General features: G+C 48.8%; 50 protein-coding genes (1 of these 50 running past the window's edge). 22 read left to right on the top strand and 28 right to left on the bottom strand.

Features of this window, described 5'->3' with window-relative positions:
- The 5 genes in view from ACJAYR_RS07590 to ACJAYR_RS07570 are tightly spaced (at most 18 nt apart) and all read left to right on the top strand, a layout consistent with a single transcriptional unit that may run on beyond the window.
- Positions 1 to 1,978, top strand: partial view of a baseplate J/gp47 family protein gene (locus tag ACJAYR_RS07590; protein ID WP_415236040.1) — the 3' portion only. 497 nt of this gene lie to the left of the window's left edge; 1,978 of the gene's 2,475 nt are visible here — the last part of the coding sequence; its start codon lies beyond the left edge, outside the window; the stop codon is at positions 1,976 to 1,978.
- Entirely contained in the window at positions 1,975 to 7,341 is a 5,367-nt protein-coding gene (locus tag ACJAYR_RS07585) for a hypothetical protein (protein WP_415236039.1), read from the top strand. The genes ACJAYR_RS07590 and ACJAYR_RS07585 overlap by 4 nt, the downstream gene beginning before the upstream one ends.
- A complete protein-coding gene (locus tag ACJAYR_RS07580) occupies positions 7,338 to 9,422 on the top strand; it encodes a hypothetical protein (RefSeq protein ID WP_415236038.1) in 2,085 nt (694 codons plus the stop codon). Before ACJAYR_RS07585 ends, ACJAYR_RS07580 begins: the two co-directional genes overlap by 4 nt.
- A gap of 9 nt (positions 9,423 to 9,431) precedes the next feature.
- On the top strand, positions 9,432 to 12,857 hold the full coding sequence (locus tag ACJAYR_RS07575) for a DUF6519 domain-containing protein (RefSeq protein WP_415236037.1): 3,426 nt from the start codon (positions 9,432 to 9,434) through the stop codon (positions 12,855 to 12,857).
- A gap of 18 nt (positions 12,858 to 12,875) precedes the next feature.
- Positions 12,876 to 13,133, top strand: coding sequence for a hypothetical protein (locus ACJAYR_RS07570; protein WP_415236036.1), 258 nt, complete (start codon positions 12,876 to 12,878; stop codon positions 13,131 to 13,133).
- Between the two features lie 120 nt (positions 13,134 to 13,253).
- Here ACJAYR_RS07570 and ACJAYR_RS07565 read toward each other — a convergent pair whose 3' ends face one another.
- The gene (locus tag ACJAYR_RS07565) at positions 13,254 to 14,444 is read right to left on the bottom strand and encodes an NnrS family protein (RefSeq protein WP_415236035.1); all 1,191 of its coding nucleotides are present in this window, start codon (positions 14,442 to 14,444) and stop codon (positions 13,254 to 13,256) included.
- Positions 14,445 to 14,546: 102 nt separating this feature from the next.
- Here ACJAYR_RS07565 and ACJAYR_RS07560 point away from each other — a divergent pair, with 102 nt between their 5' ends.
- Positions 14,547 to 15,236, top strand: coding sequence for a Crp/Fnr family transcriptional regulator (locus ACJAYR_RS07560; protein ID WP_415236034.1), 690 nt, complete (start codon positions 14,547 to 14,549; stop codon positions 15,234 to 15,236).
- 16 nt (positions 15,237 to 15,252) lie between these two features.
- Here ACJAYR_RS07560 and ACJAYR_RS07555 read toward each other — a convergent pair whose 3' ends face one another.
- The 18 genes from ACJAYR_RS07555 to ACJAYR_RS07470 form a co-directional block, all read right to left on the bottom strand.
- A complete protein-coding gene (locus tag ACJAYR_RS07555) occupies positions 15,253 to 16,272 on the bottom strand; it encodes an FAD:protein FMN transferase (RefSeq protein ID WP_415236033.1) in 1,020 nt (339 codons plus the stop codon).
- A gap of 14 nt (positions 16,273 to 16,286) precedes the next feature.
- Positions 16,287 to 16,817 (bottom strand): nitrous oxide reductase accessory protein NosL, encoded by a 531-nt coding sequence (locus ACJAYR_RS07550; RefSeq protein ID WP_415236032.1) that lies wholly within the window; start codon positions 16,815 to 16,817, stop codon positions 16,287 to 16,289.
- Positions 16,814 to 17,647, bottom strand: a complete 834-nt coding sequence (locus tag ACJAYR_RS07545; protein WP_415236031.1) for an ABC transporter permease — start codon at positions 17,645 to 17,647, stop codon at positions 16,814 to 16,816. The genes ACJAYR_RS07550 and ACJAYR_RS07545 overlap by 4 nt, the downstream gene beginning before the upstream one ends.
- Entirely contained in the window at positions 17,640 to 18,581 is a 942-nt protein-coding gene (locus ACJAYR_RS07540; RefSeq protein ID WP_415236030.1) for an ABC transporter ATP-binding protein, read from the bottom strand. Before ACJAYR_RS07540 ends, ACJAYR_RS07545 begins: the two co-directional genes overlap by 8 nt.
- Before the next feature lie 5 nt (positions 18,582 to 18,586).
- A complete protein-coding gene (locus ACJAYR_RS07535; RefSeq protein ID WP_415236029.1) occupies positions 18,587 to 19,858 on the bottom strand; it encodes a nitrous oxide reductase family maturation protein NosD in 1,272 nt (423 codons plus the stop codon).
- 1 nt (position 19,859) lies between these two features.
- Positions 19,860 to 21,761: a TAT-dependent nitrous-oxide reductase gene (gene nosZ, locus ACJAYR_RS07530; protein ID WP_415236028.1), complete on the bottom strand. Its 1,902-nt coding sequence runs from the start codon at positions 21,759 to 21,761 to the stop codon at positions 19,860 to 19,862.
- A gap of 38 nt (positions 21,762 to 21,799) precedes the next feature.
- Entirely contained in the window at positions 21,800 to 24,028 is a 2,229-nt protein-coding gene (locus tag ACJAYR_RS07525) for a 4Fe-4S binding protein (RefSeq protein WP_415236027.1), read from the bottom strand.
- A gap of 327 nt (positions 24,029 to 24,355) precedes the next feature.
- The gene (locus ACJAYR_RS07520; protein WP_415236026.1) at positions 24,356 to 25,210 is read right to left on the bottom strand and encodes a carbon-nitrogen hydrolase family protein; all 855 of its coding nucleotides are present in this window, start codon (positions 25,208 to 25,210) and stop codon (positions 24,356 to 24,358) included.
- Positions 25,207 to 26,181, bottom strand: a complete 975-nt coding sequence (locus ACJAYR_RS07515) for an ABC transporter ATP-binding protein (RefSeq protein WP_415236025.1) — start codon at positions 26,179 to 26,181, stop codon at positions 25,207 to 25,209. Before ACJAYR_RS07515 ends, ACJAYR_RS07520 begins: the two co-directional genes overlap by 4 nt.
- Positions 26,178 to 27,158, bottom strand: a complete 981-nt coding sequence (locus ACJAYR_RS07510) for an ABC transporter ATP-binding protein (protein WP_415236024.1) — start codon at positions 27,156 to 27,158, stop codon at positions 26,178 to 26,180. Before ACJAYR_RS07510 ends, ACJAYR_RS07515 begins: the two co-directional genes overlap by 4 nt.
- Positions 27,155 to 28,033 (bottom strand): ABC transporter permease, encoded by an 879-nt coding sequence (locus tag ACJAYR_RS07505; RefSeq protein ID WP_415236023.1) that lies wholly within the window; start codon positions 28,031 to 28,033, stop codon positions 27,155 to 27,157. Before ACJAYR_RS07505 ends, ACJAYR_RS07510 begins: the two co-directional genes overlap by 4 nt.
- A gap of 2 nt (positions 28,034 to 28,035) precedes the next feature.
- Entirely contained in the window at positions 28,036 to 29,052 is a 1,017-nt protein-coding gene (locus tag ACJAYR_RS07500; RefSeq protein ID WP_415236022.1) for an ABC transporter permease, read from the bottom strand.
- A 37-nt stretch (positions 29,053 to 29,089) separates the two neighbouring features.
- On the bottom strand, positions 29,090 to 30,652 hold the full coding sequence (locus ACJAYR_RS07495) for an ABC transporter substrate-binding protein (protein WP_415236021.1): 1,563 nt from the start codon (positions 30,650 to 30,652) through the stop codon (positions 29,090 to 29,092).
- 209 nt (positions 30,653 to 30,861) lie between these two features.
- Positions 30,862 to 32,265: a sigma-54 interaction domain-containing protein gene (locus ACJAYR_RS07490; protein ID WP_415236020.1), complete on the bottom strand. Its 1,404-nt coding sequence runs from the start codon at positions 32,263 to 32,265 to the stop codon at positions 30,862 to 30,864.
- A 273-nt stretch (positions 32,266 to 32,538) separates the two neighbouring features.
- The gene (locus ACJAYR_RS07485) at positions 32,539 to 33,618 is read right to left on the bottom strand and encodes a YeeE/YedE family protein (protein WP_415236019.1); all 1,080 of its coding nucleotides are present in this window, start codon (positions 33,616 to 33,618) and stop codon (positions 32,539 to 32,541) included.
- Positions 33,619 to 33,644: 26 nt separating this feature from the next.
- On the bottom strand, positions 33,645 to 33,995 hold the full coding sequence (locus tag ACJAYR_RS07480) for an ArsR/SmtB family transcription factor (RefSeq protein ID WP_415236018.1): 351 nt from the start codon (positions 33,993 to 33,995) through the stop codon (positions 33,645 to 33,647).
- Between the two features lie 32 nt (positions 33,996 to 34,027).
- Positions 34,028 to 34,549, bottom strand: coding sequence for a GlcG/HbpS family heme-binding protein (locus tag ACJAYR_RS07475; protein WP_415236017.1), 522 nt, complete (start codon positions 34,547 to 34,549; stop codon positions 34,028 to 34,030).
- A gap of 3 nt (positions 34,550 to 34,552) precedes the next feature.
- Positions 34,553 to 34,939, bottom strand: coding sequence for a hypothetical protein (locus ACJAYR_RS07470; RefSeq protein ID WP_415236016.1), 387 nt, complete (start codon positions 34,937 to 34,939; stop codon positions 34,553 to 34,555).
- 95 nt (positions 34,940 to 35,034) lie between these two features.
- Here ACJAYR_RS07470 and ACJAYR_RS07465 point away from each other — a divergent pair, with 95 nt between their 5' ends.
- On the top strand, positions 35,035 to 35,769 hold the full coding sequence (locus ACJAYR_RS07465) for a cytochrome c biogenesis CcdA family protein (RefSeq protein ID WP_415236015.1): 735 nt from the start codon (positions 35,035 to 35,037) through the stop codon (positions 35,767 to 35,769).
- A gap of 1 nt (position 35,770) precedes the next feature.
- Here ACJAYR_RS07465 and ACJAYR_RS07460 read toward each other — a convergent pair whose 3' ends face one another.
- Positions 35,771 to 36,502, bottom strand: a complete 732-nt coding sequence (locus ACJAYR_RS07460; protein WP_415236014.1) for a hypothetical protein — start codon at positions 36,500 to 36,502, stop codon at positions 35,771 to 35,773.
- A gap of 68 nt (positions 36,503 to 36,570) precedes the next feature.
- Between ACJAYR_RS07460 and ACJAYR_RS07455 the strand changes: the two genes are divergently transcribed.
- The 9 genes from ACJAYR_RS07455 (at position 36,571) to ACJAYR_RS07415 (ending at position 43,810) form a co-directional block, all read left to right on the top strand.
- The gene (locus ACJAYR_RS07455; protein WP_415236013.1) at positions 36,571 to 37,179 is read left to right on the top strand and encodes a SoxW family protein; all 609 of its coding nucleotides are present in this window, start codon (positions 36,571 to 36,573) and stop codon (positions 37,177 to 37,179) included.
- Between the two features lie 181 nt (positions 37,180 to 37,360).
- Positions 37,361 to 37,822: a sulfur oxidation c-type cytochrome SoxX gene (gene soxX / locus ACJAYR_RS07450; protein ID WP_415236012.1), complete on the top strand. Its 462-nt coding sequence runs from the start codon at positions 37,361 to 37,363 to the stop codon at positions 37,820 to 37,822.
- Positions 37,823 to 37,864: 42 nt separating this feature from the next.
- Positions 37,865 to 38,320: a thiosulfate oxidation carrier protein SoxY gene (gene soxY / locus ACJAYR_RS07445; protein WP_415236011.1), complete on the top strand. Its 456-nt coding sequence runs from the start codon at positions 37,865 to 37,867 to the stop codon at positions 38,318 to 38,320.
- Between the two features lie 26 nt (positions 38,321 to 38,346).
- On the top strand, positions 38,347 to 38,673 hold the full coding sequence (gene soxZ / locus ACJAYR_RS07440; RefSeq protein WP_415236010.1) for a thiosulfate oxidation carrier complex protein SoxZ: 327 nt from the start codon (positions 38,347 to 38,349) through the stop codon (positions 38,671 to 38,673).
- A gap of 72 nt (positions 38,674 to 38,745) precedes the next feature.
- Positions 38,746 to 39,576, top strand: a complete 831-nt coding sequence (gene soxA, locus ACJAYR_RS07435) for a sulfur oxidation c-type cytochrome SoxA (protein ID WP_415236009.1) — start codon at positions 38,746 to 38,748, stop codon at positions 39,574 to 39,576.
- 97 nt (positions 39,577 to 39,673) lie between these two features.
- Entirely contained in the window at positions 39,674 to 41,362 is a 1,689-nt protein-coding gene (soxB, locus tag ACJAYR_RS07430) for a thiosulfohydrolase SoxB (RefSeq protein ID WP_415236008.1), read from the top strand.
- A gap of 84 nt (positions 41,363 to 41,446) precedes the next feature.
- On the top strand, positions 41,447 to 42,706 hold the full coding sequence (soxC, locus tag ACJAYR_RS07425) for a sulfite dehydrogenase (RefSeq protein WP_415236007.1): 1,260 nt from the start codon (positions 41,447 to 41,449) through the stop codon (positions 42,704 to 42,706).
- Positions 42,690 to 43,325 (top strand): c-type cytochrome, encoded by a 636-nt coding sequence (locus ACJAYR_RS07420; RefSeq protein ID WP_415236006.1) that lies wholly within the window; start codon positions 42,690 to 42,692, stop codon positions 43,323 to 43,325. The genes soxC and ACJAYR_RS07420 overlap by 17 nt, the downstream gene beginning before the upstream one ends.
- Positions 43,326 to 43,399: 74 nt before the next feature.
- Positions 43,400 to 43,810 (top strand): hypothetical protein, encoded by a 411-nt coding sequence (locus tag ACJAYR_RS07415; RefSeq protein ID WP_415236067.1) that lies wholly within the window; start codon positions 43,400 to 43,402, stop codon positions 43,808 to 43,810.
- A 261-nt stretch (positions 43,811 to 44,071) separates the two neighbouring features.
- Here ACJAYR_RS07415 and ACJAYR_RS07410 read toward each other — a convergent pair whose 3' ends face one another.
- On the bottom strand, positions 44,072 to 45,058 hold the full coding sequence (locus ACJAYR_RS07410) for a CobW family GTP-binding protein (RefSeq protein WP_415236005.1): 987 nt from the start codon (positions 45,056 to 45,058) through the stop codon (positions 44,072 to 44,074).
- Positions 45,055 to 46,686, bottom strand: a complete 1,632-nt coding sequence (locus tag ACJAYR_RS07405) for an amidohydrolase (protein ID WP_415236004.1) — start codon at positions 46,684 to 46,686, stop codon at positions 45,055 to 45,057. Before ACJAYR_RS07405 ends, ACJAYR_RS07410 begins: the two co-directional genes overlap by 4 nt.
- Before the next feature lie 118 nt (positions 46,687 to 46,804).
- Here ACJAYR_RS07405 and ACJAYR_RS07400 point away from each other — a divergent pair, with 118 nt between their 5' ends.
- From ACJAYR_RS07400 to ACJAYR_RS07375, 6 genes are all read left to right on the top strand, one after another.
- Positions 46,805 to 47,743 (top strand): LysR family transcriptional regulator, encoded by a 939-nt coding sequence (locus tag ACJAYR_RS07400; RefSeq protein WP_415236003.1) that lies wholly within the window; start codon positions 46,805 to 46,807, stop codon positions 47,741 to 47,743.
- A gap of 140 nt (positions 47,744 to 47,883) precedes the next feature.
- Positions 47,884 to 49,464 carry an ABC transporter substrate-binding protein gene (locus tag ACJAYR_RS07395; protein WP_415236002.1) on the top strand — a complete coding sequence of 527 codons (1,581 nt, stop codon included), beginning with the start codon at positions 47,884 to 47,886 and terminating at the stop codon, positions 49,462 to 49,464.
- A gap of 41 nt (positions 49,465 to 49,505) precedes the next feature.
- Positions 49,506 to 50,477, top strand: a complete 972-nt coding sequence (locus ACJAYR_RS07390) for an ABC transporter permease (protein WP_415236066.1) — start codon at positions 49,506 to 49,508, stop codon at positions 50,475 to 50,477.
- Position 50,478: 1 nt separating this feature from the next.
- Positions 50,479 to 51,357, top strand: a complete 879-nt coding sequence (locus ACJAYR_RS07385) for an ABC transporter permease (RefSeq protein ID WP_415236001.1) — start codon at positions 50,479 to 50,481, stop codon at positions 51,355 to 51,357.
- The gene (locus ACJAYR_RS07380) at positions 51,357 to 52,349 is read left to right on the top strand and encodes an ABC transporter ATP-binding protein (RefSeq protein WP_415236000.1); all 993 of its coding nucleotides are present in this window, start codon (positions 51,357 to 51,359) and stop codon (positions 52,347 to 52,349) included. Before ACJAYR_RS07385 ends, ACJAYR_RS07380 begins: the two co-directional genes overlap by 1 nt.
- Complete coding sequence (locus ACJAYR_RS07375; protein ID WP_415235999.1) at positions 52,346 to 53,314, top strand: ABC transporter ATP-binding protein; 969 nt, start codon at positions 52,346 to 52,348, stop codon at positions 53,312 to 53,314. The genes ACJAYR_RS07380 and ACJAYR_RS07375 overlap by 4 nt, the downstream gene beginning before the upstream one ends.
- A gap of 106 nt (positions 53,315 to 53,420) precedes the next feature.
- On the opposite strand, the gene ACJAYR_RS07370 is transcribed toward ACJAYR_RS07375, so the two are convergent.
- From ACJAYR_RS07370 to ACJAYR_RS07345, 6 genes are all read right to left on the bottom strand, one after another.
- Positions 53,421 to 53,888 (bottom strand): deoxycytidylate deaminase, encoded by a 468-nt coding sequence (locus tag ACJAYR_RS07370; protein WP_415235998.1) that lies wholly within the window; start codon positions 53,886 to 53,888, stop codon positions 53,421 to 53,423.
- A gap of 11 nt (positions 53,889 to 53,899) precedes the next feature.
- Positions 53,900 to 55,336 carry an aldehyde dehydrogenase family protein gene (locus ACJAYR_RS07365; protein WP_415235997.1) on the bottom strand — a complete coding sequence of 479 codons (1,437 nt, stop codon included), beginning with the start codon at positions 55,334 to 55,336 and terminating at the stop codon, positions 53,900 to 53,902.
- 13 nt (positions 55,337 to 55,349) lie between these two features.
- Positions 55,350 to 56,261: a dihydrodipicolinate synthase family protein gene (locus ACJAYR_RS07360; protein ID WP_415235996.1), complete on the bottom strand. Its 912-nt coding sequence runs from the start codon at positions 56,259 to 56,261 to the stop codon at positions 55,350 to 55,352.
- A 15-nt stretch (positions 56,262 to 56,276) separates the two neighbouring features.
- Complete coding sequence (locus tag ACJAYR_RS07355; protein WP_415235995.1) at positions 56,277 to 56,618, bottom strand: ferredoxin family protein; 342 nt, start codon at positions 56,616 to 56,618, stop codon at positions 56,277 to 56,279.
- Positions 56,619 to 56,636: 18 nt separating this feature from the next.
- Positions 56,637 to 57,413 (bottom strand): enoyl-CoA hydratase-related protein, encoded by a 777-nt coding sequence (locus ACJAYR_RS07350; protein ID WP_415235994.1) that lies wholly within the window; start codon positions 57,411 to 57,413, stop codon positions 56,637 to 56,639.
- A 2-nt stretch (positions 57,414 to 57,415) separates the two neighbouring features.
- On the bottom strand, positions 57,416 to 57,671 hold a 256-nt coding region (locus tag ACJAYR_RS07345; RefSeq protein ID WP_415235993.1), incomplete at its 5' end, for a CoA transferase.

Below are 57,671 nucleotides of genomic sequence, written 5' to 3'. Positions count from 1 at the left end.
AGGCTTTTGCCAACTGATCGTCACCAATTTGGAAAAATGTATTCCAGACTGGCATGAAGTTGCTGCGGCGGATAGCGGCGCGATGTTGATCGAAATTCTCGCCTATGTCGCAGATTATCTAAGCTACCGACAGGATTTCGTCGCAAACGAAGCTTACCTTAAAACGGCTTTGCTCCGAACATCCCTGGCCCGGCACGCGCGGCTTCTTGGATATCATCCGCAAGAAGGGTGTGCCGCCCGGATTATTCTCACCTGCGAGGTCTCGGCGCCCCTTGAAATTCCCGCCAACACGGCTGTTCTTAGTAATTCAAACTCGACCCAACGAAAGCTTGTAAGCCTGAACAGTGACTTGTTTCAACGTATTCTAAGTGGCGGCGCAACCTGTTTTGAAACCACCCGATCTCTTAAGGCAACCCCCCTCCTAAATCAGCTTCGTATTCACGATTTTGGCCTGCAAGAATTCACGCTCTATGCGGGGTCCACAAGCGTCGTTGTCGAAATGCAGGAAACGGACTCACAAACCGGAATACCACTCACCGGTGGCGATATAGTAGTTCTCCAACGGATTGCCTTAAGTGAACGAACGCGTAGCAATCAGGATTCCGGTTATATCCGAGCCCATGCTGTTCGGTTGACCCATGTTGAAAAATTGCGATCCTTACACGGCAATGCAGCGGGCCGTATTCTGGTTGGTTTACACTGGGACCGTTCAGATGCCCTGCCCGTCGACTTGCCTGTTGTTTTAAAAGACGAAGGAATAAAATTAGGTCCGAAGACGGTTTCCGCAGTATTCGCCAATGCGATTGAGGCAGAATTCGGATTGACCCGAAGTTATCCGGTTTCGTCATCGGAAAAAATTGAACCCTGTGACTGGCAGCCAACCCTGCCAGCAAAACCATTGCAGAGGTTGGCCAGCACAGATGACGATGTCCGCCTATCGATCGATCGCTTTCTTTCACCGAGGGATGATGTTTTAACGCATCCGGCCATTCGACTGTTGGAAACCCCCCTCAATACAAATGACCTCTCTTCTGACAGCTACATCTGGCACCCCACTCGAGACTTATTACGGCATGGAAACTCAGATCGGGTGTTTAAGGTCGACACCAACGAAGACAACACGATCACGCTGCGGTTCGGGCAAAACGGAATGGGACGTACACCCTCATTTTGCAGGCACTACACGGCCGAAATACGCGAAGCGACGGGCAAAACAAGTAATGTCGGGGCCAATGTTATGACAATTGCCTGCCCGCCTTCTCATAAATTTGAAGAATTTGCAGATCGATTGGTTCGGATCAATAACCCCCTACCTGCATCGACGACCATTTTTGAAGAAAGCAAAGACAGTATTCGCCTGAATTCAGCTGATATCCTTAAAGATGATAAAATCTGCGGCACGCTGGAAGATTACGCAAATCTCGCGAAAGCCCTGCCCGATGTGAAAGCAGCGACCGCGTGGAATATCGGGGATGAACCCTGGCCGTTCATCTATGTGGCCATTTTGGCCGAATACAGTAATGTTGTGGATGAAACCCTTGCCCATTCAGTGAAAAAGTACCTCGACCTCCACCGGCCGGTTGGCAGGCGGTTGATCGTCACGGGGCCAAAACCGGTGCCACTGGAAATCGCGCTCGAAGTCATCCCAAAGCGCGGATTTGCACAGACTGACATTGAACGAGACCTTGTCCATCTCGTTGGAAATACAAATGAATTAGAAAATCATGCCGTCTTTTCAATGCAGAAAATCACGTTCAACCAAATTCTCTATGCCAGCCAAATCATTGCCGCAACCGCCGTCATTGCCGGGATCGACATGGTCAGATTATTGGCGTTCCGACGGACGGACAAACCCGGTCCGACAATATCAGATCAAATCACGTTTGCGCGGGATGAAATCCCCATGCTTGCCAATAAACCGAATCAACCTGCAGGTGGCCAGCTGACCGTTCAGTTTAACGAAAGAGTTTCCTCATGAAATCCGCTCCCTCTTCCCGGAATATGGAACATAGTGGGCTCAACGGGGGTCGGTATGCCCGAAACTTGATCAACCCTCCAAATAAACCCTCTCTTCACTGGCAATTGGCAACCGCCCCTATCTTCTTCCGAGAACTCAAAGAACGGCTCAAATATACGACAATTGATGGCGAATTACTGCCCACACCCAATGGAAAGCTTCGTGACATTGTCACCAATCCGACAACTGACTGGGCAGCAGCGCTTATGCAGTCATGGTCTGCGGTTGGCGAAGTTCTGTGTTTTTATCAGGAGCGGTTCATTAATGAAGGATATATTGAAACAGCAACAGAACCGCAATCTCTGTCACTCCTTGAAGCAACACTCAGTGGAAACTTCAACCTGAACACAGGTTTTGAAGCGTCAATTCCTGTCTGTTTTTCACGGTTTCCTGGCGTGGCGGGGTCGGCTGACCTATGTGTTACCATTCGGGAAGGCGACGGTATGCCAGGCATACGAACTCTGGCAAAACATACTGTTGTACAGCGGGTCACCCCTGTTGGAGGGCCTCCGTTAAGTTTTTTGAGTGACGAAAAAATTGACATCAAAAGCGAGTGGAATGCGCTTCGGATCTGCCCTCCACAGCCGGGACCTGTTTCCCCTGTATCCGGCCCGTCTCAAGGTCAGCTCTTCTCGGGTGCTTTGCTCAAAGTCAAACTGGGCGATCTGATCGCTGTTCTGAACTCAAACGATCCAGTACAGGGCTGGTCACTAAAGACCGTTACCGGCTCACGAGTTGCCCAAAAACAAAAGGAAACAACACTCAGCTGGAAAACTGCCTATCAGACCGGTGCTGATCAAAAAATAGCCAACGATGCTTCTGCGCCTATGGAATACTTGCATTTTACGCGAAAACTTCGTCTTTTTGGTGCACAAGCGCCCTCACTATCAGCGCAACCTCTTGCACGGAAAATGGACCATATTGCGGGCGGCGGGTATGAAACATGGACGCCAGAAAACGACACCGAGTCCAAATCAAACTCAAAAATTTCTTCAGCCAATACCGATTTACCGGTTTATCCCGTCAATGACATACTCATTACCCGGAACGCCACGACCTACCTGGCAACGAGTAACGGAGTTTTTTACAAAAGAGAAAACGAACAACACTGGATTGCGACCAAACAGGGAATAACCAAACGCAACATTCAAACCCTGATCGAAGACAATGAAGGTAATATTTATGCGGGAACGGTGAATGGCGGCGTTTACCGGTCGTCTGGGCAATCCGCGGCGTGGAGCGCTTTACCAGCTGGCTATATCATGCAATCTGGCACATTTAAAAATGGGGCAAGCCTGAAAACCAGTTTGCCGCCCACAACAGTGAACAAACTGGCCCTGGGAGAGACAGTCATTCTGCTTGAACAAGGTTCCAAACCTCCAACATCACTCTTTGATCAAGTATTTGCGGCGACCGACAATGGTTTGTTTCAAAATGACCAATCAGGCGTTGGATGGCTGAATTTTCCAATCGATGGATCAACAACAGATAAAGAGCAACAAAAAGGCGTTCAACCTCAAAGCCCCGTTCCTGTTCTGGATGTAGCCGCACTTTGTGGCAGTAAACAGGCTTATATTCTGATTGCAACGGATGACGATATCCGCATCCTTCCCTTTATCCAAAAAAAGAAAGGGAAGCAGAATAAGCCGAAACCCAAAACGGGAGGCACCAAATCTGCCGATCATGGTCTGAAAGATCTGCCTAACATCTTCCGTCAAGGTTTCAACCTGCTGACCAAATCTCTATCAACTCCGATCAAACCTGTTTTCGGTTTCCTGAAAATGATGTGGAAGGCCCTCAAAGCCTGTGCCCGCCTTATCAAACGTTTTTTAGAATGGATAAGCAATGTTGATCCGCATCGTTGGTCCGACATCAACCTGCCTTACCCGGGAACAAAAATTAAATATGAAGGCAAGTTCAACGGGTTACAATTGTTCCATACCGGCGGCAAAATCGAACTTGCGCTTAGCACCTCCAAGGGCCTTTACCGATTTGATGCCAAAAAGGGAACTTTGCAGACCATAACGGCGGGCCTTCCCGATGAAATCACACCGCCTGCCAAACTAACGGCGGTTGACAACACCAGTGCATACAAAGGAGCGGGATTGCTAATCCTCTTGGAACATGTTCTTTACGGTTTCCTGCCGGGGGGTCGCTGGGCCCCGATCGGAGAAATTTCCAAGAGTATCCCTTCGCAAGATAGTCCCGCTTATACCCCTCAAATCGTGGGCGCCACCGACACAGCGATCACAACCTTTCGACCTGTCACTTTTCGAAAAGAATGGTCCGATTTTGCACTTGGAAATGACGACGACTCAATTACAAAAATTGACGTAGAGGGGGTGAAAGGCTCTGTTGTAATTGGCAGTCTTGGGGTCTTATATGATTCCGACACCAATAAGGCGATCCTGTTCAAAGTGCAGTGTGAGGACCAATTTCTAAGAAAGGATTTCGGAACACAAGCCATTGTCAATCGCCTGCATATACAGAGTCTTTACGACACGCCTTCAGTTCAAAATTTTGATCGAAGAACAAGCAAAGTTCTGCTGAACGGACAAAATGTGTTTCCCCCTTCCAATGTCATTCCGGCCGTCAGCATTGTGTCTGGAAAATCACTGGAGTTGGAGGGGATTGTTTCCGATTTAACGGGGCGAAAAATTGCGATTTGGGGACCCGCGCTTAGAATATTACCGCTTCCCGTTGATGGTCTTCAAAAGATAAACTTTGACGCGCATGGCACGCCTTTAACAGGCCCTGATGGGGATCCCGAACTTCCCTTTCACCGTCCTAAAAGCTTAATCAGGACGTCCAGTGAGGCGATTTTCGCCATGTCAGAGTCTCACCTGTGGCTTCTGAAAGATGGAAAATGGATGTCCGCGCAGGAGGGCCTTGCCAACGCCCATACCAATCTCAAGGAGATTATAACCGGCTATGGTGAGAACCTCTTTCTTTTGACCGATGATGAAATTTATCACACGCAAAACAATTCAATCCGCCCCAGTTGGACAACATTAAGCGCCCCTGACTTGACAGTTCCCTTTACCTGTCTGTTCCAGTCTGCTCGTTTCGAAGATCCGGCAAAGGAAGCACCTTTGCTTCTCGGCACGGCAGGTGCGGGTCTATTTGTTTGGAAGCAGGATGTTAAGAATTGGCGCCATATCAACTGGGCTTCGTTGCCCGCCGCTGCGCATATCACTTTTCTGAAAGAGGCTGCCGACGGATCGATTTGCGTTGGAACACTTGGAAATGGCCTCTTTTATGTCAATTCAGAATTAACCGATTGGAAAAAACTGAACACGCCGCCACCGTTAAAAACGGCAATGCAAGCCGCTGCGCTTAATAACAGCTTTATTGTTACCAATGACCGAGGAGACCTTTACAGGTTGGCGCTAACCAAACCAACTAGTCCGGCATTTACCCCCTTGTTTTCCACCGCAAACAGCACGCCCATCCTATGCCTGACTGTCGAAAAAGAGGAAGTTATAGCAGGACTGGCAACGGGCGGCCTACTAAGATCTATTGATGGCGGAAATCAGTGGCAATCCTATTCAACTGGAATTTGCAGTAGAATTCAGGCAGCTTTGCCAATCAAACATCAGTGGATGCTGGCATGCTGTTTACCCTCTCCTGGAACAACCCGCGCGGCAGACAGTGAACAACTTCCGAAAAAAATCGTCGGTTCCGACATTCCCGCTGCGCCTTTTGCCGATGAACTGAACCAAGGCCTCCTCAGTCAGGGTCTTTTCGATCAGTTTGCCCGCGTTGGCATAAAACCGCCACAAGATCCCGTTCTTCAAACGGTGAAATTCAATTTATCCTGGATCCTGTCGTCTGATCTGAACTTAAAACCTGAACCAAAAACCGCCCCGGTTTACCTGATATATCGACAGGAAGACCACCTGAAAATCCTTACCTTAAAGTCAGACTTTCCTGTGACCGAATACACACCACCTTCCGGCAACCGGGGTGAAGAATTTATCATACAGCATCAAGACGGATGTCTGGAAACACTGCTTCCATGGCCCGGGCAGGTATTGAAGCGGCCCGCCAGCAAAGACGATAAAATACAGTCGCAGGTTTTCAGTGTTCGCTCGTCAGAAAACAATCCATCCAGCGGATCAACCCGGATTGAACTCTCGGAAGAATTACGGACAGCCCTTGATGGCGGGAAAAGCACTGTCATGGGAAACATCGTCGGCGTAAGACAGGGACAGCCAATTGAGCGAGAAATATTGGGAGATGGCCAAAGCTCTGAGATATTCCAAAGCTTTAAGTTGAAAGCGGGACAGCTCGTTTTCATTCAGGAACAGGGCCAAAAGGTAACCCCTATCCTACAATTATTTGTGGATAACCAACCTTATCGACTGATCAGTGACCTGGCAGCGGCAAAGGAAGGAGACAGGGTTTATGTTTTGACATTGGATGAGAAAGGTCATGGCACGGTTATCTTTGGAAACGGGACAAACGGGTGTCGCCTGCCAAGCGGAACTGGCAATGTCACCGCATCCTATTGGGTTAATATGACCCCTTTTGATGCCAGTGATGAAAAAGCCAAATTCGTTCAAACCAATCCGGACTATGGCGTATCCAGTATTTTAGTTCCTGTACGGCAGACAGCTCCTCTGCCAGCAGCCCCATTTGAACGGAAGGTCAGACCGAAGGACAATCCAGCGCTGTTGCCTCGCCATGTTATTACCACGGCAGACCTTGTAAAAATGGCGGCAAGCCTTCCGGATGTTGCGAAATCAAACCTACGCAAATCCTTAATCCAAAATCGTAAAGTGCTGACCCTTACTATTGCAGGGCACAGTCCCGAAAAAGCAGTTCCGGACATAAAAACCTGCGAGCAGATCACGCATCAAATCAACAGATTAGGACTAGATCCCAAAATGCCGCTTCGGGTGTTGCCGGTCACCTTGCGGCCATTCAGGGTATCGGTGGTTCTAACCATTGAAGCCTATGCTGACAAAAAACAATGCGCAGCGCAAATTCCCGATCAGGCCCGCCGGATTATTACTGAAAACTATGGATATCGGGCGATGGATATTGGCGAACCCATCACCCTCCATCGCATACAAAATCAACTCTCGCAAATTCCGACCATCGTAGACGTAAAAATCAAAGCCCTGCATTTTACTGGACTTCCGCCAACCCGCGCCGATTTGGTCGCCCCCCGGCAAGGCACCGAAACGGTAGGCGATAGCCTGATTTATCTGGATGAAAAAAAGGATGCGGTTGTTGTCGATCTTGGTTTCGAAAATAAGTCAGGGTTTCGTCCGAACACATCCCCTTCTTCGTCTGACAACCGGGAGGCTTTGTTATGATATACCTGAACGAAGCAGGCCTTCCCCGGCTCTTTGATCTTGTTCCGCCACTGGATCGATTGAACCAGAACCAGAAAAAAAATGAAGAACTGGCCATCTTTCTGGAAGTCCTGCAAAGCCAAGCGGATGCAATTGGCAGCAATATCAATCTGCTATATGAAAACTGGTTTATCGAAACCTGCAGTGATTGGGCAGTTCCCTACATCGCGGCATTATTAAACATTCCGTCCGGCCATGCGGATGCGACCCATATCCCCAGATCACGGGCATTTGTTGCAAACTATCTCAGTTATCGCGCTTACCGGGGAACCGCTTCTGCCTTACAAGGTGTTTTGCAGGATGCAACGGGATGGCCGGTTTATCTGGTGGAGGGATTGGACCGTCAATTTACGTCGAGCCAAAATCGTGTTCCGGGGCAAAACCAGCCTTTTATCCTCAACGTTACGAAAGCCGATATTCCAGAAGCCCCTCCCAATCCATTTAACGACTACCGCACCAGTTTCAGTATTTTCCAAACGCCAGTTACACCGTCTACCGCGAAGGATGCCCTCACTTTTTACTATTGGCGTGAAGAACTGACAAAGCGGGACCGAATAGAAGCCAGAGAGGACCCGACGGGCCTTTATTTCATAGATCCATTAAAGCGCAAAATTCCACTGATGTGGCCATTGCAAAATCTGGAAGATGAACATCCAGATTTGCCGAAACGGCTGGCAACTCCGGCCCTGCTGACCCGCGAGGTTCTTGAAGAACTGATTGAATATGCGCCCGGTATTTTGGCGCTGGCACTTTCTGTGAAACTAAACGGGCAAAGCCTGACCACCGATCAATTTTACGCCGCCGACTTATCACGGCCCCTATCGAAAAAAGAACAGAAAAGCTGGCAAAAAAAGGCACAGGAAAAACCCCTGATTTTGATTGATCCAGAGATCAGCCTCATACGCCTGTTCACTCCGTTACCACCGCAATCCAAAACGTCAAATACCCTAGCCTGCAGTTACTGGGTCTCCCACAATGGTGAACTTGGCGGCGGAACCTATGATCGATCTGGGCGTCTGGTGACCCCTGACGCGACAACAGTGGCCATCCTCATAACGGATCAAGCGGACCACCTCTCCAAACCGCCCACCGGATTTGACGCCACTTTCTCAACGCTGACCGCCGCTTTGGAGAGTTGGCAGACAAGTACCTCTGGCGAAACAATTATCACCATCGCAGACAATTACCTGCATCAGACGGACGACAGCGTATTACAGTTCACCGTATCCGGCCGCTCGTTAGTTATTCAAGCCGCACAGGGGTTTGAACCGACACTTGTTGGCGATCTGAGTGCCGAAGGCAGGGCGGATGGTGAAATCTGGATCAGCGGCTGCTCTCTGGCAGGCCGCCTCTCTTTGATTAGTACAATTACCCTCACAATAGTTGACGGTACAGTTTGGCCTGATGCGGGCCCTGCGATCAGATGCCAGCAAGCACACCGTTCGGATCAGGAGACATATAACAGTCATATCTTCATTGAAAACAGTATTTGCGGAGCGCTTGAAATTTCGGCCCGAAACTGTGCCCTCAGTATCAGCAATAGCATCATCGATGGGCAGCAACAATCTGCCCTCCATGGTCCTGATGAAGATATTGATGCGACAGATCGTAACGCCCCCGGAAAATACCCGTTTGGCGCACCGCTTAGTGCTATTAACACCACATTTTTGGGCGATATTCATACGCTGCAGATGCTAAAAACCGACAATGTGCTGATTGTCGGACAGTCCTTCAGTCCCGCACTAAGCCACCCTTCGCCCATTGAAGGCGTTTGGGTCACGGGTCAGCATGAACCCGCCATTGAGTTGATCAGCCATAATTGCGGTTTTCCCTGCTATGCCGCTTTAGCAACGGAAAATGATCTACAGCTTTTACAAGGTGCCACTGGTGGAAGTGAATTTGGCGCCTTTCACAATAGACATCATGCCAAGCGGCTGGCGGCCGGAAAATCCATTGTTGAGGATTTTTGCCCGATTGGCATGACCGTTGATTTTGTCGACGCCACTGAAACAACACACCATTTTCACCACCAAAGGATATGAGGCGCGCATATGAGGGGTAACTTCAGCCAGACAAGATTTCCACCCAGCAAACGGGGTAAGCTTTGGTTACAGCAAGGCCGCCCCATGCTGGATAGCGACTGGAATGCACAGATTTCCTTGTCAGAACAAGCGATCCGAGAACGAATTGAAACGATTGTTGGTCGCACGGGAATTCCCGCCGAGAATCCGGGCTTCGATATACGTCCGATAACGGGCGTATGTGTAAATAGCGCCAGCACCGAAAAGGTAGCGGAAGGCATTGTTTTACAGCACAGTCGGAGCCTTCCTTTTGCGCGCGTTGAAGCGTCTTCCCGCCCGTTTCATATGAAAATCGGCTTTGCTTTGAAGTCTACTGTAAGAGCAACCGGAACCTTGGTCCATATACCGGAGTTTCTGTGCCTGAACATCATTGAGACACAAAAGTTACAGCTGGCTTTTCAGCAAAGAGGTCAAACCGGGGATTTTTCTCAGCAAACTATAACCGGTAAAACATCCTTAAACTTAGATCAGACCTACCGTCTGGATCTCAGTTTCGACGGCTCTGTGCTCCAAATATCTCTGTCAAATGAATGGGGGCACCTTGAAACTGAAATTACAACCGAATTGCAGTCCCATGATGCCGGTCTTTATGATCCCTTGGGTTTATTGCTCGGTTGCCGACAGAACACCACAGCCCGTCCAAATATGGATGGCTCGCTGGATCAGGGAACCGCCTATGACCAACCTCTTCCTGCGGTGTTTTGGCACCTGAATATTCAGGATGATTTTGTTGTTTATGCTGAGGAAACGGCCTTGGGCCTGACGCTGAATTCGCTGGTTGAAGAAACTGTTTGCAGTTTGGATTTTTCCAGTCTCGAAGACGGGTATCTCACTGATCAATCCACTTTTCAGAATAATGGTCTGCTGCTCATGGAGGATCGTGCGGTACAGATTGAGTTGGTCAACGTTGTTATCTCCAAAGGGGACATATTGAATACCGGGGATCTTTTCAAAAACGAAACAGCCCGTTTATTAACACATCAGCCTTACCGTACCGGACCCAATTTTCCTACTCAATCAGCCCCCAGAACAGAGCCTGTTTTTTATCGGTTTTATCTGGATTGCTGGTCACGATACATAACAGACCTTGAAGCACCGCAAAATCATGATCCTGCCCTTGGGCAGATCGATACAACTGTCGATTTGCAATCCTTTTGGCATGTCAATTTCCTACAGGCCGAAAGCCCGGAAAGCCTTGAAGCAAAATGGTACAATCGAACCCAAACTGATACCGACGGGAAACTAAGATTACGACGGCGCCTCACCTATCAAGCCATTACCAATGGTTTGTTACGTGTTGAAATTCATCATACCGGCTGGTGTTTCAAATGGCCCTTAAGTGAGGCGCTCCTCGACCACGCATTCGCTGTACAACTGCACGAGGGACAACATCAACAGATTGCCCTAACGGATTCTGCAGACCTCGCGCTCTTCAAACAATTGAACCGCCCGGTGCTTGTCTTTACCGCCCCCCGGCTCACGGGCAATAAAACACGGGAAACGGCTGTCGGTTCGTATGTACAAACAAATATTGTTGGAGTGCAGAAACTGGAAAACGGACTGCTGGTCAATTTGCAATCAGCGGCTCCTGTCCCCGGAAAAGAAGAAACACTTTATATCCTGCCTGTCGCTTCCTACAAATATTCTCAGAATAATGGATGCCTTGCCTATCCGGTAAATGAAATGAGTTGGCTTGAGGATCAACACCAGATCTCTGCCAGTTTGTCATCATCGGGGTATAATGGATTGGAGATACAAAATGGCGACTGGGTAGAATTTGAAAACCTGTCGTCCCAGGAAAATGAAACACCGGGCCCTCTTTTTGAGGTTAAGGAGTTTATTTCTGACCAATTGCAGTTGTTACTCAATCCGCAATCGGGCTATTCAGGTGCTGCAAATACTGCCTTTGATATCGGCCAATATCCCACATTGACAAAATGGGAAGGTTTGTTTGATCAAACCAGTGCGCCGATCACCCCCTCAACATGGGAGTTGCTTTTTGATGGCATTGAACTGGAGTTCGAGGCAGGGAAATATTATAAAAGTGGGCAATACTGGTCCAGTGCCATGCGCGAGGCTCTTAAGCATGGAATTGATTGGCCGGGCGTTGATCAAAACAAATCTGAATTCCTGCCCCCCGAAGGTCCAAAGCATCAATTTACGGCGCTTGCAGATATTACACTTGAAAGACGATCCTGTTTCAAGAAAGACCGCCGCAAGCACTTTCGCGCCCTTGTCGATGAACCCTTTGCTGATCTTGATGAAGAAACAGCCCTCTTGCTCATCAAAGTAGCCCGATTAGCCGAATTGTTGGGCTTGAATGACTGGCAAATAGACAAAACAACCTTTCCGCTGATAATGGAAGCTTTCGTCCGGTTTCTGCTAAATGATGTATATCAAGGACAGCTGGCTATTCTCGGAACAGAGGCAGAGGCTCCGGACGGTCTCTATGATACTGGTGTTCGCGTCAAGACAAACGGAAGCCCCAAACTGAACTGGCAGGAAACGAGCACTCTGCCGCCAGACCTGAACGGGGAAGCGATTACCGCATTTTTGAGCGGAAGACCTGTTGTAATCTTTCTTGCGGATAATAGTATTCGGCAATGGTCAGCATCTGAAAATGAATGGCAACTCCTGACGCATATCCCGAGAAACCGGGACAGTTATACGGTCGCTTGGGACGATAGCCGCCTCTATATTATCGGGGGGCAGGAAAAGGGTTTATTCGATTTCTGGCGGGCCAGACAAATCTGGGCGCTTAATGCTGCAGGACATTGGCGTATTGTTGGATGCCTCCCTCGCCGGCGTATTTTCAGCTCAGCCGCCATCGCCGATAACCACCTATATTTAACAGGTGGTTTTGACCATAAAGGGGAGTCTGCAGAGCGCGGCATTTCGACAAGTCTTACCCGTTGGAAATGGCATTGGCTTGACACAATATCACAACCGCGTTCCTTTGGGGCAGCCTCAATCCTGATAGACACCCGCTGGTTCATTTTCGGCGGAAAAAATGTTGCCCCGATAAGCGGTAAAGAAACTATTCTGGATCAGGTAGAAGTGTATAACACGGTCTCCCGACAATGGCAGGTCCGCACATCCATGCCGCTCCCTTTATATGGTCATCGACTGCTCAGAACAGATGCAGGCATTTATGTAATTGGAGGGACAACCACCAACGAAGTCTACTCTAATGCCTGTTTTTTATATGATCCCGAAGGAGATCGGTGGCTGGAGGTTGGTGAACTGAGCTTGGGCCGGAATTTATTTGCATTAGCCCCACTTCGGTTAAACGGAATGCTACAGGCCTGTGTTATCGGGGGGCAGTTAAGGCACGATTTAACTGCCACCGACATTGAAATGAGCCCCCTAGACGAAAATCTATTTATCTATCGCTAGTTTGGACATGGAGTTAAAATGACGACATCAGAAAATAAGTCTTTATACGCTGACGGAATAGGAAAAATCCGGTCCGAAAACGGTGTCATCAAAATTGATCTGGTGATGATAAACGACCACCCCTCCAAAGAAGGGGAACAATCTCGAAAAATCCCTGAAACAATCAGCACACTCGTTTTCAGCCCTGAAGGATTTAAACAAGCGACAAAAACAATGCGTAAAATGCGAAAATCACTGAAAAAAAATCAACCGGCCAACCCCAAACAAGAAGGCTGAAATTTACGCGGACTTTAATCTGATTGACGAGCCGAAAAGAGGTAAATTGTCTGATGACGGTCCGCGTTCAGCTTGAAAGGTCAATGAAAGCGAAACGATGCCCTGCTTGAACCCTCCGGATCAAGAGAAAGGGCGCACTTTTGGGTTGAGTAAGGCGCCGCTATACGCGGCTGCAAACCCAAGAAACGCGATCACCCATAGCAAGACGGATATTTCTAACAGAAAAAATTCCTGATCCGGGAAAAGTGCAGAAGCAATGCGGGTAATGGCTGAAAAAAGGATCGATCCGAAAATTGCATAATCAGCGAACTCCATTCTCAATGTCCTTCCGGTATGCCCTTTAGTTGACCGCACCATAACGGACAAAATCATATTCGCCGCTGCCCCTGTTCCAAGCGCATGTATGCCTGCAACGGGCGACACGGCTGAAGGAAACAGGATAGCACCCCCCATAAGCATAAAACCCAACGGAATGAAAAAATAACTTGAATGAAGAACCAGGACCAATGGCGCTTTTAGTGCCCTGTTTCCCGCCCACCGGAATAACTGACCAACCAGCAGAATAGCAGCTGCCCAAAACAAAAGACCGACTAGGTGATTGTTCGGAAACAGGAACCAACCGAACAGTGTTACAATCGAAAAAACCAACGTGATTTTCTCGTATAGAGCAAAAGGGTGCGGCAGACGGCCCGGATTAAATTTAACCAGCCAGTTTCGGGTAAAACTTGGAATAATTCTGCCACCGATCAACAGAATAAAGGCAATGATCGCCGCCAAGGCTATTCGTTTGCTGTATTCAGCGCTACCACCGTAATGGGCTTCCAGATGAAACAGAATATTTGACCCTGTTAGAAAACTAAGCGGGATCAGTATTTTCAGGTTTCGCCAGTTCCGGCCTTTTAAAATCTCGATCGAGATGGCTGCCCATAACGTACATAAAAAAGCCCCGTCAATGACCAACGCCCCAATCCAGCCAATATGCGCTGAGAAAAAAATAGCCCCCCGCCCCATCAGCCATAAGGTTACCATGGATAAAAGCGGTAAACCCTGAACCGGCAACCGTCCTGTCCAGTTGGGAATTGATGTAAATAAAAAGCCACAAATGACAGCGGTGATAAAGCCGAAAAATAATTCGTGCATATGCCAGTCAACGGGCAGAAACGTGGTGCCCGCTTCCAAGTATCCCCGTAAAAACGGAAGCCAGATCAAAACGGACAGCCCCCCATATAGGGATGCCATCAGGAAAAACGGCCGAAACCCAAAAGAAAGAAGGGCAAAGCCTTTATATTCCTGTGGGCGTTTTACGGGCATCGGTCATCACTCCACATTCGGTTTATTTCAGCATGGATTTAATGTACATTGAACCCGCTTTTTGATCTTTGCTATGAGACAAACAAAAAAGGTACTTTAGTTTTGTTGGACGTTGCGCTTATTTCCCACCTGTCAAATTTTGCCGATTTCTCGCGATCAGAGTTAAAAGAGTTCATTGGTCAAGCGCATGCAAAGCGAGTCAAAAAAAACGATAGCTTTTTTGTCGAAGGTGAAGCCGCGCATTCCTTTTTCCTTTTGCTGGACGGATATATCCGCGTCGTTCGGATTAGCGGGTCAGGAGAACAGATCATTGTCCGGTATATCGCCAGCAACGAATTGTTCGGAATAGCAAGTGCCATCGGCCGGGATACCTATCCTGCCAACGCCGTGGCGGCAATCGATTGTGTCGCATTATCGTGGCCTATGCCCCTATGGAATGAGACCGTCAGGCGGTTCCCTTCTTTTGCCAAGGCGGCCAGCACGACCCTTGGCAATCGCTTTGCGGATGTTCAGGACAGGGTTCTTGAACTGGCAACGGAACAGGTTGAACATAGGGTAGCAGCGGCTTTACTGAAACTTCTGGAACAAACCGGCAGGGAAACCGATGAAGGTGTCCTGATCGATATTCCCCTGACGCGTCAGGATGTGTCGGAAATGTCCGGCACTACCCTGCACACAGTTTCTCGACTGTTAAGCGGATGGGAACAATCGGGATTGGTCAAAAGCAGCCGCAAAAAAGTCATCGTGACGGATAAAACCAAATTCACCAATTTATACAGCGTTCAAAAATAACGGTGTCTCTCTGGCCTCAGGCCGACCAGTTACGCCCGCCCAACGAAGACGAGAAATAAACCGCCTGAACCTGTTTCGTATCAGACAACAACCGGTGCCGTTCGGGCTCTGTCATTAACGCCAGCGCCGTCGAATACATATCCGCCATCATCGCATTTTCGGAGACAACCGATATGGAACCAGAAAGCGTCGACCAAGCGCCGGTTTTTGGATTTAGCAGATGATTTGCGCCATTTGAAGTCCCGAACGGGCTGTTATAAGCCCCAGAAGTCGCAACGGCCTGATCTTCCAAAGAAATGATCCTTTGCGAACTTTTCGGGTCTGTGGGCCCCGCTTCCAAACCAACCTTCCAGGGTTGCCCCGTTTGTTTCGGCCCTATGGCAGCGATTTCCCCCAATGACAGAAGAACATGCCGGTATCCGGCATCCTGCAATATGGATTTTATACGGTCCGTTATATATCCTTGTGCAATCCCATTTAGGGTTATGGCCATGTCCGGTTTCTTAAATTCAATACGTGTTTCTGAAAGCACCAGATTTCGATATCCCACCTGTTTTAAGACCCGTTGAAGGTCAGATGGCGCCGGAACTTTACCCTGATGAGAAAGATCCGCATAAAAATCCCGGTAAAATGCCCAAAGCGGCTGAACCGTAATATCAAAAACGCCTTGTGTTTTAGATGCAAAGCCTTGTGCGGCTGAGAGTAATTCAAGAAATTGAAGATCAGGATATTCGAGATACCCCAATTTATTTAATCGGGATAGTTGAGAGTCCGGCTGGTACAGACTGAATAACCGCTCCAGCCTGCCGATTTCTTTCCTACAGGTCTCAAGCACAGCCCGCGCCGTTTCCGGATCAGAGTGATGAAGTTCAATCGCCCCCTCTGCACCAAGCGCAGCGCCTCGCCAATGAAGGGGTTCAAAAGCTGACGATCGGGCGAGCGCCGTCTCAAAGGGAAGCGCTGTCAGGGCGCAGGCCGCTGAGGCTTTAATTAAAAAAGACCGGCGAGACGCGTTTTTAGCTGAATGTGTCGTCATTGAATAAACCACTTCTAATTATGAGAGTGCATCTCAGGTGCGGGGTCAACCAGAGCAAGGTCCGCGTTCGTAATCTGTGACAAACGAACCACTTTCCCGCCATGCTCTTTGGCAAATTCAGCCGCTTTTTCGGCCACACTAAACGGGGCAAATTCCGGCATACCCATTCCCCCAAGCTTTTGACTTCCGATAACGAAATATGCATCGCGAACGTCTATCCAAATGCCGTCATTCTGAGGGTTCTCCCAACTTTCCGCCTTTGCCATGTCGTGAACATATGTAACCACAGCATCCTGGGCTTCGCCGGGCAGTGTCAGATAAACAATCGCATCTTTTACTGAACTGAACCACAACGGTGAGGAATGGTGTTTTTCAAAAACCTGCGCTTTGGGACCGGCATGTTCGGTCAAGACCATGCCACAATAATTACCAATAGACTCATTTGTTACGGCGATTGGATTAGGAAGAGAAAGATCGCCGTCCTGACAGCCAATCAAAGTCAAGGCGAGCATGATGCCAAGACCAGCCCGTATTAAATTTTTCATACCTTCCTCCTTCCGAAGGCCGTGCAAAACGCCACCACAGGAACGATAATCCAGACCACCAGCACTGCGAACATGACCTCTGGTAACACCATTTGATCTGATCTCAATCCTGCCATCCCAGACAATAGGGCCGTATCCTCAGAGGTCGCCAGATTAAACATGCGATATGCATCTGCAGGGTTGGCAAGCATCACCCATTTTACGACCATATCCGGAAGATAAGTTGCCGCGGGGGAGGATAGTAATCCCAATAAACCCAGATCAAACAACACCACGAAAACGAGCCACACGCCGATGGCTGCGGCCGCGGCTGTTGAGCTTTCTTTCATGACAGAGCTGATAAAAATACCAATGCCGAGAAAAACCGCACCCAAAAGAACAGACGATACGATCAGTTTGCCAAACACGTACCAGTCATGTTCAAAAAAGGCCACATCACCCGTCAGAATGACCGTCAGGGCTGCAACACAATACCCAATTATAATCGCCACTGACAAAATCACAAATTGCCCGATAAATTTCCCGATCGCCACCATGGTTCGGGAAACCGGATAGGTCAGCAATAAAAGAAGGGTGCCACGCTCGTCTTCACCGACGATCGAGTTATAAGACAGCAGCAAAGCAATTAGCGGAATGAAAAACACACTTAACGAGGAAAGACTGACAATCGTAACGGTCAACGGGCCAATGCTGGTCGTCCCGACAGGAGCGCTGCCGATCAGGCTTAAAACAAGCGCTAACGCCGTCATGACAAGAATGACTGTTCCAACCCAGCGATTTCGATAACTATCCTTGATTTCTTTAAAAATCAGCGTACCGAGATTAATCATACTGCCGCTCCTTCTGTCTGTTCATATAGGCGCTGAACACCTCTTCCAGGGAAGGGTCTGAAATCCGAATATCGATCAACTCAAGTCCTAATGCGTAAATGCTGTTCAGAATCGGGACTTTCCGGCCCTTCTCGCACCTTAAGGTAAGCGTTCTTTCGGTTGGGCGAACCACATCGAGTTCGTGGGAAAAAATTGTTTCGATTTGCCCGCATGTTTTTGGCGTCGCCTCGATCATGATCCGGGAATGAACAGTCCGTTCCTGAGATAATCCTGCCAGTGTTCCATCCGCGACCACATGCCCAGAGTTAAGAATGACAACCCGATCAATCCGATCATCAATTTCCGTTAGAACATGCGAAGATATGAGGATAGACGTGCCTTTTTTCTTCTCTTCTCCAAGAATAGAATACATCTGTTGACGGGCCAGTGGATCAAGCCCGGATGTTGGCTCATCGAGAATCAACAATTCGGGGTTTCCCAGCAAGGCCTGCGCCATTCCAAGCTTTTGTCGCATTCCTTTGGAATAAGTGCCAATTCGGGAATCTGCGGCAGCACCCAGATCAAACCGGTTCAGAAGTTCTTCAATCTGGGAAAAAGGAGACTTCTTCAAACGCGCATAGAATTTTAAGATCTCCCGTCCCGTCATATTCTTCTGAAACAGAATTTGTTCTGGCAAGAAGCCTATTTTCTGACGGTTGGCTTCAAATTGCCGGTCATGAAGGTCCTTGCCCATCATCCCAACAACGCCTCTGGACGGAGAAATCAATCCCAGAAGAATTTTGATAAGCGTACTTTTACCCGCTCCGTTATGACCAACCAGGGCCAGGCATTCCCCCTTGTTCAGTGTTAAGGAGACATCCTGAAGCGCCATGATATTTCCAAAGGATTGTGAAATCCCAATGGCTGAAATTGCTGTATTCATTGATGCTTTCATTCTGTTCACTTCCTTGACAAGCCCTTGGGCTCCTGCATCAGGGGAGCGCTGTCGACAACCCCACCGGGATGCAAGGCCGGAAACTGGCCTTGTGCATATTTGAGAACCTGAACAGCCGGGCTGTTCATCAAAAGTCGGGCGGATGGGTATTTCCAGATAACCTGATCGGTCAAATCATTGGGGCGGTAAATGGCATCAGCGATCCCATTCTTATCCAAGTCAAATGCAACATGATCTGACCAGTAATTACCCACACCCTTTACGGACCATTCCAGCCACCGTGTGCCAACATATTTGACCTGTGTCTGATTGTTGATGAACGCATTTTCGGAAATTTTGTTCTTCTGTGAACCCGCGGTAAAATGCAAGCCGATCAGGCAATCAGAAAGCCGGTTTCGGTTTATGTTATTTCGATGAGAATTATAGATAAAGATACATTTTTCAGAACCGCCACGGACTGTGTTCTCGCTCATTTCAAGTCGATTGACATAGTTGAGCAAAAAGCCTCTATCGCGATCCTGTTGGGAGAGATTGTTCCGCACAACCAGCTTATTGGAAGACATCAGGGCATAGCCAATTTGATTTCCAACAGAAATATTGTCGGATACTTCACTTCGGTTTGTGTACATGTAATGGATGGCAAATCTAAGATTTTGCATCCGATTACCGGTAAAGGTATTTTTGGAGCTGGTGGTCACGAAAATACCATCCCGACCATATTCAATGAGGTTCTTTTCGATCACCGTACCAGGAGCGTTCCAGATCTGAACCCCATTACCACGTTCGTTCATTCTGAGATCTTTTCGGCCAGCAATATGATTGTGCCGAACCAGGCTATTCTTCGCGCCGGACACATAAACCCCAATAAGGTTGTTGATCACTTCGTTACGTTCAACAAGAGCCCCCGTTGCCGTGTTGTCCAGGAAGATCCCACTATCCTGATTTTCGAGTGACAACCCCGATCCTGTAATCGTCAGGTTTTTCAGTGTTACATCCGTTGCGCGGACAGTAATCACGGAACCAACGCCATTTCCCTGAATTACGGATCCTGTCTGACCCTGAAGGGTAATCGATTTATCGATAATCAATGGACCAATATAAACTTGATCCTGCAAGGCAAGCACATCCCCGGCATCAGCTTGTGCAATTGCCGTTTGAAGAGATCCCTTCACGGTAATTTCTTTTGCACTGGTAAGACAGGGAAGAAGGAGCGCGGCAACCCCAATGGTTGCCGCAACCCAACATCGTCCAGATTTATGCTCAAGACGATTTTTCATCTTACTTTGGCTCCACCAGCATCCGGCCCCGCATTTCCATATGCAATGCGTGACAGAACCATTGGCAATAGAACCAATGAACGCCGGGATAATCTGCTGTAAAGGTAACAGAAGCCGTTTGCTGCGGCCCAACCTCCATAGCAACGCCATAGTTGGAAATGGTCAGACCATGGGTCAAATCATCCACATCATCGATATTCGTAACAACAATTGTCACTTCATCGCCCTGTTTCACCGTAAATTTCTCAAGTGAGAAAGCGGGTGCTGCAGAGAACATATAGACGCGAACTTTGTTCCCATCGCGAATGACCTGATCCGCATCTTCAAGATCTTCCACGCCATCTGCTTTGGCCCGGGCCTTGATTTCATCAAACATCGGATCTTCCCGATCATAGACCTGACGCGGATTAACGACCGAACGGTGAACGAGAATACAGTCATGAGGCTCGGCAAAGGTCGGTCCGTCATGAACAATTTTCATCTTGTCACCAGAAATATCGATCAACTGGTCATTTTCTGGTTTCAATGGTCCTACATTAATATACCGATCTTTGGAGAACTTATTCAATGAGACCAGCCACTTACCATCAGCCTCACTGGTTTCACCCATGGACGTATGGTTATGACCCGGCTGATACTGAACATCCAGTTTTTCCAAAATCGGATCAACATCCTTACCGGCATATTTCTGGACAGCTTTTTCAACATTCCATTTACAGATCTGACTGTCCAGGAAGAGCGTTGTATAAGCATTGCCCCGACCATCAAACGCAGTATGCAATGGACCCAGGCCAAGTTCTGGCTCAGCGACGATAGCATCCCGTGGTTTGATCTTGTCTTTGAAAACGTCTGGTAGTTTTGCCATTTCGATGACGGAAACTGTTGGAGACAGCTTTCCGTTGACCATCATATACTTACCGTCTGGTGACGCGTTCACACCATGCGGGCTGTTTGAAATCGGAATGTAACGGGTGTATTTTGACCCTTTGCGACCATCCAAAACCGGAACATTTTCTTCATAGGTTTTGAAGTCACCAGCTGCAACGCCGGCCTCAATCGCTTCAATGTCAAAGACGACAGCCCAATCCTGCTCGTTTGACGTCATCTCGGCCAATGTCACGCCTTCTTCAGAGTTGTAGCAGCTGGCAATAGCGTATTTACCCTGATAATCGGCTTCGACATTATCCAGATTACCGCTAACAATAACTTGCCACGCAACTTCCATTTTCTCGCCGTCAACAGCAGAGAATACGGCGTGATATTTTGACGGATCATCCAGAACGCTGCCATCGTTAGGCAGCGGTACGCGATGTTCTCCGTTTGCGAAAACATACTTGGTTTTTGGAAATTTCTGAGGCCGCATACCGTGGATATCGGCCGCATTTGGGATCGAAATGATCTTATCAACTTTCATGATATCGCAACGGATCCGAGCTACCCGGGTATTTGCTTTATCATTTACCCAAATATAACGACCGTCATATTTACCGTCCGTAAACGACATATGAGGATGGTGGGTGTCCCCGTTCATTGGGAATCCGCCTTTATCCTTCCAAAACTCTTTTTCTTTTGGAAGCATGTGTTCGGTCAGAATTTTAACACTTTCATCGGTCTGGCCCCAGCCGGTTGCACTACACCGGTTGAACACGGGAATTCTCATCAGCTCACGCATGGAGGGAACCCCCATAATCCGGACTTCGCCAGACTGTCCGCCGCTCCAGAAGCCGTAATATTCATCCAGATCACCCGGGGCGACTGCGGCATTCCCGGAGGAGGCCTGCGCGGTACGAGGAGACGACAATAAAGCGGCCCCTCCCAAGGCTCCGACCCCTGCGATTGCAGCTGATCCGCCCAGCAAGGAACGCCGGGATACGTCTGCCATTCTTTCTGATTCATCTTTCATTTTCGTTCTCCTAACAAGAAACAAGACTTGGAAAAAAATTACTCATAAGACCGTGGCTGATTGAGTCGCCTTGGTCTGCGATACTCTGAGTCTTTATCAGCGGCGGTAGCGTCAGCCTTGGGCTCTGATTTACGGGCTTTTGCAAGCGCGTGAATAACAACCGGACAAACGTCTTTGTCGTAGTAAAGCTGCTGACAATTCAAACAGTACAAACACTCATTCGGATTAATGTTGCCTTGCGGATCGATCGCCTGAACCATGCAATCCTGTGCACATTTCTGACAGGGGTCGCCGCAGTTGCGGTAGCGTTTCAGCCAGTTGAACATGGCCAGTTTTCCAGGGATGGCCAAGGCCGCCCCCAACGGGCAAAGGTACCGACAATAAAACCGCTCGATGAACAGGCCTGCTGCGAGCAAGGAAAAAACAAACAGCAAGTAGGGCCATCCGCGCATAAATCTGAGCACAATTGAGGTTCTGAAAGGTTCAATTTCGGAAAGCGTTTCGGCCAAATGCAAGGAATAAACTGAAATGCCAAGAAGCCCTAAAAACGCAAGATACTTGATCGGCCACAGCCGCTCATGCAACCACCAGGGAACCGTAATCTGCTTGATCCCAATCCGGCGGGCGACCTTGTTCAAAAGCTCCTGCAATGCACCAAAAGGGCATAACCATCCACAGAATGCCCCGCGGCCCCAGAACAGAAGTGACACAGCGACAGAGCACCAGAGAATAAAGATAAGTGGCTCCATCAGGAAAAACTGCCACTGGAAATCTGTCAACAAGGCATTGGCGAAGACAAGAACATTGACGACAGACAGTTGGGCCTGTGCATAAAACCCAATCCAGAACAATGTGAACAGCAAAAAGGCTATTCTGAACCGGTCGGTCAAGATCGTCCGGCGAACAATCTGATTTTGAACAAAGAACACAATCGTCAACAAGGCAATTGCCCCGACCAAAATTCCGATTTCGGGGAGTTTTTGCATCCAAATCCGCTGCCAAAGCGCATTCGCGGCTTCAACCTCTTCACGGCTGCGAACAGAAACAGCTGGCTGTGCGACGACAGTAGGTGCCTCGACCTTAACGTAGGCATCCGGTAGCTGATACGACACATCAAACGCGATAAAGACTTTTTCCAGCGCACCAATGGCTCGTTGAACAAGAAGCTGTAACTGCCACGGGTCGGCGGGTTCAAAAACAGTATCGGGTGGTGTGTAGAATAACCCGACCTCTTTCAAGTCCGGCGCATTATCCGCCTCGACGCGGCCGATATTTTTATAAAACCGGTCTATGAAGCGAACGGTTTCACCATCCTGAACCACTTGAAAGCGATCAAAAATGCCGCCGCGAACATATCCGGAACCGCGAAATGAATACTGCCCCAGCCCCATAACAAGAAACGCACTTTGACCTTCTTTTAACCGCTTCTGGTAGTTGCGATATTCATTATCGCCCAACAGGCTACGGGCAACTTCGGGTATGGCAAGGGACGCGACATAAAGATCAATATAGGTCTCTTGTGGGTCGCCTTTTTCCGGTTTCGCAATGGCTTTCGGATTTCCCTGCTCTTCAAAGGCTTTGTTAATATCGCCCAGACTAAGGTGCAAACGACGAACCGCACCATTTCCAACCAGCGTATCCCAGTCATAGACAGTCTCATCCTTCAGTATAAGACTTCTCTGAACTCGGGTTGTTGGATCATCTGGTTTCAGGCCGGCCAGCCCTAATAACTTGGCCACCCGAACCGACGCCCGCTTGATGCTGTCATCGATCACCATGACCGTTACCGTTGCACCAGAGACGATATCAACCGGAGGCGGCTCGCCGCCTTTTTCGCGGGCCACCGTTAAAATGTCGGTGCCTTTATAGCCTTCGATAAAATCAATGATTTTCTGTTCAGGAATGCCCGACAGAATAATTGGTTCTGCATGATGGACCAGCTTCGCATTGACGATGGAGCCGTCGGTATCCAAGGCGATCAAGACGACAATCGGTTTTCCCGAATATCCTACTGCGCCAACAAAATCAGTGTTTAGAAATGCGTAACCAATTGATTTATTTTGTTTTTTCGCCACATAAATGGGTTGGCCATTTCCAAGGCTCTCCCACTCGTCTGCTTCTGGATAGAAAGAAGCGACCGGTGTATTTTCAATGACATCCCGAATAGTTTCTGCCGCCTGAACCGGTAAACTGTTTAATAGAAAACAGGTCCAGAGGACGGCAAAACCGGCAAGAAACTGACGAATACCTAATGCAAACTTGATCATCCCAAAGCGTCCAATCATCAAACTCTGATCTGGTGCCTGCTGTTCCCCATTCCTGCATCAGGCATGGTCAGCAAACTCAGATCTTGATGGGCAGACCTTAGCGGCAATCAAAAAACGGTTATTTGCGCTTCCGCAAACAAATTGGAAGATTATGGATCCCGTTCATTTTTCAAAAGGGATCGAGCATGAGGATAAGGGCGCCGAAATATCCGCAGAAATTTCGCGTTTGATGATGCCAGACAGGGCCGGTCTCCGATCAGGCAATTGAAAATAGGCCGCCCGTCTTTTTTGGGTTATTCACGCGGCCTAGTAACACGGGTTTTTGATCTAAATTCGGCCCGGGACTTCAAGAGTGCCCAGCTTCGACAAACCCTCTCGCCCGTGCAATCCATTTTCATAAACGACATACTTTATCGGTGCATCCCGAAAGCTTTTCAAGGTTTGCCCCAGTCCCATGATGCCACGTTCCCTTACCCGTCGCACCTGTTCCAGATCGAGCTCCGCTGTCACGATCTCCTCGCCGCAGCCAGCCTGATATATCACTTCACCCTGCGGCCCGATGACAGAAGAACGGCCATATCCAATTTCTCCAACAGAATTAATATCGACGAAATAACATTGATTTTGAACAGCACTCGCCCGGGCAATAACGGTTTCAACCTCACGGTCGCTGGTGTTGGTCATAGTCGGATGCAGTATAACCTCCGCCCCGGCACTAACCATCGCGCGCGTTGTTTCAGGGAACCACATGTCATAACAAATCGACACACCAAAACGGCCAACGTCCGGAATATCAAAAACCGTAATCTGTTCCCCATATTCGATACCCTGCTCATAGGGTAAAAAGGGATAGAGTTTCCGGTGCCGGGTCACCACTTCCCCTTCGGGGTTTAGAACCGGCGTTGTATTATATACTTTTCCGTCGCTCTGTTCATATAAAGAGCCCGGGAGGAGCCAGATCTTATGTTTCTTGGCAATTGAACCAAAGTGATTTTCAGTCGGCCCCGGCATTGTTTCTGCCGTGGAAGGACGGGGGCCAAAGCCCGCGAGCTCACCGATGATAACCATTTGAACCCATGGGAACCGCCGCATCACGCTGTCTATTTTACGGGATATCAGATCGATATTATCAGCGGTCTCTAGATTCAGCTGTAAACCAGCAATTGCGAAACTTCTCATCATAACTTCTCCGCCAGAATATCGGATAAACCCGTTGGATTAAAACAGGCCACTTTTCGTGTGTTTTGGAACTCTTGCAATTCAGGCTCTACCGATCGACAGGTCTCGTTCGCGCGTGAACAGCGGTTTTGAAAGGAACATCCGTTCGGAATATCGAAAGGACTGGGTATTTCCCCGTCTGGTTTATACACCGATGGGGCAGCCGGACGTGTTTGCCCCGGAAGACTGTCCAGCAACAGTTTCGTATACGGATGATGGGGATTTCGGAAAACCTGATCTACCGGTCCGCATTCGGCAATCCGGCCCAGATACATAACAGCGACATCGTCCGCAAGATAATCAACAGTCGCCAGGTTATGGGTAATAAACAGATAGCTGATACCATGACTGGTCTTTAAATCGCGCAGAAGGTTCAATGTTTGAGCCTGAACAGAAACATCCAATGCCGAGGTGGGTTCATCCAGAATCAACAATTTAGGCTCGACTGCCAGTGCCCGTGCAATTGCAATTCTTTGCCGTTGCCCGCCCGAGAATTCATGCGGATATCGATCGATATGAGCGGGATCAAGGCCAACTTCGGTCATCAATTTGGCGACGCGCTCCTCAAGTTTGCGACCTTTCAGGGATTTAAACACCTCCAGCGCTTCACCGATAATCTTTCCCACACGATGTTTCGGGTTGAGCGAACTATAGGGATCCTGAAAAACAATGCCCAACTTCTCGCGAAGCAGTCGCATGGCATTTCCAGAAAGACTGGACAGATCATGTCCTTCAAACATCACATCCCCACTATCAAAGGGGATCAGGCGAAGCAAAGACATCGCCACTGTCGATTTCCCGCATCCTGACTCGCCGACAAGAGCGAGACTTTTACCAGCCATAATTTCGAATGAAACATCGGCCAGTGCCGTCACTGTCCCATGCTGTGTTGGATAGGTTTTTCGAAGATTTCCAACCTTGAGAAGACACGTCATGACGCGGCTCCAATCTCTTCACCAGACAATTGGGAAGCAGGGTTAAAACAGGCGACACCGTTTTTCAGCTCTGGATCAACAGCGTTGCAGTCAGCCGTAGCGTGAAGACAGCGCGGCGCGAAGGCGCAGCCTACCGGCAATTCATTCAATGCTGGCACCCGCCCCGGGATCTGTTCCAGAGTTTCCTGATCAAACAACTTGGGCGCGGCCCGCAGAAGTGCCGAGCTATATGGATGTTTTGGACGAGACAGAACATCCTGTGTCGCCCCTTGCTCCACAATCTTGCCCGCATACATAACGGAAACATCATCACAAATATCGGAGACCACTCCCAGATCGTGAGTAATAAAAAGCACACCAAGACCTTTCTTATCCACAAGCTCGCGAATAAGACGCAGAATTTGGGCCTGCACGGTCACATCAAGCGCTGTTGTCGGCTCGTCTGCAATCAGCAGTTTTGGATCAACAGCCATCGCCATTGCAATCATTGCACGCTGCAACTGCCCGCCAGACATTTCGTGGGGATATTTATCAAAAACAAATGCCGGATCCGGCAACTGCACATCGTGCAAAGCCGCCATTATCCGCGGCCTTACGTCCTTGGGTTTTTGCCCTGTATGGGCGACCAGCGCATCTGTCAGCTGTTTTCCGATCGTATGATACGGACTCATTGCTTTCATTGGTTGCTGGAAAATCATTGTTACCGTATTGCGGCACACCTTCTTGATCTCTTTTTGAGACCGATCGACGATCTCCTGACCACACAGCGCAATCGTACCGGACAATTGCGTATTGGAAGGCTGCAACCCCATAGCGGCAAGCGCGGTCATGGATTTTCCGGAACCTGACTCTCCAACCAGTCCCATAATTCTGCCCGGTTCAATCTGCAACGACAGGTTCCGCAAAATAGGTAACGGTCCGCGCCGCGAATTCAACGACAGTGAAAAGTCCCTGATATTCAATACCGACCCGCTCATTGCTTGTTTTCCTTCGGATCCAACATGTCACGGACACCGTCGCCAATTAAATTGACGGACAGAACGGTCAGGACAATTGCCAGCCCCGGGATACCTGCTGTCCACCAGTAATCAAGAAATTTCCCACGAGACATGGCCACCATCAGCCCCCATTCAATCATCGGGGGTTTTGCGCCAATTCCAATGAAGCTTAAAGACGCAGCCGCTAATATTGTATATCCAAAATCCATGGACGCCTGAACGATCACCGGGGTCCAGCAATTGGGCAGGATATGCTTTACCATGATGCGCAAATGCGAAAACCCAAAAGCCCGTGCTGAACGAACATAATTTTCCTGTCTGATAGACAACACAGCCGCTTCAACGATCCGCGCATACCAGGGGAACCAGGAAATTGCCAACGCGATCATCGCTTCAAACAACCCTTGCCCCAAGGCAGCCGTAATGGCAATTGGTAATAAGAGGGGCGGGAACGCGATAAAAACATCACTCACCCTCATGATCAGATATCCAGCCCGACCCCCCAGATATCCGGCAGCCAATCCAACGGGCACTCCGATCAATACCGCCAGCCCCGTAACCACAATGCCGACCAAAAGGCTGACCCGCGCACCGTATAAAATACGGCTGAAAAGGTCCCTTCCCAGCTCATCCGTGCCAAACCAGTGCGCCATCCCCGGGGCGTCAAGTTTATCCGCAAAGTTAATATGAGATGGGTCATGTGTTGCGATAACGGGCGCAAAAACAGCTGCGACCAGAATAACAAAGAACGTTACCGATCCCGCTAGAAACAAGACATTCCGGCCCATAATTTCTTGAAAACGTGCAAAGATTGCACTTCTTGGTTTCATGACAGCTTGCACTGATTTTTCCATATTCATGCCTTCTGCAAGCGCGGATCGACGAGGAAATAAAGCAGGTCGATAATTAGATTTACAGTCAGATAAACGCCGGCAAAACACAGGGTGACTGCCATAACTGCCGGGTAGTCATTTTCGGTGATTGCGCCGACCACGTAGGCACCAAGCCCAGGCCAATCAAAAACAAACTCCACGACAACAGCACCGCCCAGCATATATCCGTAGGCCAGACCAATAACCGTCAGCATTGGAATGAGGGCGGCTCTCATGGCATACCGGAAATTGATAATCCAATTAGATAGTCCGTAGGCCCTTTGAGTCAGAATAAATTCCTGACGCAAAGCTTCAATCATCATATTGCGAGTGATCCGGGTCACTACGGCAAGAGACGCAATGGCAATTGTCAAAACCGGAAGCACCAAATGTTCCAAGGCTGAAAAAAATGCCACCGGATTTTTATCCAGAAGGCTGTCGATAAGATAAAAGCCCGTGACGACCGGGAATTCAAAATCCAGTAAAACATCACTCTCAATCCGACCCTGCAATGGTAGCCAGCCCAAATAGCCGTAGAAAAGCATCTGTAGGATCATCCCACTTAAAAACACGGGGAGCGCCACGCCCAAAACGGAAAAGCCTCGCGCGGAATGATCCACCAGTTTGTCCTGACGCAGTGCGCAAATCGTTCCGAGGGGAATGCCTAATGCAACAACCAATAAAATTGCCAGGGTGACGAGTTCAAACGTTGCCGCGAAACGTTCAAGCACATCGGTCAAGACCGGCCGGCCAGTACGCAACGATGTTCCCAGATCGCCTTGAAACGCGTTCACCAGATAAAGCCAGAACTGCTCTATAATTGGGCGGTCCAACCCCATTTGAAGCCGCGCGGCCTCAATCTGTTCGAGCGTTGGCCGATGACCCAGCATCATTTCAATAGGCGATCCTGGCAAAATACGGCTTAACACAAACGTCACCAACAACACACCGAGCAGGATCCCGACCATTGTCAATATTCGTTTCCCCGTATAAACCAGCATCGCCTATTTCCTTCTTTAAACAGTAAATGTCAGCGGGTTACTGGGCTGCCCGTTTGAGACGATGAAAGAAAATCCCAGCATATGCAGGATTACTTTGCAAACCGACAATGTTACTGCGGTAAGCAACACGGCCTTTGATATCGGCATAAAAGATTGCTGTTGCATCCTCCATCAGCAGCTTCTGCGCCTTGGCATATTTTGCAACCGCGGCGTCCCGATCAGAACCTTCAAGTGCCGCGCCTTCATCGACAAGCTTGTCATAAGCGGAATTTGCATAATGAGACAAATTGAACAATGCTTTTTCTTCTGTTCTAAACAAGCCAATCATCCAGTCATTCGGGGTGGGATATGTCGGCCACCATGTCATGGACTGAAGATTCGGCGCTGTCCGCAGATCTTTCGCATTTTTCCAGATTGCGCCCCATTTACCGGGTTTCAGCTCAACCTCAATACCGGCTTTAGCAGCATTTGCCTGAAACAGTAGGGCTGAATTTTTATACTCTTCCGATGTACCAATATAGGCCATCGTGACTTTTCGCTGATCGGCAGGCACACCAGATTCGTCGACAAGTTTCTTGGCCTTCTCTACATCAAATACCGGGGTTTTAATGTTTGAATTATGGCCCCACATGGTGGCAGGCACGACACCCTTTCCGGGTTCGGCATAACCGGCATAAATTTCTTTTACAACTTTGTCATAATCCCACAGCATCGTTAGAGCCTGACGGAACTTTTTATTATCGGTTGGGGCTTTTTGCGTATTGATCAGAAACTGGGAATTTTTCCAACTGGGAACGCCTTTTGCGGTAATGCCGGGCTCATTATTGAGACTATCCACCTGATCCGCAGGCACGAGCGAAATAAAATCAGCTTCACCGGCTTTCAGCATCTGCACCTGAGTCGCATTCTCGGTCACAACTTTTAAATAAATCCGTTCAAAGTTGCTTTCATCAAAACCGCCCCAGTAGTCAGGATTTTTATCCAAAACGATCTGCTGTCCTGCTTTCCATTGCCGGACAGTATAGGGGCCTGTACCCGCAGCATTCCCTTGATTAAACCATTCTGCACCTTTTTCAGCGGCCTTGGGCGAATAGATGTAAGCGCCATACTGACTGGACGCAATTAGGTCAATGGGTGCAGGTTCTTTTGTTTTGATCACCAACGTATGGGTTTCAGGCGCTTCGATTGAAGAAACGGCGCCCCAAATATAATAGGCCCCTTTCTTCAATTTGCGGGTCCGTTCAATTGAAGATTTTGCAGCTTCCGCGGTCAGCGGCTCGCCATCATGGAATTTGACGCCCTGCCGTAAATTGAAGGTCCAGGTCAAACCATCTTCACTGACTTTCCAGCTTTCGGCCAAAGCGGGTGTAAACTGTTGTTCGCTCCCCGGAGGATTGTACCAAAGAAGCGGCTCATACACGTTCACCAACATCATAACTTCTAGAGAAAAGGCTTCCGAAGGATCCCAGTCCTTTATATCGCCATACATTGCATAGGTTACGGAATTGGTTTTGGCTTGAACAGGGACAGCGGCGGTCAACGCGCTGACACCGATCGCTACAGTTGCCACTGCAACTGCAATTTTCTTGATAAGTTTCACTTTACCCTCCCAGGCAATTGCCGCCTACCCCCTGGCAGACTTCACACTCTTCAGTACGCAATCAACGTGCCAACCTCTGGAAAATTCAATAATACTATATAAATCAACATGTTATATAAGGTTTAAATCGGTAGCACATCAAAACCACTATTCAATAGTGAATTTTAAGGCCCAAATTATTCAATATTGAATAAAGAATTGGCGACCAACTAACCAAAATCACAACCCGCTTTTAAATCATGCTTGCGCAATAGCCTGGCAACGGTCGGCTGGCTAACACCCAATGCCACTGCCAGAGATTTTTGCGTATCATATTTGCCGAGCGCCTGCCTGAGCAGCTCTGCTTCAACCTGTTCCAGTGCTGCTTTCAAAGACCCTGTTCCTAGCGCAACGTCAGAGCCCCGCTGATCTCTGATATCTGCTGGTAAATCAGTGATACTCAACATTTCAGAAGTTGAAAGAACACAGGCTCTCTCCAGGATATTCTCCAGCTCCCTGACATTGCCGGGGAATGAATATTTTGACAGGATTTCGACAAATTCAGGTGTAATGGAAAAGTCTTTATTATGCTTTTGACCTAACTTCTTAAGGGTCAACCCGATCAATGCCGGTAGATCCGCCATCCGTCTTTGTAAAGGCGGAATCTCCAGGGGCACAATATTCAACCGGAAATACAGGTCTTCGCGAAAAAGGCCCTCATCCACCATTTTCCGCAAATCCTTATTGGTCGCCGAAATCAGACGCACATCCACTTGATGAATTTTGGTGCCGCCCACCCGGATAAAACCCTGACTATCAAGGAATGTCAGCAACTTGACCTGCATATCCATGGGAAACGCGTCGATCTCGTCCAGAAAAAGAGTTCCCCCGTTTGCCGCTTCGATTAGCCCGGCTTTCCCCCCTTTGGACGCGCCTGTGAAGGCGCCTTGCTCATAGCCAAAAAGTTCTGCCTCGACAAGATTATGAGGAATTGCCCCGCAATTAAGGTGTAGGAACTGATTATTTCGGCGCGGGGATGCTTCGTGGATCAAGCGCGCAATCATACTCTTACCAGAACCAGAAGGGCCCGCAATCAGCACGGTCGTATCATAAGCCGCGACTTTTAAGGCAAGATAAAGCGATTTCTCCATGACGTCACTGACCGCGACGATATTTTCAAGGCTCTTATCGCGCATATTCAGCGTTAAAAGCTCCTGCTCTATTCGATCCGATCGCTGCTGTTCTTTCTCCAGTTCCTGACGAAGCTGGTTCAACTCGGACAGGTCCCGCTCGTTCCCCACCACGAACCGCACCGCACCTTGTTCATCGAAAATTGGAACCCCGGTGACAAGCAATGACCGACCACTTTTCACATGCTGATTAATAACAACAGGCTTTTTCTCCCGCAAAACCCGGCTGGTCACATCCTTATCATAATTACCACTGAGGAGTAGCTCATGGACCGTTTTGCCGCACACATCTTCGCGGCGGATACCGTTTAACTTTTCACAAGCCGAATTAATCCAAAGCAATCTTGGCTCTGCATTACAGACCCAAACCGCATCTGCCATTGCTTCAAACACTTCTTCCAGATGCTCCGGAAACCGGTTTGCCAAGTCTGACTGCCAATCCATTGCGCCCCACTTATTCAAAAATGAATACAGCTAAAAACCTACACCCAATTCATTCAGCAAGTAAAGAACTCTGAAAGCAGCCAAGCCGTTAGTCTTAATAAGGCCGGAGGTAAATAAAGTGATAGATGGATGGTGGGTTTAAGTTCATTTGCCGCGGACAGAGATCCAGCTCAAACAATTGTTCAAAGCATCTATACAGGCATTCGCACCGGTAAAGGGCTGTTTCGTAAAAGAAGAAAGGCCAACCGCCCAACGGATAGCAAAACAGGTGGCTTAGTAAGATCTGAAAAAAGCGGACATGGTATCCTTTAAATTGTCTTCAAGAAGATAGTGCAGGCCTAAAACCGCCCCGACGAAGATGGACGCAAAGGCAATCAAAGATCCAAGCGACAGCGTTGAAACACCGCTAATCCCCTGACCAACCGTGCAGCCCATTGCCATGATCCCGCCAATCCCCATTAGCGCCCCACCAATAAGATGACGACGCATTTCACGGCTATCGTCGAAGGCCTCAAGTTTGAACTGGCGCCTTTGCATCGAGCCGATAAGTGAGCCCAGCACAACGCCCCCCACACTTCCAATAGCGAAGTTGATTGTTGAGCCGGAAAATGTCATCAAATACATCAATCCGTCGGCCGTTGCCGAGATAAAACTAAGCGAGACAAGCCGCTGAGGATCAAATTCATCCTGACCAATATTACCTGTGACAAACCAGCCTGACACAACACATAAACCAATCACCAAGCCTGCCATCTGGGATTTTACCGAACGCCTGAAATCAACCCCTTTAAAGCACCAGACAAGCAGCCCGCCTGCGATAAGCAAGCCAATCACCAAATATGAAACCATTGAGTTAAACCCCAGAAGAGCCGGTATACTCAAAGACCCCGCGGCGTCAGACTGAAGGCCAACATTTTCAATGGCGACTCGCGCACCGGCCATCAGTCCGCGCATTGTCATATATCCAGTAACGCCGATCACCAGGAGTGTCACAAGAGATCTTAGGTCCCCTGTTCCCAAGCGAACCAACGCACCATACGGACAAGTTCCCACCTGAGCCATCCCGAAGCCGAAACACAGCCCGCCGACAATGAGGGACACCCAAATCAAGTCCGCTCGCCAATGCATGGATTGCTTCAGGTCAATAAGCTGGAAGTAAAAGAGAAGTGTCGTTCCAATGATTGCAATGGCAATCGTAAACACCCAAAGGCGCATTCGACGCCATTCACCACTCAATCGCGCATCTTCAATCGCACCAAAGGTACAAAACTGATTCATGCGAGCGGTATAACCCGCTATTCCACCGATCAAAAAACCGGCAATTGCCATTAATGTACTGATAGGGATATCCAACACAATCATCCTGGCCAGTAAAAAGGTTAGTCCGCTTCATCCGGCGCACAATAAAGGGCGTAGAGTAGTTTTATAATGGCCTGAACTTCACTATTCGCAATGGAATAATAGATCGTTTTTCCCTCTCGTCGGGCATGAACCAAATCATCAGCCCGTAATCTGGCCAACTGTTGAGAAACCGCTGGCTGGCGCATGGAAAGTCGCTTTTCAAGTTCAATAACAGACTTTTCTCCATTAGCCAGAAGACACAGGATCAGAAGGCGGCTTTCATGCGCCATTGCCTTGAGAGTTGTACATGCAAGCGACGCGTTATCCACCATTTCATCTGGGAAATCCAACATTTCATCCAAATCAATCATGTTCTTTAGTGCCATCATTATTAAACCTGTGCTCCACCGGTCCTTGGAAATTAAAATTCTAGTTTATCTTGTATCGTCTCGATCCCTTTACGGGCGCAGTCGTCATCTGCATCCCCACCTGGTGCACCAGACACCCCAACCGCCCCGACCAAAGAACCCGCGGCCAGAACCTGAACGCCGCCGCCAACCATCATGGCATTTTTTATCTGAGTAATATTCTGAGTCAATTCGCCCGACTTCACCAACTCTTCCAACGCGGCAGTATCTGTTCGAAAGCTTACCGCAGTCCACGCTTTTTGTCTCGCAGTATCGGGTGTATGTACCCCCGCATAGCGGTCTCTGACAAAGGCCTGCAAGATGCCAAATCGATCGACAACGGCAACGCCAACCTGGAAATCTGCATTTCGACATGCCTCAAGCGTGGCTTGCGCAAGCTCCATGGCTATCTCAGGCGCCATAACTTTATGGGACACCAAGGCTTCCTCACTTTGTGCAAAAGCGGACGACGCTGCGCCGACCCACAGTACAGAAACCAACCCAAGAAATTTTGCGCCGATAAATGATTTTTTCATCCCCTACCCCTTTGTTCCAGCTTTGTTTGGTTTTAAATTTTTTACCAACTCTTCAAGCATCCACCAGAAATTATCTTCTCCGGGATATCCTGTAATTCTGCCAATTTCCCGCCCACCTTCCACCAGAACAAAGGTGGGGGTGTAATGAACCATGCCATTATGTGTGATGAATTCTTCAATGGGGCCCTGAATATCACGCTGTTTCAGGGGCGCCATTTTCCCTTCACTGGTTTTAGGATAAATCGGGCCGATCTCTTCATCCCATTTTTCGCACCAATAACATCCCCGCTCTCTGAACATGAGCAATTCTGCAGCCGATAATGGATTGATCTGCATACCAAAAAACAGGAAAATCCCAATGACGGCGCCTGTGACCAGACTGATATTCATCTAATTAGTCTTTTAAAATTTAGATTTACTCAAACACATAGCGTGTTTTATATATATAAAAATTTGAATGTTTTAGTCAAGTCGGGAAGCCGCTAATGTTTGATCTAACAGTATCAGGTGCGTTCATTGCAGGCGTGCTTTCTTTCTTGTCGCCTTGTGTCCTTCCTTTGGTGCCGCCCTACCTGTGTTATCTGGCGGGGGTTGGTTTCGAAGAACTGGCGCATTCTTCCGATAAAAAAGAAATCAGAAAGCGTAGTTTCTACCGTACCCTGTCCTTTGTCGCCGGCTTCACTGTCATCTTTGTCGCCCTTGGCGCCACGGCGTCAACCTTCGGACAATTCATTTCTGACTATTTCAGCATCCTTGAAAAAGTCGCGGGTGCGATTATCATCGTCCTTGGGTTCCATATCTCCGGGATATTGAAAATCCCATTTCTTTATCGGGAAGCGCGTTTTCAGACAAATAATAAGCCAGTCGGAATTCTGGGCAGCTTTATCGTCGGTCTTGCCTTTGCTTTTGGCTGGACCCCCTGCGTTGGCCCGGTATTGGCAACAATTCTTATGGTCGCCAGTACGGAGGACAGTATTCATCAGGGAACCTATTTACTAGCCTCCTACTCATTGGGAATTGGAATCCCTTTTATCCTGGCCGCCATCTTCGTAAATCCCTTTATCGCCTTCATGCAAAAGTTCCGCAGGCACCTTCGCAAGGTTGAAATAGCCGTTGGTATCCTGTTGGTGGCAACCGGCATTCTACTAATTACGGGAAACATGTCGGTATTGGGATACGGGTTACTAGAATGGTTCCCCTGGCTGGGCAATACTGGGTGAGCTAACCGAAATTCAAATAAATCATACGCTCCAGAGATTTTAATTCTCGGAGGTAATTTACAAATCCTGAATAATTGCCATCTCGAACCGATTGGCTCATCGCCGGGGCCGATATCAGGGCAGTGCCCATTAACCGTTGGTAGATAACGTTTTCTTTTAACCCGTCATCCGCAATTGCATGGCTTTTTCGCAAGGCGTCTTCCAGCTGTAAGGACTGTTGCAAAAGGGCGCTTCTTTTTTCGACATCATGGAAGTCTTCTTGTTTCTTGTAAAATGACCAAACCATGTTCATCGCATCGGTCGTTTGTAAATAAACATCTTCAAACAGGGTCACCTGATAATGCTGGCGCAACTGGTGAAGCTCTGTGCGAACATGCGGTAGAACCCGCCGGGCTTTGTCAATTTCTCCCTTGGCAACAAGCTTTGTCGCAGTATCAAAGATATTCCCAATCTCATCCAAAGCCTTGAACCACGGTTCTTCAGCCACATATGGGGCCGGCGGGTTTTCCCGATAGGTTTTTAAAACTTCATCCCAACGGTCCTTTGCCTTGTCCAATTCCAAGCTGGCAAAAGCAAGATTTCCAGTGCGTAAATAGTTTTTGGCGTGCTTGTAGGATGCATTTGTTTCATAAATTTCATGATGTAAATCTGTCGGGTCTGCCTGCGCAGGGCTCGCGACAAGGCAGAAACCAATGAACACAAAAACGAGAAATAGGCTCACAGGGCCACGCATCAAATTCCCCTTGCAGAACATAGAAACATATGAATTAATGAATATAAATATCGCGGAGGGAGTCCAAAATGTCAAACAGGGAAATGACAAGAAGACAGATGGTTCTGCGCTCGACACAGATCTCTTTGGCAGGTGCTTTAGGGGCATCTCTACCGCGCATGATAAGCGCTGCGGAAAATAAGGTTGAGTTGACCGAAGACGGCCTGCACTACCAGCCCTGGTTTCTTGAAAGCTTTCTGGAATTGACCGATGACGTTTCAGAGGCGGCGGAAAAGAACAAACATCTGGCTATCATGTGGGAGCTGAAGGGATGCCCTTATTGCGAAGAGACACACCTGGTAAATTTCGCGGATGAAAAGATCCGAAACTTCATAATCGGTAATTTTGAAGTCTTGCAACTCAATATTATCGGCTCAAAACGAGTTACCGACTTTGATGGCGAAGAACTGTCGGAAAAAGATCTGGCCAGAAAATATGGCGTACGCTTTACACCAACATTCCAATTTTTCCCAAAAACCATCGACGCGTTGGCTGACTCGCCCCCGCAAAAACGCGAAGTGGCCCGTTTGCCAGGCTATATGAGACCAGATCATTTCCTATTGATGTTTAAATATGTGGCTGAGGAAGCCTATAAAAATAAAGACTTCAAGACCTATCTTCAAAGCCTCACCGATTAACATATTCAAAAAATGCATTTTATGAATTGATATATTTCCTAAACTGCATTAGCGTGGGTGTGACAAAGTGTCGCAGATTTCAAAAAAGACGACATATTCACAAGCACAGGGAAGCTTTGTGCCAGTCACAAACAACTGACTATCAGTTGAAAAATGTAAGGTACATACTGGGGAGGAAAGTATGAAAAACCCGACACTGCTGGGAACGGCAGTTCTCGCAATCGCTATGGCCACAAGCACGATCATGGGGCAACCTCTGGCGGCGGAAAGTGTGAAATACACAATTGTTGAGGACGCCATACCAAATCCCTTAACGATGGAAGCCGGTGATCCAGACAAAGGGCGAAAAGCCGTAATTAACCGGAAACAGGGAAATTGTCTGGCCTGCCACGCCGTCACATCCTTGGCCAACCAACCCTTTCATGGTGAAGTGGGGCCAGCACTGGACGGCGTATCGCAACGCTACAATGACGGCCAACTTCGGCTAATCCTGGTAAATTCCAAGAAAGTATTCGACGGCACCATTATGCCTGCTTTCTATCGTACCGATGGTTTGAACCGCGTTTCTAAAAAGTTCAAAGACAAAACCATTTTATCTGCCCAACAGATTGAAGACATTATTGCTTTCTTAAAAACGCAATAATCAAACCAAAAATTAAAGAGTTTTTATTGGAGACATAAAAAGATGATGGACCTATCTCGTCGTCAAATGCTCGGAGCCAGCGCAGGACTGTTGGCGATTTCAAGTATTTCCATCCCCTTTTCAGCATTCGCAAGTGACGCTGACGCGAAAAAGGCGGTTATGGATTTCACCGGAGGCGCTGAGCCAAAAGATGGCCTTGTATCAATCGATATGCCCGAGATTGCGGAAAACGGAAACACAGTACCGGTCGGAATCAGCGTAGATAGCCCGATGACAGCAGACAATTACGTAAAGTCAGTGTTTATTCTTGCCGATGGAAATCCAAGCCCAGAGGTCGCGAAATTTCATTTCTCACCAAGAAGTGGGGTCGCTGAAGCGGTGACACGAATGCGTTTGGCAAAAACGCAAAATATCATTGCTGTCGCCGCGATGAGTGACGGCTCATTCCACAGCGCCTCAACAACAGTGAAAGTGACAATTGGCGGCTGCGGCGGCTAAATCACTCTTTGGAAGGATAACGAAAAATGGCTAAATCCAAACCCCGCGTCAAGCTCCCCAAATCCGCCACCAAAGGGGAAGTGATCACGATTAAAACCATCATCTCTCACAAGATGGAAACAGGGCAGAGAAAAGACAAGTCCGGGAAGAAAATTCCACGGCAGATTATCAATAAATTTGTTTGTAAGTTCAACGGAGAACAAATTTTCGGGTGCGACATGGAACCGGCAGTCTCGGCAAATCCATATCTGCAATTTAACGCCAAGGTGCAAGAAGCCGGCGAGTTTGAATTCATCTGGCAGGACGATAACGGAGACGTTTATCAGAAAAAGCAGAAAATCACAGTCAGTTGAACAACAGCAAAGGCTCGCGATCACGCATTGTTTGTTTGAATTGCGGCATACTTAATTAGGGAGGATAAGTAGATGCGCCTGAGGCTAAAAATTATTGCGACAGTGAGTAGCTTGGCCCTTGTGGCTTTCGGTACGCTCGCCGTATCCGTCAATAGCAGTGAAACTGGAAAAATAGCGCAACCGCCCGCGGGACATCCGCTTGACGAGATTATTTCCGGCTACAATTATCGTACGCCGGAAACCCAATCGTTGCAGGATGATGATTTTGAAAATCCGGGATTCATCTGGGTCGAAAAAGGGGAAGAACTTTGGAGCACCGTTGACGGAGCTGCGGGTAAATCTTGCGAAAGCTGTCACGAAGATGCATCGGAAACATTAAAGACTGCGGGTGCCCATTTCCCAAAATGGAACGACGACCTTGGGAAACCGATTAATCTGGAACAGCAGATTAACAAATGCCGAACCGATCAGATGCAGGCCAAAGCCTGGAAATGGGAATCCGAAGAGCTTTTGGCCATGACGGCCTATACACGCATGCAATCTCGCGGTGAGCCTGTGAAGGTCGAAATCGATGGCAAAATGAAGCCGTTCTTTGAACAGGGCAAGGATCTGTATTACACACGTGTCGGTCAACTCGACATGGCCTGCTCCAATTGTCACGAAGACAACTACGGTAACCAAATCCGGTCAGACCTGTTAAGTCAAGGACAGACTAACGGCTTTCCAACCTATCGCCTAAAATGGCAAAAACTGGGCTCAACCCATAGACGTTTCAAAGGGTGCATGAAGAATATCAGAGCGACACCCTATGCCGTCGGTTCAGATGAGTTTGTCAATCTTGAACTCTACATTGCCTATCGAGGCCAAGGCCTCAAGGTAGAAGCACCTGCTGTTCGCAACTAGCGAACATTTGGCCGCACTCTCGAAAGAGGTGCGGCTTTTTTTTAACGGTATCCGCTAAAGAGTGACGCTCCTTTATTGATTTTGTGGGTTTTTTAATATGTTTTCGCGCCGCGATTTTTTACAGGTTTCCTGTGCAACTGTTGGACTTTTGGGTTTTGGGACTGATTTTGTCCGCGCCTCTGCCCGGCAAACCCTGACCCAGGATGACCTCTTGAATTTTGAATCTGTTGGGAATGTAACGATTACCCACATAACCGATATCCACGCCCAGCTGGTACCCATCTATTTCCGGGAACCATCGATCAATTTGGGGGTTGGGGAAATGTCAGGTCTACCGCCTCATATTACAGGGAAGGAGTTTCTCGAAAAGTTTGGCATTGAAAAAGGAACGGCAAGTGCGTATTCCCTGAGCAGTAGTGATTTCACCGCCTTGGCGCGGGACTATGGACGCGTTGGTGGGGTAGATCGACTATCAACTCTTTTAAACCATATTCGCGCGGAACGGCCGGGAAAAACCTTGTTTCTAGACGGCGGAGACACCTGGCAAGGATCGTACACGTCCTTAAAAACAGGCGGTGCGGACATGGTAAAAATCATGAATGCCCTTAAAACTGACGCGATGACGGCCCATTGGGAATTTACCTATGGGCAAGAGCGGGTAAACGAACTGTTGGAAGAACTGTCTTTTGATTTTCTGGCGGGAAATATCCGGGATACCGAATGGGACGAGCCGGCGTTTGAAGCCACTTCCTATTTTGAGCGTGGCGGTGTCAAGATTGCGGTCATCGGGCAAGCGTTTCCTTACACACCGATCGCAAACCCACGCTATAAAATTCCGGATTGGAGTTTTGGTATTCGTGAGGACGAAGTTCAGGCTCATGTGGATAAAGCGCGTGCACAAGGGGCGGAACTTGTCATCTTACTGTCTCACAACGGTTTTGATGTTGACCGCAAACTTGTATCCCGCGTGAGCGGAATTGATGTTGTTCTCACCGGCCATACTCACGATGCACTGCCTGTTGCAATCGACGTAAATGGAACGCTTTTGATCGCCTCTGGCAGCCACGGAAAGTTCCTATCGAGACTTGATCTGGACGTTCGGGACGGTCAGGTTAAAGATTATCGCTACAAACTAATCCCTGTTTTATCAGATGTGATCGAACCAGATCCTGCTATGACGGCACTTGTCACGGAAATCCGGCAGCCACATCAACAGGAAATCAACAAGGTGCTTGGTACAACCGAAAGCCTTCTTTACCGACGGGGAAACCTGAACGGTACTTTTGACGATTTGATCTGCGATGCTTTACTCAGTGAAAGAGACGCTGAGATTGCGTTGTCTCCGGGTTTCCGGTGGGGCGCAAGCCTTCTTCCCGGTCAGGAGATTACAGTTGACGATGTCTACAATATGACCGCAATAACCTATCCAAATGCCTATAGAAACGAAATGACGGGCGAAACTCTGAAAAATATACTCGAAGACGTTGCGGACAATCTGTTTAACGAAGACCCCTATTATCAGCAGGGCGGCGATATGGTCCGCGTTGGTGGAATGGGATATCATATCAATCCCAACGCCCAAATGGGATCCAGGATCAGCAATATGACCCTCTTGAAAACCGGTGAGAAGATTGACGCCTCCAAACCCTATATCGTTTCCGGCTGGGCAAGTGTGAATGAAGATGTTCAGGGACCCGCAATTTATGATGTTGTCTCCGATTACATCTCTAAACAAAAAACCGTCACCGTAAATCCACATAACGCAGTAAAACTGAGAAAAAGCTGACCAGACAATGATTGACGTGAGATCGACTTCAACGCTAATATATTCAAATATTGCAATGTGTTTAATCAGCAAGGGAACAATGTAATGCCGTCAACTGGAAGACGCGGTTTTCTGAAGGGAAGTCTGTCAGCTCTTGGAGGAGGCACACTTCTGGCAGCAAGCTCTGGTAAGCCGGTTCTTGCCAAGTCACCGCCAGAAATCAAGATTGAAGACTGGAATACCTATCTGGGCGATGCGGTCGTCACAAACCCTTATGGCGTACCCTCTGAACATGAAGCGCATGTCGTGCGTCGTAATGTTGAATGGTTGACAGCGTCACAGGAATCTTCAGTCAGCTTTACACCCTTGCATGAACTGGACGGCTTCATTACCCCAAATGGCCTGTGTTTTGAGCGGCACCATTCCGGCGTCGCCCATATTGAACCCTCGGCGCATCGCCTGATGATCAATGGCTTGGTTGACAACCCGTTGATTTTCACAATGGAAGATCTAAAAAGATTTCCGCGGGTCAATCGCTTTGCCTTCTTAGAATGCGCCGCCAATAGCGGCATGGAATGGCGCGGCGCACAACTGAACGGGTGCCAGTTCACCCATGGAATGGTTCATTGCGTTCAATATACGGGCGTCCCTTTAAAATATCTCCTGGAAGAAGCTGGCGTAAAAACCAATGCAAAATGGCTGATGCCGGAAGGTGCAGACTCGGCAGGGATGAACCGATCCGTCCCTCTTGAAAAAGCACTGGAGGACTGCATTGTTGCCTATAAAATGAACGGCGAAGCCCTCCGTCCGGAACAGGGGTATCCGCTACGGCTTGTCGTGCCCGGCTGGGAAGGCAACATGTGGGTCAAATGGCTACGAAGAATTGAAGTTGGTGACCAGCCTTGGCATACACGGGAAGAGACATCCAAATATACAGACCTGATGGAAGACGGATCATCCCGCCGATTTACCTGGATCATGGATGCGAAATCCATCGTTACCAACCCGAGTCCGCAGGCACCCTTGCTCCATAAGGGGCATAACATGCTAAGCGGCCTTGCCTGGTCCGGCCGCGGTAAAATCAAGCGTGTCGATGTGACGTTGGATGGTGGTAAGAACTGGCGAACTGCCGAACTGTCTGGCCCTGTCCTAGATAAGTGTCTGACGCGGTTCTACCTTCCTTTCCAGTGGCAGGGAGACCCTATGCTCATTCAGTCTCGGGCAATCGATGAAACAGGCTATATTCAACCCACTAAAAAAGAACTCCGCCAAGTTCGGGGACTTAATTCCATTTATCATAACAACGGCATTCAAACCTGGCATGTCATGAAGAACGGGGAGACTGAAAATGTTGAAATTTCCTAAGCTCTCTGCTCTTTGCGTCCTGTTCGTAGGCCTAAGCACCACTGCTAGTGCCGATAAACTTGGCATCGGCCGCGCCGCTTTGCCTGAAGAAATCGCTATCTGGAATATTGATGTTCGCCCGGACGGCCAAGGCCTGCCCAAGGGAAGCGGTACTGTCGCAGACGGAGAAAGCGTCTTCACAGAAAAATGCGCCTCCTGTCATGGTGAATTTGGAGAGGGGAACGGACGTTGGCCGGTTCTTGCCGGAGGACAAGGGACATTAAAATCCAACAACCCGGTTAAAACAATTGGTTCCTACTGGCCCTATCTGTCCACATTGTTCGACTATATCCAGCGCGCCATGCCTTTTGGCGAAGCCCAAACCCTCACGGTCGATGAAACTTATTCACTTGTCGCCTATCTGTTATATCTGAATGACCTGATGGACGAAGATGGAACCTTGTCTGATGAAAATTTCACTGAATTCCGGCTGCCAAACGAAGCAAATTTCATGTCGGACCCTCGTCCGGATGTAGTGACCGTGACGCAGCGGGCGCCGTGTATGAAAGACTGCAAGGCAGATGTTAGAATACTGGGCCGCGCAAGAAGCCTGGATGTCACACCAGAGACAGAGGACTAATTCACACATTTCTGAAATCAAAGGGAGGAAAGACAATGACGAAGAAAATAATGGTATCACTCGGTACCTTATTCATGATGTTTTTGTTTAGTGTAACTGCCGTACATGCTGGTGAGGGCAGACACCAATTGGCCCTACAGATAAGTGATAAAGACCCACAAAAAATGAACACGGTATTAAACGTTGCGGCCAATGTCTCCCGCCATTACAGCGAATTGGGCGAGGAAGTCGAAATCAAGATCGTTGCCTTTAATGCAGGACTGCATATGTTGCGATCCGATACGTCGCCGGTCGCCAAAAGAATGCAATCATTTGCCAAGAGCATGCCAAATGTCGCATTTCATGCCTGCGGTAATACACTGGCCGCAATGACAAAAAAGGAAGGAGCGAAACCCCCTTTAATGGAGGTAGCTGAGCTTGTACCGGCTGGCGTGGTAACACTTATGGAACTTAATGAACAAGGTTGGACGATCGTCCGTCCTTAGCGATAAGAAGCAAAGCCGGTCCGTTTCGAAGACAAAGAAACGCCTCACCCTCGTAATTTCAGTGAAGTGATCTACCGGCTTTGCGACTGATCGACGTTCTACCGCTTCCACTGCTTCAGGAACAGATGGGTCTTAAACGGGATGCACCCCTTGATAAACTCCTCAATAGGTAACCGCAGTCTGTGGTTTGGCAGAATAGATCAGGCCTGAACGCACTGCGAGAATACGACCCTTCTAAAAAAACCGTTTTACTTTCAGCGCTTAACGCCCGAAGGCAATAGCGTTGAGCTGGCTTTGTATGTCCATCATCCGGCTGTTCAGAGCTTCGTTTTGTATGGCTATCGCAACAAACCGAGCGTCACGATTGTGAGAACCCCCGGATCCCATTCTTTTGAAATCCACCCGTTTCCCGACACGGTGAATCTCATAATCTTTGCCGTCCTCCCTGTTGGAGAAAATCCCTTTAAAACGGAAAACATCGCTCGGCAATTTCGTGGCAAGATCCTTTATGGCCTCAAGCGATATGTCGCCGTTCACCCTGTAGGACCAGGATTGAAACATCTCGGAGTGAGAATGCGGTTTAGAATAAGAATGAGACGGCGACGCTACTGGATGGTCCTTTTGCATTTCCAAAAGCGACTCGAAAAGATTGGGGCCAAAAACAAGATCGTTAATGTCCCCCTGTCCTGCCAACGTAACAATTGAAGGTGCCTTGGATAATCCTTGTAAATCTTTCTTCAAGCGTTCGATCTGCACCGAAGAAGCCAGATCTGTCTTGCTGAACAGCAGCAAATCAGCTGCCGCGACCTGACGCCTGACCAGCGCCCCCACGTGAGGATCCAAAGATGTTTGCTCAAAATTAAGGGCATCGACAATCGTGACGATGGAATTCAAAACCAGATCCGGTTCAGCTCTTGCGAAATTGGCTATTTTTTGAGGTTCTGCAACGCCACTTGCCTCTATCAGCAGATAGTCAGGGGCCGGGCTAAACGATAATACCTTGTCAAACGCGTCGAATAAATCCGACCCCATACTGCAACAGGCACAGCCATTGGCGAGAGACAGCATTTCGCCGTCCCGTGCGTCGATCAAATCTTCGTCAATCGCAATATCACCAAAGTCGTTCACAAGAACAAGAAGCCGTTTTCCGCCAGCATTCCGAAGCAGCTGATTGACAAGTGTTGTTTTGCCACTGCCAAGAAAGCCCGAAAGGACAGTCATCGGCAGGGGTTTCGCGCGCGCCTTCATTGAACTTGGAACTTCCGTCCTCCCAGAACGGTTCCCCAGACACCGACATCTTTCAATGCAAGTGGCTCCACCGCTTCCGGATCGTCATCCAGAACGGCAAAATCCGCCCATTTTCCAATTTCGATTGACCCAACCAGATGATCCATTTGCAAGGTATAGGCCGCACCAAGTGTAACCGCATATAAGGCATCTGCCACTGAAATCTTCTCATATTCTCCCAGAGTTTTTCCACTTTCAGTCAACCGATTAACCGCACACCAAGCTGTAAAGAGCGGAGCCATTGGGGTCACAGGAGCGTCTGAATGGATCGTGAAAGGCACCCCTAACTCCAGCGCGGACCGACACGCATCTATTCGGCGCGCCCGATCCGGGCCAACGGTCAAAGCCGCGTGCTTGTCGCCAAAATAATAAATATGATTTGCAAATAAATTGGCCAGCACCCCCAAACGCTTCATCTTGCGGAAATGCGCCCGATCCGCCAGTTGGCAATGCTGAATCACATGTCGAACATCGGGCCGATTATTTTTTATTTTTGCCGCTTCCAACGCATCCAGCGACACTTCAATCGCTTCATCTCCGTTCGCATGGATATGCATTTGAATGCCTGCTGCATTCAGAGTATCGACCAGATCGTTCAATTGCGCTGGCGCAATATTCCAAATCCCGTTTGGCGCACCATTAAAGTGACCGGGCCACCGAATACGGGCCGTAAATCCCTGAATTGAGCCATCCGTGATAATTTTTACGGCGCCAAGAATAAATTTGTCCGTACTTTTATCACGCAATTCAAGCGCCCGGCTGCACGTCTCCTGAGGCGTTTGCGTTAATCCGTTCAGCATGGAATGCAGCCGAACCGGATAATCGGCGTCGTTCGTAACCGCCGTCATTTCAACAACATCTTCTTCACTTAATTCGTTAATCAGATCCGTTGCCGACGTCACACCGACACGATTGCATACACGCCCAAAAGCCTTCACACTTTCTGACGCCTGACCAATTTCACGCCAGTTTACGCCCAATCGCCGCATTATGGGGAACATAGCAGCCATTTCCTGAAGTTCGCCGTTAGGAGTTCCATCTTCACCGAGTGCTATGCCGTCAATCCCCATATCAGAGACATAATTCGCCAGTTTGAGAGCAGAAGAACTGACCGTCATTAAATGAAAGTTGGAATGCATCACGGCAATGGGCCGTTCCTGCGATACCACATCCAGATCAGACTTGACCATGCGGGGGCCATCCAGAAAAATCGGATCGAACCCCCAGGCCACAAGCGGCTGGTCAGGAGCCAACGTTTTTTCAACCTCTTTCAAGCGATCGATAACATCTTTAATTGTTTTAACCCCGGGCCAAAATTTTCCATCCGGATCAACTCGGTCCTGATAGCCCACATAGGTATAATCCCAAATACCCCCCGCCATCAGATGAGAATGGCCTTCCACCATGCCTGGCATGATCACTTTCTCAGCAAAGGTTTCATCAAGCTGGTAATCTCCCCAGCTTTGCATATCGGCAACGGATCCCACTGAAAGAATCTTTCCCTCTTTAACTGCAACATGCGTTGCCGATGGGCAATCAGGATCCATCGTGATAATTTTTTTTGCTTTAAAAACTGTGATTGCTGACACGCGTACTTCCCCTATCGCTGGATACTTTTGATTGGACAGAGTGTATGGTGCGGGATACCCTCTGAAAAATAGATAGTACTGCGGGTATTCCACAAAAAATCCGAATAAAGGGTCCAAAATGCGGTATACGCTTAAGCAACTTCGGTATATTGAAATCGCTTCGCGCCATAAATCCATTACAAATGCTTCAAAAGAACTCAATATATCTCCCTCGTCTATTTCAGCCGCCATTGATGCGATTGAACTCGATCTCTCTCGAAAGCTGTTCAGGCGCCTCCCCTCAAAGGGAATTGTTCCGACCCAGTTTGGGGCGTCCTTTCTGGGTCATGCCCGTCAACTTTTAAAAGCCCACCAGACCTTCGAGCAATCCGTCGACGAACAAACCAATATTGTAAACGGATCTATTCGCATGGGGTGCTTTACCCCCGCAGCACCAATCCTGCTTCCCCTGATCACCCGGGCACTTGCCGATAATTATCCTGACATTTCAATTCATTTTATGGAGGGTGATAATAACGCCAACATCTCCCGCGTTACGCGCAGTGAAATTGATATGGGACTTGGCTTTAGATCCAATCTGGATGAAAGCTTGTCTTTCATTCCGCTGTTCACGGCGCCGCCCCATATTACACTTCCAATTGATCATCCCCTTGCCAAAAGAGACGTTTTGACACTGAAAGACGTTTACAAGGAACCAATGGTATTGCTGGATCTTCAACAAACCCGCGATTACATGTTCAGTCTGTTTGCGGAAGATGACCTGACACCGCGTGTGATTTATTCGTCAAAATCTGCGGAAATGGTCAGAAGCATGGTAGCGTCCGGACTGGGCTATTCAATCTTTAACCTGCGACCGTTAAAGAAACAGCAATATACGGTCGGCGATCTGGTTCGAATTCCGTTAGCGCCCGTCTATCGCACAGTCGAATTTGGCATTGTGTATCGCTTGGACGCTTTCCTGAGCAAAGCGGACAATATATTTATTGAAACCTGCATAGAGCTTCGGGACAACGGGGCGTTTAATGATGCCGTTCTGAGGATCAATCCCTCCGAGTAACGCTACATCCTCTATTTTTTTGAGCATATACCCTCTAAAAATATATTTTACGAAAGAAGCAACCTCAATTAGCCTAAAAACTGACCACAAAAACGGGAAAAAATATCAACAGAAACCGTTTTATATAACAGGAGGCTGGGATGAGAAAATTTGGAGTATTGGCACTCAGTGCCGCTCTTCTTGCGGGCACTTTTGCCGCAGCCCCTCTTCAGGCAGAAGAGGGAAAACCAGGGGGGACACTGGTGATTGGGAGCACTCAAAAAGCACGTCATCTTAACCCTGCCGTGCAATCCGGTATTGCAACAGCCGTGCCGGGGACCCAGATATTCGCTACACCTCTGCGATATGACGCGGACTGGAACCCACAACCCTACCTTGCAGAAAGTTGGTCCACATCACAGGATGGTATGAGCATTACCCTCAATCTCCGCAAAAATGCGAGATTTCACGATGGCAAACCAATCACTTCCGAAGATGTCGCTTTCTCCGTTGAAACGGTAAAGGCCAACCATCCGTTCAAAACCATGTTCCAACCGGTTTCATCCGTTGAAACACCGGATCCACATACCGCCATTTTGAAATTTTCCAAATCGCATCCGGCGGCATTTCTGGCAATGTCCGGCGCACTGCTGCCGATCATCCCCAAGCATGTATATGGGGACGGGCAGGATCAAAAAAGTCATCCGGCCAATAGCGCCCCTGTCGGTTCTGGTCCGTTCAAACTCAAAGAATTCAAACCTGGCCAATACATCATTCTCGAAAAAAATACCGACTATTTTATTGAAGGACGGCCATATCTCGACAAAGTCATTATCAAAAACTACAAAGACCCAACAAGCTTGGCGTTAGCGACGGATAAAGGGGAAGTTACCCTGTACCCTTTCCTTGCACCAACCAAAGACATTGCGCGGCTTAAAAAAAATAAAGATCTCGTTGTCACCAGTAATGGCTATGCTGCCGTCGGTCCTCTTAACTGGCTGGCGTTCAACACCCAGAACAAATATCTGAAAGACAAACGGGTTCGCCGCGCAATTGCGTTCGGGTTCGATCGGAACTTCATCATCAATGCCCTCCATGGCGGTCAGTCAAAACCAGCAACGGGTCCTGTTGCACCGGGCAGTCCTTTCTATGCACCTGATGTTGAAAAATATGATCTGGATCTGGACAAAGCAAATGCGCTTCTGGATGAAGCCGGCTTCAAAAGGGGCCCTGATGATATGCGTTTCGCATTGTCACTTGATTATATCCCCGGTTCGGCTGAGCAACAGAAAGGCATCGCGGAATATCTCAAACCTCAGCTTAAGAAAATTGGCATTAAAGTCGAACTGCGTGCGTCCCCGGACTTTCCAACATGGGCAAAACGCGTTGGGGGTCATGATTTTGATATGAGTATGGACATTGTATTCAACTGGGCGGATCCTGTGATTGGAGTGCACCGGACTTATCTGTGCAACAATATCCGCAAAGGCGTTATCTGGTCCAACACGCAAAGTTATTGCAACGGATCCGTCGATGCTTTGCTTGAAAAAGCAAGTGCAGAGCAAGATCAGGCAAAACGCGTTAAGCTATATCAGGAAGCACAGAAAATCATCGTCGATGAGGCGCCGCAGGCATTTATCAATGTCTTGCCTTACCATAGCGCTTACAGCAAGAAATTGGGCAACCCACCCCTTTCAATCTGGGGCACCATGGCACCGCTTGATGAGGTATACTTCAAGTAAACATGTGTAATGCGTAACGACGGAGACCAAATTTCGTGAATATTTTAATGATTGTGATCCGTCGTTTCCTTCATGCATTCCTGCTGATATCGGCGGTTCTGGTTTTAAACTTTCTCCTTATTCACATTGCCCCGGGTGATCCAGCCGAAGTGATCGCCGGGGAGATGGGAGGCGCAACGGAGGAAATGCTCGCCGATATTCGAACATCTTATGGGCTTGATAAACCTGTCTATGTGCAATTGGGAACGTATCTTGGAAAAGCCCTGACAGGGGATTTGGGGCAATCCTTTTTCTATAATGCCCCGGTTCTTGATCTTGTCCTGGATCGGGTGGGTGCCACTATTCTTCTTGTCGTGACAGCCCTTGTTTTTGCGATTTTCATCGGGACCCTTCTGGGGGTTCTCGCCTCTCACAATCCCAAGGGCATCACCAGCGGCCTTGTGACACTTGTATCCGTGATCGGGTATTCGGCCCCAATTTTCTGGACAGGGATGATGCTGGTTATCCTGTTCGCCTGGCTGGTCCCGATCTTTCCCATTTCAGGAATGTTTGATATCACCCTCAGTGATGATCTTTGGACGCGATCGATTGATATCGCGCACCATCTTGTTTTACCCGCACTGACATTAGGGATTGTCTATCTCGCCCAATATGCCCGCTTGGCCCGCGCCAGCATGCTTGAAATTTTAGGATCCGATTATATCCGGACGGCTAGATCCAAAGGCGTTTCAGAAATCTCGATTTACACCCGGCATGCCCTCCGAAATGCTATTCTGCCTATCGTCACAATCGCGGGCCTACAGTTTGGAAGTGTTGTTTCTGGTGCCGTTCTTGTCGAAACGGTTTTTAGCTGGCCAGGCCTTGGAACACTCGCTTTTGAATCCATCCTCGCAAGGGACTTTCCGACTATCCTTGGCATCTTGTTCTTTTCGTCTCTCCTAGTCATTCTCGCTAATCTGGTAACGGACGTGATTTACCGGATTGTCGATCCCCGCATTCGAACTGGAAACTGACGTGGCTACTCTTGACACTGACATAAAACCGATAAGCCAAAGCCCTTTAAAAGAAGCCGTTCATGCGTTTCGCCAAAGTTGGGCTGGAATGCTAGGCTTAGCTATTTTAACCTCTGTTGCCCTCTTTTCGTTTGTTGGCCCTTTCCTTTACGTTGTGGATCCTTTCGAAATCGTCTGGGCCCCATTAACGGCCCCGGGAGACGTGGCCTCTGTTCCTTTGGGAACAGACCAATTGGGACGGGATATGCTCGCCGGCCTCATTCATGGGGGCGCCTCTACATTATTTGTTGGGCTTACCGCCGGTTTTTTAACTGTGACAATAGGGATTCTGGTCGGGTCCATGTCTGGATATTATGGGGGCAAGGTCGATGAAGCCCTCATGCGTCTGACAGAATTTTTCCAGGTGTTGCCCGCCCTGTTATTTGCTATGGTTCTGGTTACCCTTTTTCCGCCTTCCATTTTCATTATTTCAATAGCGATCGGTATTGTTAGTTGGCCCGCAACCGCCCGATTAACCCGAGCCGAGTTTATGCGCATTCGCAATCTGGAATATGTCAGCGCCGCCCGATCGATTGGGGCGAAAAATGACCGTATTATCTGGCGGGTCATACTACCCAACGCTCTAGCACCCCTCATTGTTTCGGCCACCCTCACGATCGGCATCGCCATTTTGTTTGAAGCAGGGCTCAGCTTTCTTGGCCTTAGCGATCCAAATGTCTTCAGTTGGGGAATGATGATCGGAGCCGGACGGGAATATATCCTGGACGCCTGGTGGACTATCAGTTTGCCCGGCTTCATGATTTTCCTGACAGTTCTGGGGTTTAGTTTGGTTGGCGATGGACTGAACGATGCCTTTAATCCAAAATTGAGAGAGCGGTGATGTCTGAGTTATTACGCGTAAAAGACCTTGTCGTTGACTTCAAGACCCGTGCCGGGAATGCACGCGTTTTAAACCACATCAACCTGGACTTAAACCAAGGGGAAATACTTGGAATTGTTGGAGAATCCGGGTGTGGTAAAAGCATGACTGCCTTGTCCGTCATGGGACTGGTTCCGAGCCCCCCCGGACAGATTACATCCGGTAACATCTCGTTGGAAGGGCAGAATCTTACTGCCCTCTCTTCAAGAAAAATGAGGGAGATACGGGGAAACCTCATTTCAATGATCTTTCAGGAACCCATGACCTCGCTCAATCCTGTCTTTCGCATTGGCGATCAAATTGCTGAAAGTGTCCTGTTGCACGAAAAAGTAACGAAAAAACAGGCTTGGGCGCGTGCCGTTGAAATGCTTGAGAAAGTTGGCATTCCCGAACCTGCCGTTCGCGCAAAATCATATCCTCATGAACTTTCAGGAGGCATGCGCCAGCGGGTTATGATCGGCCTGGCACTAGCATGCAAGCCGAAGGTTCTTATTGCCGATGAGCCTACGACGGCGTTGGATGTCACGGTTCAGGCGCAGATTTTCGATTTACTCCGGGATCTGCAACGAGACACCGGAACCGCCATTATTTTGATCACCCATGATATGGGCGCCGTTGCAGAGCTTGCCGATCGTGTTGCCGTCATGTATGCCGGACACATCATCGAAACAGGCAGCACACGGGACATTCTGGATAACCCGCAACACCCTTATACCAAGGGCTTGATTGCCTGTGTTCCCCATCTTGAAGACAACCCAACTGACGAGCGGCCTTATCTGGAAGAAATTGCAGGCGTTGTACCACCGCTTACAGAATTGGGGTCTGGCTGTGCGTTTGCCCCACGGTGCCAGCATGTTATGGAGAAGTGCCGTTTCAATGTGCCTACCATTGATCCAATTACAGATCAGCACAAAGTTGCCTGTTTTAATGTGAAGAAAGAAGTTATCGCATGACATCGGAGCCCTTGCTAGAAGTCAAAAATCTGAAGGTTCACTTTTCCAGTAAAAAAATGTTCAAGGAGCCGATGACTGTCCACGCTGTGGACGGTGTAAATTTCTCAATTGAAAAAGGGAAAACACTGGGCATTGTTGGCGAAAGTGGTTCCGGGAAAACAACAACCGCTCTTGCCGTCCTGCGGCTTGTTTCGATTACCGAGGGTGAAATTACACTTTCTGGCAAAAAAATAAGCCATTTGGAAAAAGAAGAACTGCGCCTTGCGCGGCGGCATTTTCAAATGATTTTTCAGGATCCATACTCGTCTCTTGATCCCAGATGCCGGGTCGGCGATATCGTACGCGAACCGCTTGATCTCATGAATATTGGGGACCCTGACCAACGAGACCAAAAGGTAAAAGATCTATTTGAACAGGTGGGATTACGGCCAGAAAGCATCAGCCTTTTTCCGCATCAATTTTCAGGGGGTCAACGCCAACGCGTGGGGCTTGCCCGCGCCCTTGCTACAGAACCTGACCTGATTGTCTGCGACGAACCTGTCTCAGCACTGGATGTTGCTGTTCAGGCGCAAATTTTAAACGTGATGCGCAGACTTCAGGAAAAAATGGGTCTTACTTATCTTTTTATCAGCCATGATCTGGGGGTTGTTCAGCATTTATGTGATGATGTCGCTGTTATGTATTTGGGGCAAATTGTTGAAAAGGCAGACCGTAAGACACTCTTCACCAACCCCAAGCATCCCTACACAAAAGCCCTGCTTGCAGCCGTTCCGCGGGTGCATGCCAATCCGGAAGCCGTCCGGCGAAATGCACTTACCGGTGACCCGCCCAGCCCCATAAACCTCCCCAAAGGATGCCGGTTTGCCGGACGCTGCCCTGTGGCTATTGAACACTGCGCGTCTGAACCGCCCCCTTTAAAAGACTGGGGGGACGGTCATCTTGCCTCCTGTCATTTTCTGACCTGATCCATCAAGCAGCTCAAATTCTTTAAACAGAAGCCAAGCCAAAAAGGACTGCATTGCCAGACGATGACTGCCCTTTCCTTTGACAGGCCAGCCGATCCTTTAGGTCCTACTCCCATACAATGCGTTGAACGCCAGCCTCGTGCAGAAGTATTTCTGAAACATCGAAACTATGATCCAGCGCACCGTCTTTTTCAGGCTTTGCAGGACAGCACACTGTCGTAATGCCACTTTGAATAATGGCTCGGGCACAATCTGCGCAGGGGAACCTGTTTACATAAAGAGTACAGCCTGACAGGGCCGCGCCAGAATGCGCCGCATTATAAATTGCATTACGTTCTGCATGTTCAAACCAGAAGAATTTCTCGCCACTTTTCCGATCAAAACGACGTTCTTCGTTGGCTTTAATTTGACGCGGCAGACCATTATATCCCGTCGAGCGGATTTCATGGTTGGTGCCAACAATGACAGCCCCAACCTTGAAATCCCGATCTTCAGTCCACTCTGAAATATAATTCGCCAATCCCATGAAACGGCGGTGCCATTTTAAACCGCTCTTCTCATTGGTAACTGTCATGTTTCCTCCAGTTAGCCTGTCGAGACATAACTTGTCTTGACGATTGTATAGAATTCCTTCGCATAGCTACCCTGCTCCCGCGGCCCATAACTGGACCCTTTTCGGCCGCCGAAGGGGACATGATAGTCAATACCCGCTGTTGGAAGATTGACCATAACCAATCCCGCTTGCGCCCTCTTTTTAAAGGCCGCAGCATATTTCAAACTTTGTGTGCAGATACCCGCCGACAGGCCAAATTCCGTTTCATTTGCTACAGCGACAGCCTCTTCAAAATCCTTAACCTTGATCACGCTGGCACAGGGACCAAAAATCTCCTCCTGATTGATCCGCATCTTGTTATGGGTATCGGTAAACAAAGCAGGCTTCTGGTAAAAGCCAGTCGTTGGTCCGTCAAATCGCTCCCCGCCTATGACTGTCGCGCCCTCTTCTTTTGCCAAGGCAACATATTTAAGATTGGATACCAATTGACGCTCGTCGACAACCGGACCCATCTGACTGTTTGGATCCAGTGCCGGGCCAATTTTCAACGCACTCATTTCCTCTGTCATGCGGCGCACGAATTCATCATGAATACCCTCTTGCACGATAAAGCGGGAAGACGCCGTGCAACGCTGACCAGTCGAGAAAAAAGCACTATTCAGACAACTGGAGACAGCCACCTCCAGATCGGCATCGTCCAGTACAACCGTTGGGTTTTTCCCGCCCATCTCAAGTTGCACCTTCTTCATCGTTTGCAGGCATTTTTCTGCCACATGCTGACCCGTATTTACGGACCCGGTAAATGAAATCGCAGTGATGTCCGGATGGTCCAGTATTGCTTCTCCAACAATCGACCCACGCCCCATGACCAGATTAAAGACGCCACCGGGCAAACCACATTCCATCAAAATCTCGGCAATGGCATGGGCGCAAGCCGGTGTTAAATCCGCCGGTTTGCAAACAACTGTATTTCCGTAAGCAAGTGCCGGTGCAATCTTCCAGGCAGGAATAGCAATCGGGAAATTCCATGGTGTAATGATCCCAACGATACCAACCGGCTCCCGCGTGACCTCAATGTCAATTCCCGGACGAACAGAGCTAACAAGATCCCCGGTATTTCTCAGGCATTCACCGGCAAAAAATTTGAACACATTTCCGGCTCGGATCGTTTCACCGATTGCTTCGGGAAGGATTTTTCCTTCTTCACGCGCAAGAAGCGCTCCAAGTTCTTCCTTGCGGGCGAGAATAGTATTGCCGGTTCGATCCAGAATGTCGTGCCTACTCTGGGCATCAAGTACCGCCCATTCGGCTTGTGCCTCCTTGGCTGCGGCAACCGCGCTGCTAACATCCTCGGCAGCAGCCTGCGCGAAGACCCCGATCACATCGGATGTGTCTGACGGATTGATATTCTCCTGTGTTGCCTGTCCTGCGATCCATTGTCCACCGATAAGATTTGCTTTCACTTGCATTTTATAATCCGTTTTAAAGAGAGAGTTGAGTTTGTGTTTTTAGCTGTTCAAAGACTGCATCAAGATCGTGCCTGTCCTGATCCGCAAGCGGCTGAAGCGGTGGTCGAAGCGCGCACCAGGCCGTGTCTTCATGGCGGCGGGACAAGAGGTATTTAATTGACGGGATAAGGGGGGTGCCAGAAATTCCCTCCCTCAGGTCTTTTAACCTTTGTTCGAAAGTGGCTGTTACGGCCGCCTCCCTGTTTTGCCAAGCCAGTTGAGACACCGGCGCTGTTAAATTCACAGTCGCCGATATGCAACCGGCGTATCCCTCTGCATGAGCTGTCGGCAGGGTTGTTTCACTGCTTGGAAAAACCGAAAACCCGCTCACCCGGTTTACAATATCGCGGCAATAAGTCAGATCCCCGGACGAGTCCTTGATCCCCACTATTTTATCGGGAAAATCTGTCGCCAACCGCATCAGAAGTGCCACCGAAAACCGGATACCGGTCATCGCCGGAAAATTATACAGATAGAGCTTGATATCTGTCTCAGAGACAGCCGCAACAAGACGCGCAAACCAGCTATATAACGCATCATCCCGAATTGGTTTATAATAGTAGGGAGGGAGGATCAACGCGCCTGCATATCCAAGTTCCGCAGCATAGAGGGTCAATTTCTCGGTTGTTTCGTAATCCGGAGTCCCCGTCCCAACCATGAGAACCGATTGATCCAGATGCTGCGCGGCTGCGCTCATCACCTGCATCCGTTTCTCTGTGCTCAGAGAATTGGCCTCTCCCGTAGTCCCCAGCACATTCAGACCGTCACACCCGTTGCTTAAGGCCCATTTCGCATGGGTTAAAAACACATCAACCATCGGATCACCCGCCTCGTTTACAGGGGTCGGGATGGCGGCAATAACACCGCCCAATTTATTATTATTCAAAATTTATTCTCCACCTTAGAGGCCATCACCCTTTTGGACTGGCATCTTTGCAATAATCGGATGATCAAGCGTTGTCGTTGTTGCCTCTTTCCATCCACCGGGTTGGCCAAGATTTGTAACCGCTGATGAAAAATACTCCGCGTTTGCGACCAGGAACTTTTCTTCCTCAGGCTCGACAAAGGCGATTTTTCGAATGGCATCCACCGGACAGACGGACTCGCATAAACCACAGGCCACACATTCATCGGGATGGATGTAAAACATACGCCCGCCTTCATAAATGCAGTCGACCGGGCAAACATTGGTACATTCACCATCTTTGACATCGACGCACGGTCCTGTGATTACATAAGTCATCGCCGCTATTTCCCTGGCCTATGTGCCTGTCCAAACAGGGGCACGCTTTTCGACAAAGGCTTTTACTCCTTCGTCGGAATCATTGGATTGCAAGGCTCTAATCAATGCAGGCGTTCTGAGGGCCTGAGCGTCTCGGGGGGATAAATGAGCCGTTTTCTTGACGGTTTCCTTGATCGCCTTGATCGAAAGCGGGGCGCAGGATTTAATATCGGCAACCCAACGGGCAACAGCATCATCCAGTTCTTCAAAGGGAACGACTTCATTTACAAAGCCATAATGCTTGGCATCCTCCGCCAATAGTTTGCGGCCTGACAGCATGATCCCAAGAGCAATTTTTTCAGGGATTAAACGTTGCAGCAGAACCATGCCGCCTTCGAGAGGAAGGCGCCCGACTTTGGCTTCAGGAAGGCCGAATTTCGCATATTCGGTCGCAACCACGATGTCGCAACCCATCAGCATTTCGAAACCCCCACCAAGCGCAAAACCGTTCACACGAGCAATGACCGGTATGGAGAGACTGTCCCGGTAGGCCAGTCCCCCAAATCCGTTGACCTGCGATCGGGCCCAATAATCAACACCACCGGCATCATTGCCCGATTTCATATCCGCGCCAGCGCAAAACGCTTTTTCGCCCTCGCCCGTAAGAACAACACAACGTAAAGTTTCATCCTGCTCGATCTCAGTCCATATTTTTTCGAGCTGGGCTTCGGCGGTGCTGTCGATGGCGTTCATACGCTCTGGCCGCCGAATGGTGACATAGGCAACCTGATCTTTGCGCTCAAATGTAACTGTCATTTCTAACCCCCGATTTCCGATCGAATTTCATCGTTATGCTGACCCAGTGTCGGGGCTGGCCGATAGACTTGAAACGGTGTCTTGGAAAAGTGAACGGGTGAAGAAATGACCTTCACCTCTCCATGCAGTGGATGACTGTGCGTCGTGACCATCTGATTATGGATAGTCTGCGGGTCTTCAAGTGCCTCCTCCAACGATTTAACAGGAGCGCATAAAAGATCCTGATCTTCCAGACGATCGATCCAATAAGCCGTTGTG

This window comes from Sneathiella sp. (genome assembly GCF_047631475.1).
Lineage (GTDB): Bacteria > Pseudomonadota > Alphaproteobacteria > Sneathiellales > Sneathiellaceae > Sneathiella.
This window is presented reverse-complemented; position numbering and strand designations above follow the sequence as displayed.

Excerpts from the sequence above, each read along its gene's own strand:
- ACJAYR_RS07510 (WP_415236024.1), bottom strand. The coding sequence starts at position 27,158 with ATGAGCGGGTCGGTATTGAATATCAGGGACTTTTCACTGTCGTTGAAT.
- ACJAYR_RS07380 (WP_415236000.1), top strand. The coding sequence starts at position 51,357 with ATGTCTGAGTTATTACGCGTAAAAGACCTTGTCGTTGACTTCAAGACC.
- ACJAYR_RS07490 (WP_415236020.1), bottom strand. The coding sequence starts at position 32,265 with ATGGATTGGCAGTCAGACTTGGCAAACCGGTTTCCGGAGCATCTGGAA.
- ACJAYR_RS07350 (WP_415235994.1), bottom strand. The coding sequence starts at position 57,413 with ATGACAGTTACATTTGAGCGCAAAGATCAGGTTGCCTATGTCACCATT.
- ACJAYR_RS07475 (WP_415236017.1), bottom strand. The coding sequence starts at position 34,549 with ATGAAAAAATCATTTATCGGCGCAAAATTTCTTGGGTTGGTTTCTGTA.
- ACJAYR_RS07520 (WP_415236026.1), bottom strand. The coding sequence starts at position 25,210 with ATGATGAGAAGTTTCGCAATTGCTGGTTTACAGCTGAATCTAGAGACC.
- ACJAYR_RS07585 (WP_415236039.1), top strand. The coding sequence starts at position 1,975 with ATGAAATCCGCTCCCTCTTCCCGGAATATGGAACATAGTGGGCTCAAC.
- ACJAYR_RS07460 (WP_415236014.1), bottom strand. The coding sequence starts at position 36,502 with ATGCGTGGCCCTGTGAGCCTATTTCTCGTTTTTGTGTTCATTGGTTTC.
- ACJAYR_RS07535 (WP_415236029.1), bottom strand. The coding sequence starts at position 19,858 with ATGAAAAATCGTCTTGAGCATAAATCTGGACGATGTTGGGTTGCGGCA.
- ACJAYR_RS07410 (WP_415236005.1), bottom strand. The coding sequence starts at position 45,058 with ATGAAGGCGCGCGCGAAACCCCTGCCGATGACTGTCCTTTCGGGCTTT.
- ACJAYR_RS07375 (WP_415235999.1), top strand. The coding sequence starts at position 52,346 with ATGACATCGGAGCCCTTGCTAGAAGTCAAAAATCTGAAGGTTCACTTT.
- ACJAYR_RS07555 (WP_415236033.1), bottom strand. The coding sequence starts at position 16,272 with ATGACGACACATTCAGCTAAAAACGCGTCTCGCCGGTCTTTTTTAATT.
- ACJAYR_RS07420 (WP_415236006.1), top strand. The coding sequence starts at position 42,690 with ATGTTGAAATTTCCTAAGCTCTCTGCTCTTTGCGTCCTGTTCGTAGGC.
- soxY (WP_415236011.1), top strand. The coding sequence starts at position 37,865 with ATGATGGACCTATCTCGTCGTCAAATGCTCGGAGCCAGCGCAGGACTG.
- ACJAYR_RS07400 (WP_415236003.1), top strand. The coding sequence starts at position 46,805 with ATGCGGTATACGCTTAAGCAACTTCGGTATATTGAAATCGCTTCGCGC.
- ACJAYR_RS07565 (WP_415236035.1), bottom strand. The coding sequence starts at position 14,444 with ATGCCCGTAAAACGCCCACAGGAATATAAAGGCTTTGCCCTTCTTTCT.
- ACJAYR_RS07550 (WP_415236032.1), bottom strand. The coding sequence starts at position 16,817 with ATGAAAAATTTAATACGGGCTGGTCTTGGCATCATGCTCGCCTTGACT.
- soxC (WP_415236007.1), top strand. The coding sequence starts at position 41,447 with ATGCCGTCAACTGGAAGACGCGGTTTTCTGAAGGGAAGTCTGTCAGCT.
- ACJAYR_RS07580 (WP_415236038.1), top strand. The coding sequence starts at position 7,338 with ATGATATACCTGAACGAAGCAGGCCTTCCCCGGCTCTTTGATCTTGTT.
- ACJAYR_RS07505 (WP_415236023.1), bottom strand. The coding sequence starts at position 28,033 with ATGGAAAAATCAGTGCAAGCTGTCATGAAACCAAGAAGTGCAATCTTT.
- soxA (WP_415236009.1), top strand. The coding sequence starts at position 38,746 with ATGCGCCTGAGGCTAAAAATTATTGCGACAGTGAGTAGCTTGGCCCTT.
- ACJAYR_RS07480 (WP_415236018.1), bottom strand. The coding sequence starts at position 33,995 with ATGATGGCACTAAAGAACATGATTGATTTGGATGAAATGTTGGATTTC.
- ACJAYR_RS07470 (WP_415236016.1), bottom strand. The coding sequence starts at position 34,939 with ATGAATATCAGTCTGGTCACAGGCGCCGTCATTGGGATTTTCCTGTTT.
- ACJAYR_RS07575 (WP_415236037.1), top strand. The coding sequence starts at position 9,432 with ATGAGGGGTAACTTCAGCCAGACAAGATTTCCACCCAGCAAACGGGGT.
- ACJAYR_RS07515 (WP_415236025.1), bottom strand. The coding sequence starts at position 26,181 with ATGACGTGTCTTCTCAAGGTTGGAAATCTTCGAAAAACCTATCCAACA.
- nosZ (WP_415236028.1), bottom strand. The coding sequence starts at position 21,761 with ATGAAAGATGAATCAGAAAGAATGGCAGACGTATCCCGGCGTTCCTTG.
- ACJAYR_RS07545 (WP_415236031.1), bottom strand. The coding sequence starts at position 17,647 with ATGATTAATCTCGGTACGCTGATTTTTAAAGAAATCAAGGATAGTTAT.
- ACJAYR_RS07570 (WP_415236036.1), top strand. The coding sequence starts at position 12,876 with ATGACGACATCAGAAAATAAGTCTTTATACGCTGACGGAATAGGAAAA.
- soxZ (WP_415236010.1), top strand. The coding sequence starts at position 38,347 with ATGGCTAAATCCAAACCCCGCGTCAAGCTCCCCAAATCCGCCACCAAA.
- soxX (WP_415236012.1), top strand. The coding sequence starts at position 37,361 with ATGAAAAACCCGACACTGCTGGGAACGGCAGTTCTCGCAATCGCTATG.
- ACJAYR_RS07500 (WP_415236022.1), bottom strand. The coding sequence starts at position 29,052 with ATGCTGGTTTATACGGGGAAACGAATATTGACAATGGTCGGGATCCTG.
- ACJAYR_RS07455 (WP_415236013.1), top strand. The coding sequence starts at position 36,571 with ATGTCAAACAGGGAAATGACAAGAAGACAGATGGTTCTGCGCTCGACA.
- ACJAYR_RS07395 (WP_415236002.1), top strand. The coding sequence starts at position 47,884 with ATGAGAAAATTTGGAGTATTGGCACTCAGTGCCGCTCTTCTTGCGGGC.
- ACJAYR_RS07355 (WP_415235995.1), bottom strand. The coding sequence starts at position 56,618 with ATGACTTATGTAATCACAGGACCGTGCGTCGATGTCAAAGATGGTGAA.
- ACJAYR_RS07540 (WP_415236030.1), bottom strand. The coding sequence starts at position 18,581 with ATGAAAGCATCAATGAATACAGCAATTTCAGCCATTGGGATTTCACAA.
- soxB (WP_415236008.1), top strand. The coding sequence starts at position 39,674 with ATGTTTTCGCGCCGCGATTTTTTACAGGTTTCCTGTGCAACTGTTGGA.
- ACJAYR_RS07465 (WP_415236015.1), top strand. The coding sequence starts at position 35,035 with ATGTTTGATCTAACAGTATCAGGTGCGTTCATTGCAGGCGTGCTTTCT.
- ACJAYR_RS07365 (WP_415235997.1), bottom strand. The coding sequence starts at position 55,336 with ATGCAAGTGAAAGCAAATCTTATCGGTGGACAATGGATCGCAGGACAG.
- ACJAYR_RS07370 (WP_415235998.1), bottom strand. The coding sequence starts at position 53,888 with ATGACAGTTACCAATGAGAAGAGCGGTTTAAAATGGCACCGCCGTTTC.
- ACJAYR_RS07415 (WP_415236067.1), top strand. The coding sequence starts at position 43,400 with ATGATGTTTTTGTTTAGTGTAACTGCCGTACATGCTGGTGAGGGCAGA.
- ACJAYR_RS07525 (WP_415236027.1), bottom strand. The coding sequence starts at position 24,028 with ATGATCAAGTTTGCATTAGGTATTCGTCAGTTTCTTGCCGGTTTTGCC.